The 56,511-nt window shown below is 70.6% G+C and carries 56 protein-coding genes and 2 tRNA genes (1 of these 58 only partly in view); 21 read left to right on the top strand and 37 right to left on the bottom strand.

What is annotated here, in order from left to right; translation table 11 throughout:
• Positions 1–500 precede the first annotated feature (500 nt).
• From G6039_RS09600 to G6039_RS09610, 3 genes are all read right to left on the bottom strand, one after another.
• Positions 501–698 carry a hypothetical protein gene (locus tag G6039_RS09600; protein WP_029547229.1) on the bottom strand — a complete coding sequence of 66 codons (198 nt, stop codon included), beginning with the start codon at positions 696–698 and terminating at the stop codon, positions 501–503.
• A gap of 286 nt (positions 699–984) precedes the next feature.
• Positions 985–1,057: transfer RNA gene (locus G6039_RS09605), tRNA-Thr, on the bottom strand.
• Between the two features lie 65 nt (positions 1,058–1,122).
• Entirely contained in the window at positions 1,123–2,310 is a 1,188-nt protein-coding gene (locus G6039_RS09610) for a DNA polymerase III subunit delta' (protein ID WP_029547228.1), read from the bottom strand.
• A 94-nt stretch (positions 2,311–2,404) separates the two neighbouring features.
• Here G6039_RS09610 and G6039_RS09615 point away from each other — a divergent pair, with 94 nt between their 5' ends.
• On the top strand, positions 2,405–2,791 hold the full coding sequence (locus G6039_RS09615) for a VOC family protein (protein ID WP_029547227.1): 387 nt from the start codon (positions 2,405–2,407) through the stop codon (positions 2,789–2,791).
• Positions 2,792–2,795: 4 nt separating this feature from the next.
• Here the strand turns inward: G6039_RS09615 and G6039_RS31220 are convergent, their stop codons facing one another.
• The 4 genes from G6039_RS31220 to G6039_RS09635 form a co-directional block, all read right to left on the bottom strand.
• The gene (locus G6039_RS31220; protein ID WP_006940060.1) at positions 2,796–3,470 is read right to left on the bottom strand and encodes a helix-turn-helix domain-containing protein; all 675 of its coding nucleotides are present in this window, start codon (positions 3,468–3,470) and stop codon (positions 2,796–2,798) included.
• A gap of 32 nt (positions 3,471–3,502) precedes the next feature.
• Entirely contained in the window at positions 3,503–6,436 is a 2,934-nt protein-coding gene (gene topA / locus G6039_RS09625; protein ID WP_029547225.1) for a type I DNA topoisomerase, read from the bottom strand.
• Positions 6,437–6,571: 135 nt separating this feature from the next.
• Positions 6,572–7,159 carry a hypothetical protein gene (locus G6039_RS09630; protein ID WP_029547224.1) on the bottom strand — a complete coding sequence of 196 codons (588 nt, stop codon included), beginning with the start codon at positions 7,157–7,159 and terminating at the stop codon, positions 6,572–6,574.
• Positions 7,160–7,288: 129 nt separating this feature from the next.
• Positions 7,289–7,492 (bottom strand): cold-shock protein, encoded by a 204-nt coding sequence (locus G6039_RS09635; RefSeq protein WP_003935252.1) that lies wholly within the window; start codon positions 7,490–7,492, stop codon positions 7,289–7,291.
• A 391-nt stretch (positions 7,493–7,883) separates the two neighbouring features.
• On the opposite strand from G6039_RS09635, the gene G6039_RS09640 reads away from it, so the two are divergent.
• Positions 7,884–10,229 carry a DEAD/DEAH box helicase gene (locus tag G6039_RS09640; protein WP_029547223.1) on the top strand — a complete coding sequence of 782 codons (2,346 nt, stop codon included), beginning with the start codon at positions 7,884–7,886 and terminating at the stop codon, positions 10,227–10,229.
• 9 nt (positions 10,230–10,238) lie between these two features.
• Here G6039_RS09640 and G6039_RS09645 read toward each other — a convergent pair whose 3' ends face one another.
• The 7 genes from G6039_RS09645 to ssd are packed head-to-tail and all read right to left on the bottom strand — an operon-like array spanning position 10,239 to position 14,799.
• Positions 10,239–10,583 carry an Rv3654c family TadE-like protein gene (locus G6039_RS09645; protein ID WP_037201380.1) on the bottom strand — a complete coding sequence of 115 codons (345 nt, stop codon included), beginning with the start codon at positions 10,581–10,583 and terminating at the stop codon, positions 10,239–10,241.
• Positions 10,580–10,894: a TadE family type IV pilus minor pilin gene (locus G6039_RS09650; RefSeq protein ID WP_006941351.1), complete on the bottom strand. Its 315-nt coding sequence runs from the start codon at positions 10,892–10,894 to the stop codon at positions 10,580–10,582. The genes G6039_RS09645 and G6039_RS09650 overlap by 4 nt, the downstream gene beginning before the upstream one ends.
• 17 nt (positions 10,895–10,911) lie before the next feature.
• Positions 10,912–11,115 carry a DUF4244 domain-containing protein gene (locus G6039_RS09655; protein WP_006941350.1) on the bottom strand — a complete coding sequence of 68 codons (204 nt, stop codon included), beginning with the start codon at positions 11,113–11,115 and terminating at the stop codon, positions 10,912–10,914.
• Between the two features lie 42 nt (positions 11,116–11,157).
• A complete protein-coding gene (locus G6039_RS09660) occupies positions 11,158–11,796 on the bottom strand; it encodes a type II secretion system F family protein (protein ID WP_029547221.1) in 639 nt (212 codons plus the stop codon).
• On the bottom strand, positions 11,760–12,560 hold the full coding sequence (locus tag G6039_RS09665) for a type II secretion system F family protein (RefSeq protein WP_006941346.1): 801 nt from the start codon (positions 12,558–12,560) through the stop codon (positions 11,760–11,762). Before G6039_RS09665 ends, G6039_RS09660 begins: the two co-directional genes overlap by 37 nt.
• On the bottom strand, positions 12,557–13,729 hold the full coding sequence (locus G6039_RS09670) for a TadA family conjugal transfer-associated ATPase (protein ID WP_029547220.1): 1,173 nt from the start codon (positions 13,727–13,729) through the stop codon (positions 12,557–12,559). Before G6039_RS09670 ends, G6039_RS09665 begins: the two co-directional genes overlap by 4 nt.
• On the bottom strand, positions 13,726–14,799 hold the full coding sequence (gene ssd / locus G6039_RS09675; protein WP_043796625.1) for a septum site-determining protein Ssd: 1,074 nt from the start codon (positions 14,797–14,799) through the stop codon (positions 13,726–13,728). The genes G6039_RS09670 and ssd overlap by 4 nt, the downstream gene beginning before the upstream one ends.
• Before the next feature lie 378 nt (positions 14,800–15,177).
• Here ssd and G6039_RS09680 point away from each other — a divergent pair, with 378 nt between their 5' ends.
• Positions 15,178–16,020, top strand: coding sequence for an HAD-IB family hydrolase (locus G6039_RS09680; protein ID WP_006941337.1), 843 nt, complete (start codon positions 15,178–15,180; stop codon positions 16,018–16,020).
• A gap of 409 nt (positions 16,021–16,429) precedes the next feature.
• On the opposite strand, the gene G6039_RS09685 is transcribed toward G6039_RS09680, so the two are convergent.
• A complete protein-coding gene (locus tag G6039_RS09685) occupies positions 16,430–17,182 on the bottom strand; it encodes a Fic family protein (protein WP_029547219.1) in 753 nt (250 codons plus the stop codon).
• A gap of 204 nt (positions 17,183–17,386) precedes the next feature.
• Between G6039_RS09685 and acs the strand changes: the two genes are divergently transcribed.
• Positions 17,387–19,324, top strand: a complete 1,938-nt coding sequence (gene acs, locus G6039_RS09690; protein ID WP_029547218.1) for an acetate--CoA ligase — start codon at positions 17,387–17,389, stop codon at positions 19,322–19,324.
• A gap of 71 nt (positions 19,325–19,395) precedes the next feature.
• Here acs and G6039_RS09695 read toward each other — a convergent pair whose 3' ends face one another.
• Positions 19,396–20,769, bottom strand: a complete 1,374-nt coding sequence (locus G6039_RS09695) for an MFS transporter (RefSeq protein WP_006945544.1) — start codon at positions 20,767–20,769, stop codon at positions 19,396–19,398.
• 196 nt (positions 20,770–20,965) lie between these two features.
• On the opposite strand from G6039_RS09695, the gene nhaA reads away from it, so the two are divergent.
• Genes nhaA through G6039_RS09710 form a run of 3 tightly spaced genes read left to right on the top strand, consistent with a single transcriptional unit; the run spans position 20,966 to position 23,633 of the window.
• A complete protein-coding gene (nhaA, locus tag G6039_RS09700; protein ID WP_029547217.1) occupies positions 20,966–22,183 on the top strand; it encodes a Na+/H+ antiporter NhaA in 1,218 nt (405 codons plus the stop codon).
• Positions 22,180–22,680, top strand: a complete 501-nt coding sequence (locus G6039_RS09705) for a phage holin family protein (protein ID WP_006945547.1) — start codon at positions 22,180–22,182, stop codon at positions 22,678–22,680. Before nhaA ends, G6039_RS09705 begins: the two co-directional genes overlap by 4 nt.
• An 8-nt stretch (positions 22,681–22,688) precedes the next feature.
• The gene (locus G6039_RS09710; RefSeq protein ID WP_006945554.1) at positions 22,689–23,633 is read left to right on the top strand and encodes an alpha/beta fold hydrolase; all 945 of its coding nucleotides are present in this window, start codon (positions 22,689–22,691) and stop codon (positions 23,631–23,633) included.
• Positions 23,634–23,645: 12 nt separating this feature from the next.
• Here G6039_RS09710 and G6039_RS09715 read toward each other — a convergent pair whose 3' ends face one another.
• From G6039_RS09715 to nth, 4 genes are read right to left on the bottom strand one after another with little or no spacing between them, the layout of a single operon-like run.
• Positions 23,646–24,836, bottom strand: coding sequence for a MarP family serine protease (locus G6039_RS09715; RefSeq protein ID WP_006945555.1), 1,191 nt, complete (start codon positions 24,834–24,836; stop codon positions 23,646–23,648).
• Entirely contained in the window at positions 24,833–25,531 is a 699-nt protein-coding gene (locus tag G6039_RS09720; protein WP_006945556.1) for an NUDIX hydrolase, read from the bottom strand. The genes G6039_RS09715 and G6039_RS09720 overlap by 4 nt, the downstream gene beginning before the upstream one ends.
• Positions 25,528–26,151 carry a TlpA family protein disulfide reductase gene (locus G6039_RS09725; protein WP_006945557.1) on the bottom strand — a complete coding sequence of 208 codons (624 nt, stop codon included), beginning with the start codon at positions 26,149–26,151 and terminating at the stop codon, positions 25,528–25,530. Before G6039_RS09725 ends, G6039_RS09720 begins: the two co-directional genes overlap by 4 nt.
• A gap of 37 nt (positions 26,152–26,188) precedes the next feature.
• Positions 26,189–26,983 carry an endonuclease III gene (gene nth / locus G6039_RS09730; protein ID WP_037201375.1) on the bottom strand — a complete coding sequence of 265 codons (795 nt, stop codon included), beginning with the start codon at positions 26,981–26,983 and terminating at the stop codon, positions 26,189–26,191.
• A 72-nt stretch (positions 26,984–27,055) separates the two neighbouring features.
• Between nth and G6039_RS09735 the strand changes: the two genes are divergently transcribed.
• Together G6039_RS09735 and G6039_RS09740 are read left to right on the top strand one after the other, a co-directional pair.
• Positions 27,056–27,325, top strand: coding sequence for a hypothetical protein (locus tag G6039_RS09735; protein WP_029547213.1), 270 nt, complete (start codon positions 27,056–27,058; stop codon positions 27,323–27,325).
• A gap of 198 nt (positions 27,326–27,523) precedes the next feature.
• Positions 27,524–28,198 carry a Crp/Fnr family transcriptional regulator gene (locus tag G6039_RS09740; RefSeq protein WP_003935274.1) on the top strand — a complete coding sequence of 225 codons (675 nt, stop codon included), beginning with the start codon at positions 27,524–27,526 and terminating at the stop codon, positions 28,196–28,198.
• Between the two features lie 62 nt (positions 28,199–28,260).
• On the opposite strand, the gene G6039_RS09745 is transcribed toward G6039_RS09740, so the two are convergent.
• From G6039_RS09745 to G6039_RS09755, 3 genes are all read right to left on the bottom strand, one after another.
• The gene (locus G6039_RS09745) at positions 28,261–29,049 is read right to left on the bottom strand and encodes an MBL fold metallo-hydrolase (RefSeq protein ID WP_043796638.1); all 789 of its coding nucleotides are present in this window, start codon (positions 29,047–29,049) and stop codon (positions 28,261–28,263) included.
• Between the two features lie 67 nt (positions 29,050–29,116).
• Positions 29,117–29,596 (bottom strand): RidA family protein, encoded by a 480-nt coding sequence (locus tag G6039_RS09750; RefSeq protein ID WP_006945565.1) that lies wholly within the window; start codon positions 29,594–29,596, stop codon positions 29,117–29,119.
• A 5-nt stretch (positions 29,597–29,601) separates the two neighbouring features.
• Complete coding sequence (locus G6039_RS09755) at positions 29,602–29,766, bottom strand: Sp36 family protein (protein WP_006945567.1); 165 nt, start codon at positions 29,764–29,766, stop codon at positions 29,602–29,604.
• 42 nt (positions 29,767–29,808) lie between these two features.
• On the opposite strand from G6039_RS09755, the gene bagA reads away from it, so the two are divergent.
• On the top strand, positions 29,809–30,822 hold the full coding sequence (gene bagA / locus G6039_RS09760; RefSeq protein ID WP_006945568.1) for an ATPase BagA: 1,014 nt from the start codon (positions 29,809–29,811) through the stop codon (positions 30,820–30,822).
• A complete protein-coding gene (gene bagB / locus G6039_RS09765) occupies positions 30,819–31,958 on the top strand; it encodes an ATPase BagB (protein ID WP_043796640.1) in 1,140 nt (379 codons plus the stop codon). The genes bagA and bagB overlap by 4 nt, the downstream gene beginning before the upstream one ends.
• 25 nt (positions 31,959–31,983) lie before the next feature.
• Here the strand turns inward: bagB and G6039_RS09770 are convergent, their stop codons facing one another.
• A complete protein-coding gene (locus tag G6039_RS09770; protein ID WP_026137870.1) occupies positions 31,984–32,307 on the bottom strand; it encodes a WhiB family transcriptional regulator in 324 nt (107 codons plus the stop codon).
• Between the two features lie 301 nt (positions 32,308–32,608).
• Between G6039_RS09770 and G6039_RS09775 the strand changes: the two genes are divergently transcribed.
• Positions 32,609–34,960: a penicillin-binding protein gene (locus G6039_RS09775; RefSeq protein WP_029547209.1), complete on the top strand. Its 2,352-nt coding sequence runs from the start codon at positions 32,609–32,611 to the stop codon at positions 34,958–34,960.
• Between the two features lie 43 nt (positions 34,961–35,003).
• Here G6039_RS09775 and G6039_RS09780 read toward each other — a convergent pair whose 3' ends face one another.
• On the bottom strand, positions 35,004–35,480 hold the full coding sequence (locus G6039_RS09780) for a GatB/YqeY domain-containing protein (protein ID WP_043796643.1): 477 nt from the start codon (positions 35,478–35,480) through the stop codon (positions 35,004–35,006).
• A 65-nt stretch (positions 35,481–35,545) separates the two neighbouring features.
• On the opposite strand from G6039_RS09780, the gene G6039_RS09785 reads away from it, so the two are divergent.
• The 3 genes from G6039_RS09785 to G6039_RS30520 all read left to right on the top strand — a co-directional run bounded on the left by G6039_RS09785 (position 35,546) and on the right by G6039_RS30520 (position 37,295).
• Positions 35,546–36,499 (top strand): metallophosphoesterase, encoded by a 954-nt coding sequence (locus G6039_RS09785; protein WP_029547208.1) that lies wholly within the window; start codon positions 35,546–35,548, stop codon positions 36,497–36,499.
• A 54-nt stretch (positions 36,500–36,553) separates the two neighbouring features.
• A tRNA-Pro gene (locus G6039_RS09790) sits at positions 36,554–36,627 on the top strand.
• A gap of 422 nt (positions 36,628–37,049) precedes the next feature.
• A complete protein-coding gene (locus G6039_RS30520; RefSeq protein WP_235193992.1) occupies positions 37,050–37,295 on the top strand; it encodes a DUF5994 family protein in 246 nt (81 codons plus the stop codon).
• Positions 37,296–37,315: 20 nt separating this feature from the next.
• On the opposite strand, the gene G6039_RS09800 is transcribed toward G6039_RS30520, so the two are convergent.
• Positions 37,316–38,038 (bottom strand): TetR/AcrR family transcriptional regulator C-terminal domain-containing protein, encoded by a 723-nt coding sequence (locus G6039_RS09800; protein ID WP_029547206.1) that lies wholly within the window; start codon positions 38,036–38,038, stop codon positions 37,316–37,318.
• A 115-nt stretch (positions 38,039–38,153) separates the two neighbouring features.
• On the opposite strand from G6039_RS09800, the gene G6039_RS31035 reads away from it, so the two are divergent.
• The 3 genes from G6039_RS31035 (at position 38,154) to G6039_RS09810 (ending at position 40,662) form a co-directional block, all read left to right on the top strand.
• Positions 38,154–38,282 (top strand): hypothetical protein, encoded by a 129-nt coding sequence (locus G6039_RS31035; protein ID WP_255326696.1) that lies wholly within the window; start codon positions 38,154–38,156, stop codon positions 38,280–38,282.
• A gap of 66 nt (positions 38,283–38,348) precedes the next feature.
• Complete coding sequence (locus G6039_RS09805; RefSeq protein ID WP_029547205.1) at positions 38,349–39,590, top strand: fatty acid desaturase family protein; 1,242 nt, start codon at positions 38,349–38,351, stop codon at positions 39,588–39,590.
• Positions 39,591–39,642: 52 nt separating this feature from the next.
• Positions 39,643–40,662 carry an ABC transporter substrate-binding protein gene (locus G6039_RS09810; RefSeq protein ID WP_029547204.1) on the top strand — a complete coding sequence of 340 codons (1,020 nt, stop codon included), beginning with the start codon at positions 39,643–39,645 and terminating at the stop codon, positions 40,660–40,662.
• A gap of 12 nt (positions 40,663–40,674) precedes the next feature.
• On the opposite strand, the gene G6039_RS09815 is transcribed toward G6039_RS09810, so the two are convergent.
• The 3 genes from G6039_RS09815 to G6039_RS09825 all read right to left on the bottom strand — a co-directional run bounded on the left by G6039_RS09815 (position 40,675) and on the right by G6039_RS09825 (position 44,879).
• Complete coding sequence (locus tag G6039_RS09815) at positions 40,675–41,439, bottom strand: maleylpyruvate isomerase family mycothiol-dependent enzyme (protein WP_029547203.1); 765 nt, start codon at positions 41,437–41,439, stop codon at positions 40,675–40,677.
• A gap of 64 nt (positions 41,440–41,503) precedes the next feature.
• Entirely contained in the window at positions 41,504–42,955 is a 1,452-nt protein-coding gene (locus G6039_RS09820; RefSeq protein ID WP_006945624.1) for a family 43 glycosylhydrolase, read from the bottom strand.
• A gap of 139 nt (positions 42,956–43,094) precedes the next feature.
• Complete coding sequence (locus tag G6039_RS09825; protein ID WP_029547202.1) at positions 43,095–44,879, bottom strand: cholesterol oxidase substrate-binding domain-containing protein; 1,785 nt, start codon at positions 44,877–44,879, stop codon at positions 43,095–43,097.
• A 363-nt stretch (positions 44,880–45,242) separates the two neighbouring features.
• Here G6039_RS09825 and G6039_RS09830 point away from each other — a divergent pair, with 363 nt between their 5' ends.
• Positions 45,243–46,373, top strand: a complete 1,131-nt coding sequence (locus tag G6039_RS09830; RefSeq protein WP_051445968.1) for an LLM class flavin-dependent oxidoreductase — start codon at positions 45,243–45,245, stop codon at positions 46,371–46,373.
• A 14-nt stretch (positions 46,374–46,387) separates the two neighbouring features.
• Here the strand turns inward: G6039_RS09830 and G6039_RS09835 are convergent, their stop codons facing one another.
• The 5 genes from G6039_RS09835 to G6039_RS09855 form a co-directional block, all read right to left on the bottom strand.
• Positions 46,388–47,182 carry a metal-dependent hydrolase gene (locus G6039_RS09835; RefSeq protein ID WP_006945629.1) on the bottom strand — a complete coding sequence of 265 codons (795 nt, stop codon included), beginning with the start codon at positions 47,180–47,182 and terminating at the stop codon, positions 46,388–46,390.
• Positions 47,183–47,325: 143 nt separating this feature from the next.
• Positions 47,326–47,799, bottom strand: a complete 474-nt coding sequence (locus tag G6039_RS09840; protein WP_006945630.1) for a Dps family protein — start codon at positions 47,797–47,799, stop codon at positions 47,326–47,328.
• A gap of 298 nt (positions 47,800–48,097) precedes the next feature.
• Positions 48,098–49,558 (bottom strand): catalase, encoded by a 1,461-nt coding sequence (locus G6039_RS09845; protein ID WP_029547200.1) that lies wholly within the window; start codon positions 49,556–49,558, stop codon positions 48,098–48,100.
• Positions 49,559–49,649: 91 nt separating this feature from the next.
• Positions 49,650–50,467 (bottom strand): IS5 family transposase gene (locus tag G6039_RS09850; RefSeq protein WP_206530751.1). Its coding sequence is split into 2 segments (ribosomal slippage): positions 49,650–50,108 and positions 50,111–50,467, totalling 816 coding nucleotides; the frame shifts between segments, so codons are not numbered across the junction.
• A 38-nt stretch (positions 50,468–50,505) separates the two neighbouring features.
• On the bottom strand, positions 50,506–50,937 hold the full coding sequence (locus tag G6039_RS09855; protein WP_029547199.1) for a Fur family transcriptional regulator: 432 nt from the start codon (positions 50,935–50,937) through the stop codon (positions 50,506–50,508).
• Positions 50,938–51,074: 137 nt separating this feature from the next.
• On the opposite strand from G6039_RS09855, the gene G6039_RS09860 reads away from it, so the two are divergent.
• Positions 51,075–51,875 carry a DUF5602 domain-containing protein gene (locus G6039_RS09860; RefSeq protein ID WP_006945633.1) on the top strand — a complete coding sequence of 267 codons (801 nt, stop codon included), beginning with the start codon at positions 51,075–51,077 and terminating at the stop codon, positions 51,873–51,875.
• 2 nt (positions 51,876–51,877) lie between these two features.
• Positions 51,878–52,675 (top strand): DUF5602 domain-containing protein, encoded by a 798-nt coding sequence (locus tag G6039_RS09865; RefSeq protein WP_006945634.1) that lies wholly within the window; start codon positions 51,878–51,880, stop codon positions 52,673–52,675.
• Positions 52,676–52,691: 16 nt separating this feature from the next.
• Here G6039_RS09865 and G6039_RS09870 read toward each other — a convergent pair whose 3' ends face one another.
• The 3 genes in view from G6039_RS09870 to G6039_RS09880 are tightly spaced (each overlapping or abutting the next) and all read right to left on the bottom strand, a layout consistent with a single transcriptional unit that may run on beyond the window.
• Positions 52,692–53,318, bottom strand: a complete 627-nt coding sequence (locus G6039_RS09870; protein WP_029547198.1) for an acetoacetate decarboxylase family protein — start codon at positions 53,316–53,318, stop codon at positions 52,692–52,694.
• Positions 53,311–55,026 carry an FAD-dependent oxidoreductase gene (locus tag G6039_RS09875; protein ID WP_043801118.1) on the bottom strand — a complete coding sequence of 572 codons (1,716 nt, stop codon included), beginning with the start codon at positions 55,024–55,026 and terminating at the stop codon, positions 53,311–53,313. Before G6039_RS09875 ends, G6039_RS09870 begins: the two co-directional genes overlap by 8 nt.
• Positions 55,023–56,511, bottom strand: the 3' portion of a protein-coding gene (locus tag G6039_RS09880; protein WP_043801115.1) for a flavin-containing monooxygenase. Its footprint extends 17 nt past the window's final position; the window shows 1,489 of its 1,506 coding nt (coding positions 18–1,506); its start codon lies off the right edge, out of view — the gene reads right to left on this strand; its stop codon occupies positions 55,023–55,025. The genes G6039_RS09875 and G6039_RS09880 overlap by 4 nt, the downstream gene beginning before the upstream one ends.

Here is a 56,511-nt window from a genome sequence, read left to right on the forward strand (position 1 = left end):
TTGAAGACTCACAATCAAACCCCGAAGGGCCGATCAGTCATAGACATCGAGCCAAATCACCAGCAAAAAACTCAAACCAGCAAAAAACACTGACCACCACAGACGGAAGAATGCGGCAGCCAGCAACAACCACCCCCCGAAAAGAGGGGCGGTCGCACCAAAAATATTTTGGCACTGACATTCATCGGCACACTGTTGAGTTCTCAAAGAACACGCACACACCATCACCCACGAACCGAGGTCCGCGGCGTTCCGGGGCAACCGTTCCAGCCTACCCACACCACCCGGCGAAAACAAACCCGACGCGCTCGGTGGGATCGGCAACGGCCCAGAACCCTACCAGAAGATTCCGAACCGAACAATCAGGCGCCTGCGTCCAACCTCGTTGTCCCGAGCCCCTGCGGGCCGGGTCGGTGTCCGTGTCGCTCTGACCTGGAATAAGTTACGTGAACATTGCGCTCTCACCAAATCGCCTGGTCAGACCGCTTTTCTGCGCCGAGTCAGGGCACCCAGTACTTCACGGCCAGCTCCTCCACGACGGCATCGCCCTCGGCGGCCTGCTCCAGCAGCGCCAGGTCGAGGTCGATGTCGATGAGCCGGGGGTTGTCCCCTTCGGCGTCACCGAGAGGGCGCCCGCCGTCTTCGCCGCGCTGGCGCAGAATCTTCGCTCGCACCCGCTCTTTCAACGACTCACTCATAAGTCGAGTGTACTGAGGGGGCGCCGCCCGAGCGGGGTGCCGAGCGGCGAAGACCGACCTAGTGGTCGTCGTCGCGCCGGCGGAACACGCGCATCGCGGTGGGGATGAGAACGACCAGGGCGCCGACGATCAGAACGATCGAGAAAATTTCCAGAAGCACACGTGCCATCATCCGGCACGGAGGGCGCCGGCGGGCGACTTCGTCGTGGGCGAGCGGACCGGAAGGGTCCCCCGGTCGACGAAGGCCCTCCACCCGTCTTCCGGGTGAAGGGCCTTCGTCGCTCCGAGCTGCCTGCGAGAATCGAACTCGCGACCTTTTCATTACGAGTGAAATGCTCTACCGACTGAGCTAAGGCAGCGTGCCTGACGGCGCGCACGAGTTTAGCGCCTACCCCCCTGTCCAATGCAAACCACCCCTCGCCACTTACCGGAATGCCGAGCTCAGCCGGGCCGCCATGGCGGCCACCGCGAAGCGCGGTTTGACGTTCTGTGCGAGGACCTCACGGCATTCGAGGATCGCCTCGATGCAGGTCAGCAACGCCTCCGGCCGGGCCCGCGAAGCCAGGTCGGAGGCACGCTCGGCCATGTCGGGATGGTTGGCGGTGCCGGAAGCGCCCAGGGAACGTGCCAGCGCATCCCGGTAGAGACCGGCCAGATCGATGAGGGCGCGGTCCATGATGTCGCGCTCGGTCCGCGTGCGCCTGGACTTCTGGGTGCGTTCGAGGTCCTTGAGGACGCCGGCCGCACCGCGGAGCGCCCCGGCGGCGCCCTTACCGGTGCCACCGGCGCCGAGAGCCGTCCGGAGTTCCTCGGTCTCGCGCTCGTCGCGCGCGACGCTGATCTCCTTCGCCTCGGCCTCGGCACGCTGGACCAGCTCGTCCGCGGCGGTGTAGGTGGTCGCGGGGCGGAGCACGGCTTCGGCCAGATCCAGCGCACGCCGACGGCTGGCGCGGGCGGACTCGTCGGTGGCCAGACGCCGGGCACGGCCGACGTGGCCGCCGCTGATCGACGCCGCCCAGCTCGCGGTCTCGGCGTCGAGCCCGTCGCGTTCGCGCAGGACCCGGGCGATCGCGTCCGGGCTGGGCGTGACGAGTGCGACGTGCCGGCATCGCGAGCGCAGGGTCACGGAGATGTCCTGCGGATCGATCGACGGCGCGCACAGCAGGAACACCGTGCGTTCGGGCGGTTCCTCGACGACCTTGAGCAGCGCGTTCGCGGCGCCCTCGGTGAGCCGGTCCGCGTCCTCGATCACCACGACCTGCCACTGCCCGGTGCTCGGGCGACGCGAGGCGGTCCGGACGATGTCGCGCATCGCCTTGACGCTGATCGTGAGCCCCTCGGGGATCACCCGACGGACGTCGCCGTGGGTGCCGGCCATGGTGGTGCTGCACGCGTGGCAGTGACCGCAGCCCGGTGCCGCGGGGTCGGTGCACTGCAGGGCGGCGGCGAAGCAGAGGGCGGCGATCGACCGCCCGGAGCCGGGGGGCCCGGTGAACAGCCACGAGTGCGTCATCCGAGAACCGGCTCCGCCCCCGCGCGCGGCGGTGGCCGCGGCGGTCAGTTCGGTCTCCACGTCGCGCTGGCCGACGAGACGTTCGAAGACACCGGGCATGGCCTCAGCGTAGCGACCGGCTCCGACGCGGCCGGTGCGTCGGCCGTCCGAAACCTTCAAGACGGCGACGTCGCGGCGGCCTAGCGTCACCGTCATGACTGCACAACTCGCGCTGGTCGGGCTCGTCGTCGCCGACATGACCCGTTCCTTCGACTGCTATCGCCGCCTCGGGCTGGACCTGCCCGCCGGCTCCGACGAACCGCACTACGAGACGACGCTGCCGGGCGGGCTCCGCCTGGCGTGGGACACCCTCGAGTCGGTCCGGGCCTTCCATCCGGGCTTCCGGCCGGGCACCGGTGGTCCTGCACTCGCGTTCGACTGTGGTTCACCAGCGGATGTGGACGCGACGTACCGCGACCTGCTGGAGGCGGGATGCACGAGCGTGCTCGAACCGTGGGACGCGTTCTGGAAGCAGCGGTATGCGAGCGTGCACGATCCCGACGGGCACAGCATCGAACTGTTCGCGGCCTTGCCCGCGTGACCGCTCAGCGAACGAGCGCGCCGAGCGTAACGCCGGAGAGGGCGCGTACCTCCCGTGCGAGGTGGGCCTGGTCGCTGAAACCGCACTCGGCCGCGACGTCGGAGAACGACCGGCCGGCGCGCGCGAGACCGACCGCGCGACGGAATCGCAGCACGCGCGCCAGCGTCTTCGGACCGTAGCCGTAGACCCGCAGCGCGTGCCGGTGCAACCGCCGCGCACTCCAACCCATCGACGTCGCCACCTCGGCGACGGACGCTCCGGCGCCGAGCTGCGACGCGATGCCCGTCTCGACGCTGCGGTCGACGCCGTCCAGGCGGCGCCGCGTCTCGTGCAGGAGCGCACCGAGCGGGTCTGACTCCGCGGCCGACACCAGGCGACGAACGTGCGCCTCGGGCCGGATGCGGTCCAGCGGTACGCGCGCGTCGCGCAGCTCGGCCGCGTCCACCCCGAGCACCGCCGGCCCCACCCCGGGACCGAACCGCACCGCGGTCAGGTCCCGGCGGGTGCCCAGGTCGGAGAACTGGGCGCGGGTATCCGGTCCGGCCACCAGGAAGCCGTCCTCGTGCCAGATCAGATCCGTGCAGCCGTCGGGCAGCACGGACGTTCCGGCCGTACCCGCGGTCCTCGTCGCCGTCCACACGAGCACGCCGGGTATGCCGGACGCCGCCTCGCGGTACACACGGCGAGGATAGGCCGCCGCTCCGGGGAGGGTCACTCCTTCTTCGCGGCGGCCTTCTTCGCGGTCGTCTTCTTTGCCGCGGTCTTCTTGGCGGCCGTCTTCTTGGCCGGAACCTTCTTGGCCGCGGTCTTCTTCGCGGTCTTCTTCGCCGGGCCCCGGGCGCGACGATCCGCGAGCAGCTCGGAGGCGCGTTCGTCGGTGATGGTGTCGACCTCGTCGCCCTTGCGGAGGCTGGCGTTGGTCTCGCCGTCCGTGACGTACGGGCCGAAGCGCCCGTCCTTGATCACCATCGGGCTGCCACTGACCGGGTCGGTGCCCAGCTCCCGCAGCGGCGGCGTGGCGGCGGCCTGCCGACCGCGGCGCTTGGGCTCGGAGTAGATCTTCAGCGCCTCCTCGAGGGTGACGGTGAACATCTGCTCCTCGTCGGCCAGCGACCGCGAGTCGGTGCCCTTCTTCAGGTACGGCCCGTAGCGGCCGTTCTGGGCGGTGATCTCCTCGCCCGTCGCGGGGTCGACCCCGACCACCCGCGGCAGCGACAGCAGCCGCAGGGCGTCCTCGAGCGTCACCGTCGACAGTTCCATCGACTTGAGCAGCGAGGCCGTGCGCGGCTTGGGGCCGGCCGCCTTCTTGGCGGCCTTCTTCGCCGGCGCCTTCTTCGCGGCCTTCTTCGTCACGGTGGCCGTGCCACCACCAGTCGCGGTGCCGCCCGCCGAGGGTGCCTCCTCGACCGGGATGGGCGTGATGTCCGGTTCCGGCTCCGGCTCCGGTTCGCGCAGCAGCTCGGTCACGTACGGACCGAAGCGGCCCTCCCGCGCGACGATCTCGTTGCCGCTGGCCGGGTCGACGCCGAGGACCCGGCCCTCCTGCGGGGTCGAGAACAGCTTCTCCGCGTACTCGAGCGTCAGCTCGTCCGGCGGCAGGTCGTCGGGCAGGTTCGCCCGCTGGGAGACCGGTTCCCCGTCGGGGGAGTCGGGATTGGGGACCATCCGCTCGAGATAGGGGCCGAACCGGCCGACGCGCACGTGGATCTCCCGGCCCTCGGCGTCGTCGAACAGCCGGATCGAGTTGATCTCGCGGGCGTCGATGTCCTCGAGGTTCTCTCCGACCATCTTCTTCAGGCCGCCCTCGCGCGCCACCGAGTTCTCGGCGCCGTGGGCACCACCGAAGTAGAAGCTCGTCAGCCAGTCGGTGCGCTGCTCGTGGCCGCCCGCGATCTCGTCGAGGTCGTCCTCCATGGCGGCGGTGAAGCCGTAGTCGACGAGGCGTCCGAAGTGCGCCTCGAGCAGCCCGATGACCGCGAACGCCACCCACGACGGGACCAGGGCGCTGCCACGCTTGTAGACGTAGCCGCGGTCGAGGATGGTCTTGATGATCGACGCGTACGTCGACGGCCGGCCGATGCCGAGATCCTCGAGCGCCTTGATCAGGCTGGCCTCGGTGTAGCGGGCCGGCGGGTTGGTCGAGTGGCCGTCCGGATCGAGCTCGGTCGCGGTGACGCGCTGTCCCTCGGACAGGTTGGGCAGCCGGGACTCGGCGTCGTCGGACTGGCCGCCGGCCTCCTCGTCGACGCTCTCGACGTACGCCTTGAGGAAGCCCGGGAAGGTGATGGTGCGGCCCGACGAGGAGAACGTGCACTCCTCGCCGCTCGCGGCGGTGCCGGTGATGCGCAGCGTCAGGGTGGTGCCCCGCGCGTCGGCCATCTGGGAGGCGACGGTGCGCTGCCAGATGAGCTCGTAGAGCCGGTACTCGTCGGTGTCGAGGCGTGAGTGCAGCTCGCCGGGCGTGGCGAACACGTCGCCGGCCGGACGGATCGCCTCGTGCGCCTCCTGCGCGTTCTTCACCTTGCGGGTGAACTGCCGCGGGGTGGGGTGCACGTACTGCGCGCCGTACAACTCGGTGGCCTGCGCCCGGGCGGCGGAGATCGCGCTCTCGGACAGGGTCGTCGAGTCGGTACGCATGTACGTGATGTAGCCGTTCTCGTACAGGCGCTGCGCGATGCGCATCGTGCGCTCTGACGAGAACCGCAGCTTGCGGCCCGCCTCCTGCTGCAGGGTCGACGTCATGAACGGCGCGTACGGCTTGCGGGTGTACGGCTTGCTCTCGACCGACGTCACCGTCAGGTCGACACCGTGCAGGGCCTCGGCGAGCCGTCGCGCGTACGCCTCGTCGAGCACGACGACGCCGGTGGACTTGAGCTGCCCGTCGGGTCCGAAGTCGCGGCCGGCCGCGACGCGGGCGCCGTCGACACCGACGAGCCGGGCCCCGAACGAGCGGGGGCTCGCGTCGGCGCCGGCGTCGAGCGTGGCGGCGATGTCCCAGTACGTCGCGGACCGGAAGGCCATGCGCTCGCGTTCGCGCTGCACGATGACCCGAGTGGCGACGGACTGCACGCGGCCCGCCGACAACCGCGGCATGACCTTCTTCCACAGCACCGGGCTGACCTCGTAGCCGTAGAGGCGGTCGAGGATGCGGCGGGTCTCCTGGGCGTCGACGAGGTTGTTGTCGAGGTCGCGGGTGTGTTCCGCGGCGGCCCGGATGGCCGGCTCGGTGATCTCGTGGAACACCATCCGGCGGACCGGGACCTTCGGCTTGAGGGTCTCGAGCAGGTGCCAGGCGATGGCCTCGCCCTCACGGTCGGGGTCGGTCGCGAGGTACAGCTCGTCCGCGTCCTTCAGCAGCCCCTTCAGTTCGGTGACCTTGGACTTCTTCTCGGGACTGACGACGTACAGCGGCTCGAAGCCGTGGTCGACGTTCACGCCGAGCCGGGCCCACGACTCGCCCTTGTACTTGGCCGGCACGTCGGCGGCACCGCGCGGCAGGTCACGGATGTGCCCGACGGAGGCCTCGACGACGTAGTCCCGGCCCAGGTAGGGCGCGATCTTCTTCGCCTTGGTCGGGGACTCGACGATCACGAGCCGACGCGTGCCCGACGAGCCGTTCGACGTGCTGTTGTCCCGTGCTGCCACAGCGCTGCCCGCACCTTCCCTGTTCGCTGACATGTCGTGCTTCTCCCCGACATGTATACCGACCCGTTCCCCGGACGCGGCCATACACAGGGTCGCACACCTGCGACGGAAGGCCTGTCACCTGTGATGCGGCGCCTACCGCACGCGCGGCCAGATCTGCCGCGCGCGGGCGTCGTCCGGCGGCGCCCCGATGTTCTCGACGAGACGCATCAACCTGCGTCGCCCGGACACCCGCAGGCCCGGTGCGGCGCCGCGCGTGCCGATCAGCGTCGGCGCGATCCCGGCGCGCATCAGCGACTGGGCCAGCACCGGGTGGGTGTCCGGGGCATGCGGATCCAGCCCCAGCACGTAGCGCTCGCCCTCGGCCTCGGCGCGGCCGGCCGCGAGCACCCACGCCCGCAGAGCTCGCGAGCCCGGCACCCATCCCGCCGGCACCGCCTTCACCGCACCCCGTGTCCATGCGGCCGCCACCGGGACGAGTTCCGGTAGGGCGGCGGTGCGCACCAGGGGGTGTCCCTCGTCCGTCCGGGTGACCTCCGGGGACAGCGCGGCCTGCGCCATCAGCTCCGCGATCGCCTCCGCCCGCCACGGCTCGTCCACGACCACGGAGATCCGTGCGCCGTCACCGGAGACCACCGCGTGGCCGTGCGCGGCCAGCAGGCCGCCGAGGTCGGTCGGGTCCGGGGGCATCTCCTCGGCCCCGAAGAACGACAGTTGGCTCACTCACCCGCCCTTCCTCCGCTACCTGCCGCAGAAACAGATCGTCCCCCCTCACCGATGGTGACGGGGGACGATCGAGGATTCGGTCCCTGCGGACCGAGTCACGTCAGGCTCCGGCAGGAGCGTCGACGATCAGAGCGCGCGAACGCCGGTGGCCTGCGGGCCCTTGGTGCCCTGGCCGACCTCGAACTCCACGCGCTGGTTCTCCTCCAGGGTGCGGAAGCCGCTGCCCTGGATCTCCGAGTAGTGGACGAAAACGTCGGCGGAGCCGTCCTCGGGAGCGATGAAGCCGAAGCCCTTCTCCGCGTTGAACCACTTCACAGTGCCCTGTGCCATGCTTTTCCTTCTCTTTCTAACACCGGATGCGGCGGTTCGCGGGCGAGCGAGCCGCCGGGCCGGTTCCGACCGCTGTACTTCTTGATCCCCCCACAGGAAGAGCAAAGCACCGCGCTCGCAACCATCGATCCTGCGAGCCGTGCACTTTCTCAAGTCACCGAACACAGAAGCTGCGACCGATGTCAGTGAACCACGTTCCGGGCGCAGACAACAGTAGGCGGGCGCACAATTCGCCCGAAAATTTGATCTTGTATATGCCGACGGCAGGATTACTCGCCGGTACGGTTACGTCGATGTTACCCCGCGCGCGACCGGACACCGACCGAACGCCGGGAGCGATGGCCTACTACGCTGGTTACCCATCCCGACCGCATCCTCCGGAGTACCCAGTGTGACCAGCTCGCCGCACCGCCGTCCCGTCGGCGACGGGCCGTCGAGCTTCGGCCACGAACTGCTCGAACGGGTCCTTGCCGGCACGCCGGCCTCGGAACATCCCCTCACCCACAGCGCGGACCTGCCCGCCCGCGACGTTCGCCACACCGACTGGCCGGACTGGGCGTCCGACGCCGTCGTCCGGGCTCTGCGCGCCACCGGCGTGCCCCGGCCGTGGAGCCACCAGACAGAGGCCGCCGACCTCGCCGCCGGCGGGGAGCACGTCGTCGTCTCCACCGGCACCGCCTCGGGCAAGTCCCTCGCCTACCAGCTACCCGTGCTCACCGCCCTCGCCGAGGACCCGCACGCCACCGCGCTGTACCTCTCCCCCACGAAGGCGCTCTGCGCGGACCAGTTGCGCGCCGTCACCGAGGTGACCGCCGCCGAGCCCGAACTCGGTCACGTGCACGCGTGCGCCTACGACGGCGACACCTCCACCGAACTGCGGCAGTGGGCGCGCAGCCACTCACGGTGGATCTTCACCAACCCCGACATGCTGCACATGTCGATGCTGCCCGGGCACGCCCGCTGGTCCCGGTTCTTCCGCCGGCTGCGCTACGTGGTGGTCGACGAGTGTCACTCCTATCGCGGCGTCTTCGGCTCCAACGTGGCCCTGGTGCTGCGCCGGCTGCGGCGGATCGCCGCGCGCTACGGCGCCCGGCCGGTCTTCGTCCTCGCCTCCGCCACGACCGCCGACCCCGGCGCCGCGGCGTCCCGGCTCGTCGGCGCGCCCTGCCGGGAGGTGACCGAGGACGGCTCCCCGCACGGACCTCGCACCGTCGCGCTGTGGGAGCCGCCGCTGCTCGAGCAGGTGACCGGCGAGAACGGTGCCCCCGTGCGCCGCGCCGCCGGAACCGAGGCCGCCCGCATCCTCGCCGACCTCGTCGTCGAGGGTGCCCGCACCCTCGCCTTCGTGCGGTCCCGGCGCGGTGCCGAACTCACCGCGCTCGGTGCGCAGCGGCTGCTCGCCGAGGCCGCCCCCGAGCTCGTCGATCGGGTCGCCGCCTACCGCGCCGGCTACCTCGCCGAGGAGCGCCGCGAGCTCGAGGCGGCCCTGGCGGACGGCCGGCTGCTCGGTGCCGCCAGCACCAACGCCCTGGAACTCGGCATGGACATCGCCGGCCTGGACGCCGTCGTCGTCGCCGGATTCCCGGGCACCGTCGCGTCGTTCTGGCAGCAGGCCGGCCGGGCCGGGCGCCGCGGTGCGGGATCGCTGGTCGTGCTCGTCGCCCGCGACGATCCGCTCGACACCTACCTCGTGCACCATCCGGCGGCGCTGCTCGACAAGCCCGTCGAGGCGACGGTCACCGATCCCACCAATCCGTACGTGCTCGGCCCGCAACTGCTGTGCGCCGCACTCGAGCTGCCGCTCACCGACGCCGAGGTCGAGGAGTTCGGTGCGGCCGACGTGCTCGCCGCCCTGGCCGCGCAGGGAGCGATCCGGCGGCGCCCGCACGGCTGGTTCGTCACCCCGGACACCCGTCCCCACTCCGACATCGACATCCGCGGCGGCATCGGCACCCAGATCGCCATCGTCGAGTCGGACACCGGACGGATGCTCGGCACCGTCGACGGCGGTCGTGCACCGGCGACCGTGCATCCGGGAGCGGTGTACCTGCACCGCGGCGAGTCGTTCGTCGTCGACGAGTTGCACCTCGACGACGGAATCGCGCTCGTGCACGCCGAGGACCCCGAATGGTCCACCTCCGCGCGGGAGATCACCGACATCGTCGTGACCGCCGTGGCGGAACAGCGCTCGCTCGGGCCGGTGACCGTAGGCCTCGTCGAGGTCGAGGTGACCCACCAGGTGGTCTCGTACCTGCGACGGCTGCCGTCCGGCGAGGTGCTCGACAGCACCGACCTCGACATGCCGTCCCAGTGCCTGCCGACGCGCGCGGTGATGTACACCGTCACCCCCGAACTGCTCGACCGGTGCGGGATCGGACCGGAACGGGTACCCGGCGCGCTGCACGCCGCCGAGCACGCCGCCATCGGCCTGCTGCCGCTCGTGGCGACGTGCGACCGCTGGGACATCGGCGGCGTGTCCACCGCGGTGCACCCGGACACCGGGCTGCCCACCGTCTTCGTCTACGACGGGCATCCCGGGGGCGCCGGTTTCGCCGACCGCGGGTACGCGCGCATCGCCGAGTGGCTCGGTGCAACCCGCGCGGCCGTGACGGCCTGCGAATGCGCCGCCGGTTGCCCGTCGTGCGTGTACTCCCCCAAGTGCGGCAACGGCAACGACCCGCTCGACAAGGCCGGCGCGGTCGCGTTGCTGGGCGCGGTGCTCGACACCCTCGCCTGACCTCGCGTCTCACCCGGCCGGCCCCGCCCGCGCGATCGCCCGGGCCTGCCGCCCAGCCGGCAGCGACACCTCGGCCCCGACCTCGACGACGGCGTCCCAGCCGTCGACGGTGCACGAGCGCACCTGCGCCCGCATCCGCGCCGCGATCCGGTCCGCCTCCGAGCATGCGGTGTCCGATCCGCGATCGAGCGCACCGGCCACCGCCAGGGCCGCCAGGTCGGCCGCCGCCTGTGCCCGGTGCCGCGTCGCGACCCCCGCACCCGTCTGCACGAGCAGCCCGGTGACCACGATCAGCGCGACCGCGACGAAACACCCCATCACGCTCGCACTACCCCGGTCGTCCCCGAATGTCACTGCGCCACTTCCGGTTCGAGCACGGATACCGCCTCCGCCGTGAGCGTCACCATCGGCAGCAGCGGACCGTCCGCCGTCACCGTCGCCACGACGAGGTCACCGTCGGGGCGCACGGAGATCCGTGCGCCCTCCGGAGCGACCCGCGCCGCCACCTCCACCGCTCGCACCCCGTCGCCGCGAGCCGCGAGCCGGGCGGCCTCCCGCGCCGCGTCCTGACACCGGAGCTGATTCGAAACACACAGCACCGCACCGAGACACAGCACGAGAACACTCACCAGCGTGGTGAGGGCGATCGCCGCCTCGACGGTCACCCCGCCGTCGTCCCCGCTCACACCGCCGTGTTCAGCGCGCGCTCGACGATGCCGGTGAGCGCGGTGACGATGTTGTCGCCGGTGACCACCGTGTACAGCACGGCACCGAACGCCGCCGCGGCGATCGTGCCGATCGCGTACTCCGCGGTGGACATGCCGTCCTCCGCCGCGACGGCACCGCTCAGCCGCTGCGCCGCCGCCCGAATCACGTTGCCTACCATGGTTCCTCCCCTCCTTCGGCGCGGACCGTCCGCGCCGACGTCTCACAACAGCCCGTCGCCGAGCACGCGTCCCGCGAGCCCGATCACGACGGGCACGATGCCCAGGCATACGAACGCCGGCAGGAAACACAGCCCGAGCGGGCCGCTGACCAGGACCCCGGCACGCTCGACGGCCGCAGCCGCCCGGTCCTCCGCCTGTTCGCGCTGCCGCTCCGCCACCTCGGCGACGATGCCCGACAGCGGGGCACCGGACCGCGCCGATCGCCGCGCCGCGCGGGCGAAGGCCTCCAGCGCCTCCGTCTCGGCGCCGGAGCCGTCCGAGGTCGCGGCCCCGAGACCGCTCCACGCGTCCGTCGGGGCGGCCCCGAGCTCGAGCCGGTCCGCGCCCCGACGCAGGGCCCGTGCGAGGGCCGGCGGCGCCGAGTCGGCGACCGCCCGGGCCGCCGTCGCCGTCGGCAGGCCGGCACGCAGGCAGGCGGCCATCAGGTCGAACGCGGCGGGCACGGCATGGGGGTCGTCCGGCGCACCGCCGGAGTCGGCCGCTCCGCCGGACGTCGCAGCCCCGGCGGCGAGGGCCTGCAACCGTCGCGCCTGCAGGTCCGGCAGGATCACGAGCGCCACGGCAAGGCACACCAGCGACGCCGTCACGATGCCACCCGCGTCGCGATCCGATCGGTCCACAGCAGCCCGGCGCACGCCAGCACGGTGCCCACCACCAGCAACACACCACCGAGACCGTCGCCGAGCAGCACCGTCACCGGCGCGGCCCCCATCATCTGCCCCAGCGCCACACCGAGCGCCGGAAGGGCCGCGAGCACCGTCGCCGTCGCGCGGGCCCCCGCCAGTCCCGCCTCGGTGCGCGAGCGCAGCCGCATGCGGCCGGACAGATCCGAGCGCGCGGCCGTGAGGAGTTGCGCCAGCGCCAGCCCGTGCCGGTCCGACACCTCCCAGGCCGCGGCGAGCCGCTCGAGCGACGCGGCGAGCCCCGACTGTCCCGGCGCGCGGGCCGCGGCGCGCAGGCCGTCGGCCGCGCTGCCGCCGAGCCGGACCCGCGCCGCCGCGACGCGGAAGGCGTCGGCAGTCGGCCCGGTCGTCTCCCGCGCCGCCGTCGCGCACGCCTCGGCCGGATGGGTGCCCACCTCGAGCTCGGCGACAACGGTTTCGAGCCCGGCGAGCAGGGTCCGCTGCTCGGCGTCGAGTGCGCGGTCCCGGCGCCGTCGCCGCAGCCGTCGCACGGCGGTGCCGGCGACGACCGCCGCCGCGACGGCGGGCGCGACGCCGAGCAGCAGCGCCGGGAGGACGCACAGCCCGACCGTCACCTCCTGCGGCGGCCGCCACGACCGTCCGGCGGCGACCGTCGTGCGCAGTGCCCGCAGCCGCGGCGTGGCGACCGCACCCGGCGCCACCAGCACGGCCGCGGCCAGGCACAGGGCCGCCGCGGTCACCGCGGTTCCCGTCGGCGGAAGAGCTCTTCGAGTCGGTCCATGCCGGCCTCCGTGCCGCGCTCGTGGGTCCACGCGGGCGCGACGACGACACCCGACACGGTGTCCCGCTGCACGACACCGATCTCCGTCAGCCGGCGGGTCCCGTCGGGGGTGCGGTGCACGTGCAGAACCACCTGCACCGCCGCGACGAGCTGGCTGTGCAGGGCGGCCCGGTCCAGGCCGCCGAGTGCGGCGAGCGCTTCGAGCCGCGCCGGCACCTCGTCCGGCGAGTTGGCGTGCACCGTGCCCGCGCCGCCGTCGTGACCGGTGTTCAGTGCCGTCAGAAGATCGACGACCTCGGCGCCGCGCACCTCGCCCACGACGATGCGGTCGGGCCGCATCCGCAGCGCCTGCCGCACGAGGTCGCGCACCGCGACCTCACCGACGCCTTCGACGTTGGCGGCCCGGGCGACGAGCCGCACGACGTGGGGATGGGCGGGAGCGAGCTCGGCGGCGTCCTCGACGCACACGATCCGCTCGCCCGGGTCCACCGTGCCGAGCAGTGCCGCGAGCAGGGTGGTCTTGCCTGCCCCGGTGCCCCCGACGACGAGGAAGGCGAGCCGGGCGGCGACGATCCGTCGCAGCAGCCGATAGGCGTGCGGATCGACGGCGCCGCGATCACGCAGCGCGTCGAGCCCCTGGGTGGCGGGCCGCAGCACGCGCAGCGACAGGCAGGTGCCGCCCTGCGCGACGGGTGCGAGGACGGCGTGCAGGCGCACCCCGAAATCGCCGTGCCCTGGCAGCCGGCCGTCGACCCACGGCTGCGCGTCGTCGAGGCGCCGTCCGGCGAACAGCGCGAGGCGCTGGGCGAGTCGCCGCACCGACGCCTCGTCGGGGAAGCCGACGGGAGCGAGCCGCAGCCCGGCGCCGCGGTCGACCCAGACCCGGTCCGGGGCGGTGACGAGGACGTCGGTGACGCCGGGCTCGGCGAGCAGCGCTTCGAGCGGGCCGGCGCCGGAGAGCTCGGTCTGCAGGTGCCGCAGGGCCGTGAGCAGGTCGAAGTCGCCGAGAACCCCGCCGGACTCCGCACGCAGCGCGGCGGCGACGCGGTCCGGCGTGGGTTCGCCGGCCTCGGTCGCGAGCCGTTCGCGGACCCGGTCGAGCAGCTCGGCCGTGAGGACGGCGCTCATGCCGCCCACCGCGAGCCCGGTTCGGGTCCGGTCAGCACGTCGAGAACGGACTCGGCGGCGTGGACGAGTGGAGAGCGCCGTCCGAGCCGCAGTCCGCCGCGTTCGAGCGCCGCGGCGAGCCCGGGCTGCGCGCGCATCGTGGTGATCAGCGGCAGCCCCACCACGTCGGCAACGTCCCGGCCGCGCAACCCGCCGGGGGCCGGGCCGCGCACGACGATGCCCTGATTGGTGTTCTGTTCGGCGACCCAGCCGGCGACCCGCCCCGCGGCGAGGGCGGCGCGGACGCGGGCGGGCACCACCAGCACGGTCAGGTCGGCGGCGGCCACCATCGCCTCGGCGGCGGGCCCGCGGCTGCGGGGCACGTCGCACACCACCAGGTCGCCGGAGCGGCGGACGGTGTCGAGCACGGCGGTGACCGCGGCGGGCGCCGGCTCTGCGGCGGACTCGCGATCTGCGGACAGCACGCCGAGTCCCGGCAGCCATTCGGGCACCGCATCGCGCAGGGTCCGGGCGGAGAGCCGGCCACGATCGACGGTGAGACCGGGCCAGCGGACACCCGGCCGGTCCTCGATTCCGGTGAGGACGTCCAGTCCCCCGCCCAGGGGGTCGCCGTCGACGAGGAGGGCTCCCGCACTGCGCCGGAAGGCGGCGACCGTCCATGCCAGGGCGGCTGCGAACGTGGACGCGCCGGCGCCGCCGCAGCCGCCGAGGACAGCGACGACGTGGCCGCCGCCCGCGTCGGGCTCGGCGGCCGTGCCGAGCACGGTGAGCAGTTCGACCTCGTCGTCGGGCAGACCCACTACGTGTTCGGCGCCGACCGCGGTGGCCGCCTGCCAATCGAGGAGGTCGGCGCCGCCGGCGGTGACCAGGACGATTCCGCCCCGCCGGGGGAGCTGCTGCGCGCATGCCAGGGCCGCGGTGCGGTCGATCACGACGAGTCCGGCGTCGAGCCAGGTTCTGCGCGACGGTGTCGTCACCGTCTCACCGACGGTGCGGTCGGAGGCGGCCGCCACGCGACGCAGGCTCGCCATCAGCGCGGGATCGTCGACGAGGGCCAGGACATCGGTCATGGCGCCCAGCTTGCGCGGTGGCTGGGCGCCCCGGAAGCAGCTGCCGGGGGAACCGGCGAATCTGTGGATGAACGCGCTGCCTGTGGATGAACGCGCCGGGCTCCGAAAGGTCCCGGAACAGAGGACGACCCTCGCCAGGGGGGGAGGAGGCGAGGGTCGTCATGTTCAGCCCCGGGGGGGTCGGGCTGAACACCCCCTGGACTATGTCCAGGTGTCGTCGATACTACGCCCCGACCCGATATTTGCAAGTTCAACCGTCGCGCATTTCACGCAGTGTGCAGGTTCGACCGTCGCGCGTTTTGCGCAGGTGGAGGGGCCGGACGACCGGCCGGAGCGCAGGGCGTACCGGGAAGGAGCAGTCACACCTATTGTGGTGCCGTGACCGACGCGACCGTGGCCCCGACCCAGTCCGGCCGAATCGCCGCCTTCTTCGACCTCGACAAGACCGTCATCGCGAAGTCCAGCGCACTCGCCTTCAGCAAGCCGTTCTTCGCCCAGGGACTCCTCAACCGGCGGGCGGTGCTGAAGAGCAGCTATGCCCAGTTCCTGTTCATGCTGTCCGGGGCCGACCACGATCAGGTGGAGCGCATGCGGGCCCACATCGCGGCGATGTGCACGGGCTGGGATGTCGAGCAGATCAAGTCGATCGTCGCCGAGACGCTGCACGATATCGTGGATCCTCTGGTCTTCGCCGAGGCCGCCGATCTCATCGCGGACCACAAGCTCCGCGGGCACGACGTGATCATCGTGTCCGCGTCCGGGGAGGAGGTGGTCACTCCCATCGCGGCGGCACTGGGGGCGACGCACAGCACCGCCAGCCGGATGCGGATCGAGGAGGGCCGCTACGCCGGAGAGCTGGAGTTCTACTGCTACGGCGAGGCCAAGGCGGAGGCGATACAGGCACTGGCGCTGCAGTACGGTTACGATCTCGCACGTTGCTACGCGTACTCCGACTCGTCGACGGACATTCCGATGCTGCGGGCCGTGGGCCATCCGCGCGCGGTGAACCCGGATCGGGTGCTGCGTCGAGAATCCCTCGAAAATGGTTGGCCGATACTTACTTTCACGCGTCCTGTGCCGCTCCTGCATCGTCTCACCGCGACGCCGCCGGCCGCCGTCGCCGCGACGGCCGCGATCACGGCGGGCGCGGTGGCGGCGGGCGCGGCGACGTACCTCGCGCTGCGCCGGCGGCACCGGCCGGGGTTCGCGGCGCGCGGGTGACGGTCCCGAAAATGGGACTTGCCCCCCTCGGAGACCGGGAGTAGAAAGGAGTTACGGAAGGACGGAAGGCCAAGAGCGAATCGGAAGAGAAGGTTCGATCTCCCGACCGGAATTCCCAGCACGGACACCGAGCACCCACGCGGAGCCGATGCCACTATAAGGGCAAAAGTGTTGTGGGCTTGCGAGATTCGGGTCTTCGAAGGCGAACACCCCGCACCCGTTGCGAGGACGAACCAGCGATATCCGAACCCTCGCCGAGGCCAGTGACACACAACCCATGCAGCACGCTTGGTAACTCGGCAGTCCGTGCCGGCGGGCGACGCCACCGAAGTCATTCGGCGACGTCGCCCGCTTACATGTGGTCACCTGCATGAAAATCGGTGACACGCTTGACGATTCACGCTCCGGATCATCCTCCGGCGAAGGCGTCCGCGATCGATGTCGCCTCGCGCGCGCCCGCTTCCAGCCCGCCGCAGCAGAAGACGATCCAACCCCCGACGCCCTCCGCGGTGCCCGACTCGAAGCCCGCGAGCCCATCGCGGTAGGCCTGGGCGCGACGCATCCAGCTCACCTCGGGAACACCGAGATTGTGCACGTCCAGCCCGCTCGCGACCGACACGAGGCGGGACGCCGCCCGGGCGATCACGCCGTCGGCGACACCGAACGGGCGCAGCACCGCCAGCTCGCCGTGCACCACTGCGGCCAGCACCGGCGCCGGCGCCCGGGTGCCTCCGGTCACCAACTGGGCGAGCGCGTCGAGCCGCTCCCCCACGCCCGGTTCCGTGCGAGGCCGGCCCAGCGCCTCCGACTCGTCGACGAGGTCGGCCGCCGCGAGCAGGTGCAGGCGCGCAAGGGCCTGCAGGGGCGCGCGCTGCCAGGTGGACACCATGACGGCCAGGCCGTCGCCGTCGAGCGCCTGCGCCACCCGCAGCGCACCGGCCAGGATCGGATCACCCGCCTCCCCCGGCGGCGGCAGCTCCATCGATCCGCCGTCGAGCGCGGCGGAGGCCCGGGCCGCCCGAACCGACGCCTCGGCGGCGGTGTTCGGCCAGCCGCGCCGGTTGGTCCTGTGCCGGTGCACCTCGGCGAGGGCATCGCGCGCCCGGTCCGCGGCATCGCGCACTCCGGGCAGGTCGAGCAGGGGCTGCAAGGGGTCGGTCACGGCATCCGACGGTACCGGCTGTTGCCGACCACCCGCGCCCGCGGTTCCACTGGCCGCGGAGGCCGACCGCCCGTCGCGCGGGACCGACCGATCGTCGAAAGTGACCAGGTTGCAGCCGGATGCAACGGTGCGATGTCGGTCACAGGTGACTACCCTCACAGGTGCCCGAACTGTTTGGACCGACCGGAAAGAGGCCCCGCAACCATGACGAGCGCAGCGCAGGACCACGAACAGCAGGTGTACCCACCGAGCCCCGAGTTCGTCGCCACCGCCAACGCCGGTCCCGAGTTGCAGGCCGCCGCAGACGCCGACCGGCTCGGATTCTGGGCGACGCAGGCGCAGCGGCTGGACTGGGCCACCGAGTGGTCCGAGGTGCTGGACTGGTCCGACGCGCCGGTGGCGAAGTGGTTCGTCGGCGGGCAGCTCAACGTCGCCTACAACTGCGTCGACCGGCATGTCCTCGCCGGCAACGGCGACCGCGTCGCCATCCACTTCGAGGGCGAGCCCGGCGATTCGCGCGCGCTGACCTACAACGATCTGCTCGCCGAGGTGTGCAAGGCGGCGAACACCTTCACCGACCTGGGCCTGGTCGCCGGCGACCGGGTCGCGATCTACATGCCGATGATCCCCGAGGCGATCGTGGCGATGCTGGCTTGCGCCCGCCTCGGCCTGACCCACTCGGTGGTCTTCGCCGGGTTCTCCTCGCACGCGCTGCGCTCGCGCATCGACGACGCGCAGGCCAAACTCGTCGTCACCGTCGACGGGCAGTGGCGCCGCGGTCAGGCCGCCCCGCTCAAGCCGGCCGCCGACGAAGCTGTCGCCGATGCGGCGTCGGTGCAGCACGTGCTGGTGGTCAAGCGCACCGGCATCGACGTCGACTGGACCGAGGGACGCGATCTGTGGTGGCACGAGACGGTCGACAAGGCCTCCGCCGAGCACGAGGCGCAGCCGTTCGACGCCGAGCACCCGCTGTTCATCCTCTACACCTCGGGCACCACCGGTAAGCCCAAGGGCATCATCCACACCTCCGGGGGCTACCTGACGCAGGCCTCCTACACCCACCACTACGTGTTCGACCACAAGCCCGGCCGCGACGTGTACTGGTGCACCGCCGACATCGGCTGGGTCACCGGGCACAGCTACATCGTGTACGGGCCGCTGAGCAACGGCGCGACCCAGGTCGTCTACGAGGGCACCCCGAACTCGCCGAACGAGCACCGGCACTTCGAGATCATCGAAAAGTACGGGGTGAGCATCTACTACACCGCCCCGACCCTGATCCGCACCTTCATGAAGTGGGGCCGGGACATCCCCGACGCGCACGACCTGTCCTCGATCCGGCTGCTGGGCTCGGTCGGCGAGCCGATCAATCCCGAGGCGTGGCGCTGGTTCCGGGAGGTCATCGGCGCCGGCCAGGCCCCGATCGTCGACACCTGGTGGCAGACCGAGACCGGCGCGATCATGATCTCGCCGCTGCCGGGGATCACCGCCACCAAGCCGGGCTCGGCGATGGCGCCGTTGCCCGGCATCTCCGCCAAGATCGTCGACGACAACGCCGTGCCGCTGGGGGCCGGCGGCAACGGCTACCTGGTGCTCGATCAGCCGTGGCCGTCGATGCTGCGCGGCATCTGGGGCGACATGGACCGCTACAAGGACACCTACTGGTCCCGGTACGCCGAGGAGGGCTGGTACTTCGCCGGCGACGGCGCGCGCTACGACGAGGACGGGGCCCTGTGGGTCCTCGGCCGCGTCGACGACGTCATGAACGTCTCCGGACACCGGATCTCGACCTCGGAGGTCGAATCCGCGCTCGTCGGGCACCCGGCCGTCGCCGAGGCCGCCGTCGTCGGTGCCGCCGACGAGACCACCGGCCAGGGCATCGTCGCGTTCGTCATCCTGCGCGAGGGCGTGACCAACACCGGCGATCAGCTCATCACCGAGCTGCGCAACCAGGTCTCCACCGAGATCTCCCCGATCGCCAAGCCCCGGCAGATCTCGATCGTGCCGGAACTGCCCAAGACCCGCTCCGGCAAGATCATGCGCCGCCTGCTGCGCGACGTCGCCGAGGGCCGCGAGCTCGGCGACACCTCCACCCTGGTCGACCCGAAGGTCTTCGAGGCGATCCGCGCCCAGGGCAAGTAGGCAGCGGAGCTGCCGGTGCGTCCTTCGGGTTGTCGTAGCCGCCCGAAGGACGCACCGGCCGCGAAGCGGCCCTACACCTCCTCGAGGTGGCGGTCCTTGGTCTCGTGCATCACGAGCAGCGCGACGAAGGTCAGCGCGGCGGCCACCAGCAGGTACACACCCACCCAGCCGACGCCGTAGGTGGTGGCGAGCCACGTCGCGATGAACGGGGCGACGGCCGCGCCGAGAATGCTCGAGACGTTGTAGGCGATGCCCGAACCGGTGTAGCGCACGTTGGTCGGGAACAGTTCGGGCAGCACCGCGCTCATGGGGCCGAAGGTGAAGCCCATGAGGATCATGCCGATGATCAGGAACAGGAGCATGCGCGGTTCGCTCATGCCCTCCGGGGCGAGCAGGATCCCGAAGGTCAGGCCGAACACCATGATGGTTCCGGTGATGACCAGCAGCGTGATGCGGCGGCCGTGGCGATCGGCGAGACGACCGGACACCGGGATCGCGGCCGCGAAGAACAGCACGGCGACGAGTTGGAGCACCAGGAAGTCCGAGTACTGGAAGCCGGCGCCGGTGCCGCCCTGGGCGGGGGTCTTGCCGGTGCCGTGGCTGAGCACCCAGGTCGTCATGATGTAGAAGAGGGTGTACGTCGCGAGCATCACGAACGTGCCGATGATCAGCTGACGCCAGCTCGTCCTGAACACCTCGGCCAGTGGCGTCTTGACCTTCTTGCCCTCGGCGACGGCCTGGGCGAACACCGGGGTCTCCTCCAGCTTGAGCCGCACGTAGAGGCCGATGATCACCATCACGGCGCTGAGCAGGAACGGGATCCGCCAGCCCCACGTCAGGAACGCGCTGCCCAGGTCGGGGTCGGCGTTGTCGTGGTTCAGGAACAGCGTGATGATCAGGAACAGGCCGTTGGCCAGGAAGAATCCGATCGGCGCGCCCAACTGGGGCCACATGGCGGCCCAGGCCCGCTTGCCCTTCTCGGCGGTCTCGGTGGCCAGCAGCGCCGCGCCGCTCCATTCGCCGCCGAGGCCGAGGCCCTGGCAGAAGCGCATCAGTGCGAGCAGTGCGGGGGCCAGCAGTCCCACCTGGTGGTACGTCGGCAGGATTCCGATGAGGAACGTCGCGATGCCCATCGTCAGCAGCGAGCCGACGAGGGTGGCCTTGCGGCCGATGCGGTCCCCGAAGTGGCCGAACAGGATCGAGCCGACCGGCCGGGCGACGAACGCGAGACCGAACGTCGCGAGCGAGGCGAGCAGGGCGGTGGTGCCGTTGCCCTTCGGGAAGAACAGGTGCGGGAACACCGACACGGCGGCGGTCGCATAGATGTAGAAGTCGTAGAACTCGATCGAGGTGCCGACGGTGCTCGCGACGATGATGCGGCTGCGCGGTACTCCCGCGACCAGCGATCCGTCCCGGCCGGCGGTGTTGTCGAGGGAAGTGCTCACGAAACCAGCTCCAGAGAATCACATGATGGGAATCGATCCCAGTTGCTAGGAAAGTGAACACTTCCTTTCCCGAGCGAATCAAATCGGACATCGGTCGTCCGGGTCGGCGACGGCTACGATTCGTGCCGGGATACGCCGGGACGCCCGTTCGGCGGCGCTCCCCGCGTACCCCGAATTCGCGAATCGAAAGGCCTTCGTGAACCAGCCACTGCGCTCGGAACTCACCCGGTACCTGCGTACCGAGACCGTCGGTGGCGCGATCCTCCTGGTCGCCGCCGCCGTGGCCGTGCTGTGGGTCAATTCCCCGCTCGGACCCGCCTACGAGGCGCTGCGCGACTTCCCCCTCGGGCCGGAATCACTGCACCTGAACCTCACCGTCGGCACCTGGGCGCAGGACGGCCTGCTCGCCGTGTTCTTCTTCGTCGCCGGACTCGAGCTCAAACGCGAGCTGGTCGTCGGTGAACTGGCGGACCGTAAGAGAGCCCTGCTGCCGGTCATCGCCGCGTGCGGCGGCGTGCTGCTCCCGGCGCTCATCGCCGCCGCGGTCGGGTGGGGCAGCCCGGGCATGGACCGCGGCTGGGCGATCCCCGTCGCCACCGACATCGCTTTCGCACTCGGAGTCCTCGCCCTCACCGGTTCCCGCATCCCCACCGGCGCGCGCGTATTCCTGCTCAGCCTCGCCGTCGTCGACGACCTCATCGGCATCGCATTGATCGCCGTCCTGTTCACCACGTCCATCGCGGCACTGTGGCTGCTCGGGACCGTCGCGTGCGCCGCCGCCTACTGGTACGCCCAGCACAAGCGGATCACGACCTCGTGGCTGTATGTCCCACTGGCGCTGCTCACCTGGTACGGCATGCACGAGGCCGGCATCCACGCCACCATCGCGGGCGTCGTACTGGGCCTGCTCACCCGCGTCCGCACCGACCCGGGCGAGCGGCAGGCACCGGCCGAACGGCTCGCCCACGACATCCAGCCCTGGTCCGCCGGCCTGTGTGTGCCCCTGTTCGCGCTGTTCGCCTCCGGCGTCCCCATCAACGGTGAGGTCCTCGGTGACGTGTTCACCAGCCCGGTGGGCCTGTCCGTCCTGCTGGGCCTGCTGATCGGCAAGACCGTCGGCATCTTCGGCGCGTCCTGGCTCGCGATCCGCGTGGGCGTGGCCACCAGGCCGACCGGGCTGGCGTGGCAGGACCTGCTGGCACTCGCCGTGCTCGGCGGCATCGGATTCACCGTGAGCCTGCTCATCGCCGACCTCTCGCTCGCCGGTATCGACGGCGGGGCGCCCGCGGAGATCGCGAAGGCGTCCGTCCTCGTCACGTCACTGATCGCCTCGGTGCTGGGATCGACGCTACTGTTACGGCGTGGGCGAGCCCACCGTAGTCAATACGAACCAACTGGAGGGGTCGACAATTGAGCGTGACGAACGGGAACCGGAAGCAGGGTGACGGGGTACCGACGAGCATCTCGTCCATTCCGCTGACCGAGGTGCGCGCCCGCACTCCTCAGGAAGCGAGCATCGGAGACCTGGTCCGCGATGCCACGGCACAGGTCTCGACGCTGTTCCGCGCCGAGGTCGAACTCGCCAAGGCCGAGGTCACCGGGGAGGTGAAGAAGGGCCTGCAGGGCAGCCTGTTCTTCATCCTGGCCTTCGCGGTCCTGGTGTTCAGCTCGTTCTTCTTCTTCTTCTTCCTCGCCGAACTGATCGACATCTGGACGCCCCGCTGGCTGGCGTTCCTGATCGTCTTCCTCATCATGGTCGTGGTCACGGCGATCTTCGCCCTGATCGGCTACCTGCGGGTGCGCAAGCTGCGCGCCCCGGAGAAGACCATCGACTCGCTCAGGCAGGCCCGTACCGTCCTGCCGCAGCAGCACGACGCGGAGCCGGCACCGGGCCCCCGGCACGCGCGCTGACCCTCCACATGCAGGGCACCGTGTCCCTCCCCGATCCGTCCACGGTCCGGTACCCCGGGCCGTGGACGCACCGCGACATCCACGCCAACGGCATCCGCCTGCACGCCGTCGAGGCCGGCCCGTCCGGCCCCGACGCGCCGCTGGCGCTGTTCCTGCACGGGTTCGCCGACCTGTGGTGGTCGTGGCGCCACCAGCTCACCGCCTTCGCGGACGCCGGATACCGCGCCGTCGCCGTGGACCTGCGCGGCTACGGTGACTCCGACAAGCCGCCGCGCGGCTACGACGGCTGGACCCTGTCGGGCGACGTCGCCGGCCTCATCCGCGCCCTCGGCTGCTCCGAGGCGACGCTGATCGGACACGCCGACGGAGGCCTGGTGTGCTGGGCGACGGCCGTGCTGCACCCGCGGCTCGTCCGGGCGATCGCCCTCGTGGACTCGCCGCACCCGATCTCGCTGCGGGACGCGGCGCTGCACGACCGCGCGCAGCGGTCGGCGCTGCTGCCCACGTTCCTCGCCTACCAGGTGCCGTGGCGGCCCGAACGCAAGCTCGTGCGCGACGACGGGTGGGAGATCGAACGACTGCTGCAGGCCCGTTCCGGCGCGCGGTGGCAGCAGTCGGACGAATTCCGGGAGGTCGCGGAGCGGATGCGGTCGGCCATCCGGATTCCCGGCACCGCGCACTGCACGCTCGAGTACCAGCGCTGGGCGTTCCGCAGCCAATGGCGGCCGGACGGACGCCGGTTCATGGCCGCAATGGACAAGACGCTGACCCTGCCGGTCCTGCAACTGCACGGCACGCTGGACCCGTACGTGCTGCCGGCGACCGTGCGCCGGTGCGTCCGCCACGCTCCGGGCCGGAAACTGCTCATGATCGACGACGCCGGGCACTACGCCCACCAGGAATGCGCCGACGACGTGACCGCCGCGCTGCTCGACTTCGCCGCCGGACTGTAGGGACGCCCCGGCTCAGGCGATGCACGTACCCGTCGCCACCGCCGCGAAGGAATCGTCGGCCAGCTCCAGCTGACTGCTCACCTCCGCCGCGGTCAGCACGAACCCGGTATCGCTGTTGTCCACGGCCGCGCCGAACACGACGCCGAGCACCCGGCCCTGATCGTCGACGAGCGGCCCGCCGGAGTTGCCCTGACGAATCGAACCGCGGACGGTGTACACCTCCCGTTCGACGGTGCCGGAGCGGTAGATGTCCGGCCCCTGCAGGTCGAGTGTCTCCCGGATCCGTGCGGCGCTCGCCGTGTACGGGCCCCCGCCGGGATATCCGAGGACGAGGGCGTCCTGACCCGAATCGGCGGGCGCGGGCGCGAACGCGAGCGGCGCCACGTCGAGTCCCGGCACCGAGAGGATCGCGACGTCGACGGCGGGATCGAAGAGCACGACCTCGGCGTCGAGCGCCCCACCGAGCGTCTCCACCGACACCGCCGACGTGCCGGCGACGACGTGCGCGTTGGTCATGACGCGTTCGGGCGCGACGACGAACCCGGATCCCTCGAGCGCACGCTGGCAGCTCGGCGCGACGCCGTTGATGCGCAGCACACTCGGGTGCAGGTCGAGCGCGACGGGACTGGCGAGCACGCTCGGGTCCGGCGGCTCCACCTCGGTGATGGGCGTGCGGCCGAACGGCCCGATCACCTCCGGCAGGCCCGAGGTGTCGAGCAGCGCCGAGAACTCCTTGGGGACGCCGCGCAGCCAGTCCGGGGCCAGCACGTCGACCGTGGCCAGCACCCGGGAGCCGCGTACGGCGGCCGAGATCTCCGGTTGCGACGACGCGGTGAGCGGAATCGCGAGCAGCCACGCCGCCACCAGCACCGCCACGGCCTGCAGACCGGCCCCGACCACGCTGTCGACGCCCCGCGCGACGGGGCTGTGCATGTTGCTCCGCGCCGCCCGGCCGAGCACCATGCCCGCGACCTCGCCGATGATGACGAGCACGACGATGAGCGCAATCCCGGCGAGGATCCGCATCCGCCCCTCCTCGACGTGCACGAGCACGTGTGGGGCGATGAGGATGCCGGCGACCGCGCCGAGCACCACGCCGAGGAACGCCAGCGCAGACGCCACCGCGCCCTGCCGCAGGCCCGACGACGCGGCCACGAGCACGACCAGCAGGATGAGCACGTCGATCCATCCGGACGGTGTCACGGTTCGACCACCCCTGTCTCGAGCTCGGCGAGCGTGACCTCGAAGTCACGGATGTCGGTGTGGTCCCACTCGATCTCCCAGCCCGACACCGCGAACAGGCCCGCCAGGATCCCCGCCGTGAACCCCCACACGAGCATGTCGTCCACGAGGAAAGCCGGTCCCTGGTAGCCGCGCTCGTGCCGGATCTGGAAGCGGTTGTCCGGATCGAGCAGGTCGTGCAGAGAGACCCGCACCACCCGGACGGCCTCGCGGGGATCGACCACCCCGATGGGGGTGGGTTTCTCCCAGAAGGCGACCACCGGGGTGACGTCGAACCCGGACGGTGGGATGAAGATCTCGGGCAGCACCGTCAGCGGACGGACGCCGGCGGGGTCGAGGCCCGTCTCCTCCTGCGCCTCGCGCAGCGCGGTCGCGATCGGGCCGTCGTCCTCCGGGTCGGCGGCGCCACCCGGGAAGGCGACCTGCCCGCTGTGCTGACGCATCGTCGGCGCCCGCTGGGTGAGCAGGACATCCGCGTCGGCGGGCAGACCGCCCCGCGCGAGGGGATCGGGTTCGGACGAGCCACCGAACAGCACGAGCACGGCCGCCGGACGGACGGTGAACCCGTTCGGTGCGCGGCGGTCGAGCACCGGGTTGACCTGGTGCGGATCGCTCGGCGCCACGGTGGACACGCGGCGCAGCCAGTACGGCGTCATACCTTCACCCCCAGGTGGTTCTCCACGGCTGCGGCGACGTCGTCGGCGCTGCGGAACGGCTGAGGCAGCACCTTCGCGACGGAACCGTCGGGCCGGATCAGCACCGTCACCGGCAGCACGGGTGGCGACTGCACCGCTGCCTGCACGCGCGCGGACCCGTCCTGCACCCCCGGCAGCCGTACGGCGTACTCGGCGAGCCGGGACAGGGCGTTGGCCTCGTTGGGGTCGGTGTGGACGGTGACGACCGCAACCGCGTCACCGGCACGCTGCGCGTACTCCTGCAGGTAGGGCAGTTCCTCGGCGCACGGCCCGCACCACCAGGCCCACAGGTTCACCAGCGCGGGCCGGCCCGCGAGCGCGGCGGCCAGATCGACGCTGCTGCCGTCGCCGAGGCACTCGAACCGCAACCCCGCGAGGGGCCCGGCCCCATTCCCGGCCGGGGCCGGGCAGGGCTCGAGCGCCGCCGCGGCACGCAGCGGCGCGAGGGATTCGGGGGTGTCCTGGGCGCGGCGGTCCACCGGCGCCGCGGTCGGGCGACCACCGTCGGCGGCCGGCGCCGGGTCGTCGGCGTCGCGGGGCCAGATCGCGACGATCAGGGCCACCACGACGACGAGGGCCACCAGGCTCCAGCGGCCTGCGCGGGTCAGTTGCACCGGGTCACCGTCCGGCCAGTTCGAGCAGGTGCTCGGTCTCCGGTCCCTTCACCAGCGCGGCGGCGGTCACGGGGTCGGTGGGTCCGATGCCGTAGGACGGGCAGTCCTTGGCCAGCACGCAGATGCCGCAGGCGGGTTTGCGGGCGTGGCAGACGCGCCGGCCGTGGAAGATCACCCGGTGCGAGAGCAGGGTCCATTCCTTGCGGTCGACGAGCGCGCCGACGGCGTGTTCGATCTTGACGGGGTCGGTTTCCTCGGTCCACTTCCAGCGGTGCACGAGACGCTGGAAGTGGGTGTCGACGGTGATGCCGGGGATGTCGAACGCGTTGCCGAGGACCACGTTGGCGGTCTTGCGGCCGAATCCGGGAAGTGTGACGAGATCCTCGAGGCGGCGCGGTACCTCGCCGTCGAACCGCTCGAGCAGGGCCTGTCCGAGGCCGATCAGGGAGTTGGCCTTGTTGCGGTAGAAACCGGTGGGCCGGATGTACTCCTCGAGCTCGGCCCGGTCGGCCTCCGCGTAGGCGCGGGCGTCCGGGTAGCGGGCGAACAGGGCCGGGGTGACCTGGTTGACCCGCACGTCGGTGCACTGCGCGGACAGGATCGTGGCGACCGCCAGCTCGAGCGGCGTGGTGAAGTCGAGTTCGCAGTACACGTGGGGGAACGCCTCGGCGAGCCGCCGGTTCATGCGGCGGGCCCGCCGCACCAGGGCGAGCCTGCTCTCGGGTTTCCGCTCGCCTCCGGACACGCGTCGTCGGCGCACGTCGGGACTCTCGGACGGGGTCGCATGCACCTGCTCCACTGTACGTACCCGGCCGGTCGCGGATTCGGCGCTGTGTCGCTTCTGAGACCTTTCTTGTGTTTACTTCCCGGTATGCAAGCTCTTGCTGTCGTACTCTTCCCCGTGCTGCTCATGCTGTTCGCATTGGCGATGGAGCGGGTCGAGTCCCGGCTGAGCCGTCTGTCCGTTCGCCAGCAGGAGGTCGAGGAGTTCCTCGACAAGGCGAGCCACGACGACGTCGCCACCCTGGCCAGGGAGGGATTCCCCCACGCTCTCGCCCGGTTCCACCGCCGTCGGCGGCGGGTCCTCGTCATGGAGCTCGACGATGCGGAGTCCGACATGGGAGCGCGCCGCGCGAGCTGATTTCGGGACGCATCGGTAGGATGCGTGGGCGTTGCTGCAGGAACGGCACGGCAGCTGTCGTGGTGTCAATCACTCATGCCGAGTGCGCGCACAGTAGACTTCGTTTCCGTACGCGTTGCAGGTGGCCTGTCCGGGCGCCCGTGGACGTCGTGCAGACCCGGCAGCATGACGACGAGAATTTTCCCCAAAGGAGCGCACGTGGACGACGTCCTGGCCAGAGCAGGCATCTTCCAAGGAGTCGAACCCTCGGCGGTTGCGGCGCTGGTCAAAGAGCTTCAGCCGGTCGATTTCCCCCGCGGACATGTCATCTTCAACGAGGGTGAGCCGGGCGACCGCCTGTACATCATCGTCTCCGGCAAGGTGAAGCTCGGCCGCCGCTCGCCGGACGGCCGCGAGAACCTGCTGACCATCATGGGCCCGTCCGACATGTTCGGTGAGCTGTCGATCTTCGACCCGGGCCCGCGTACCTCCACCGCCACGACCGTGACCGAGGTCCGGGCCGTGAGCATGGACCGCGACGCCCTCAAGGCCTGGATCGACCAGCGCCCGGAGATCGCGGAGCAGCTGTTGCGCGTGCTCGCGCGCCGTCTGCGCCGCACCAACAACAACCTGGCCGACCTGATCTTCACCGACGTGCCCGGTCGCGTCGCGAAGGCTCTGCTGCAGCTCGCGCAGCGGTTCGGCACCCAGGAGGCGGGCGCGCTGCGCGTCACGCACGACCTGACCCAGGAGGAGATCGCACAGCTCGTCGGCGCCTCCCGCGAAACCGTGAACAAGGCGCTCGCCGACTTCGCCCACCGCGGCTGGCTGCGGCTCGAGGGCAAGAGCGTGCTCATCTCCGACTCGGAGCGCCTCGCCCGCCGCGCGCGGTAACACCCGTTCCACGAATCGAGGCCGGTGCATCGTCGATGCACCGGCCTCGATCGTTCGGGAGGTCAGGCGAAGCTGCGCAGGTACTCGAGCTGGACGTTGACCGACTTCTCCGCGACCGGCCACAGCGACGGGTCCACGTCGGCATACACGTGCTCGACGACGGACCGCGGCGTGGCGTCGTCCCCCAGCACCCGCAGCGCGGCCCGCACCTGGTCGAGCCGCTCCTCCCGATGGTCGAGGTAGCCGCGGGCGATGGTCTCCAGGTCGGGCAGGTCCGGTCCGTGCCCGGGCAGAACGGTGTAGCCGGCGCCGAGGTCGATCAGCCGGCGCAGCGACCCGAGGTAGTCCCCGAGGTCGCCGTCGGAGTCGTCGAGGACGGTGGTGCCCCGACCGAGGATGGTGTCGGCGGTGAGCACGCTGCGGTCGTCCTCGACGACGAAGGACAGCGAGTCCGCCGTGTGACCCGGCGTGGCGAGTACCCGGATACGCAGTCCGGCCGCCTCGATCACCTCGCCGTCGGCCAGGCCCGCTCCCCCGCCGTGCCGGTGCCGGGCGTCCACGGCCCGCACCGCGCTGCCGGTGAGTTCGGCGAACCGTCCGGCGCCGTCGGTGTGGTCGCCGTGCCGGTGGCTGACCAGGGTCAGCGCCACGGGCACCCGGGCGACGCGCGCGAGGTGCGCCTCGTCGAGCGGGCCCGGATCGACCACGACGCACTCGTCGCTGCCGGGCGCCCGCAGGATCCAGGTGTTGGTGCCGTCGAGCGTCATCATCGACGGGTTCTCCGCCAGCACCACCGCGGCATTGGTGGTGACCTGTCGCAACTGCGCGTACGCGGGGTGAACCAGCGTCATGATCCGGCCTCCTCCGTCGGAAGGTGTGGGGTGCGTCCCACTCTAGATCCGGCTCACCCCGCGCCCGTCAGCGCACCTCGGCGATGATCTCGACCTCGACGGGAGCGCCGAGCGGCAGTTCGGCCACGCCGACGGCGGAGCGGGCGTGCACGCCCGCCTCCCCGAACACCTCACCGAGGAGTTCGGACGCGCCGTTGATCACACCCGGCTGGCCGGTGAAGCCCTCCGCCGAGGCGACGAAGCCCACGACCTTCACGATGCGGACGAGGTTGTCGATGCCGACGAGGCCGTCCAGCGCGGCCAGCGCGTTGAGCGCGGCGATACGCGCCGCGGACTTGGCGGCCTCGGCCGAGACGTCGGCGCCCACCTTGCCGACGAGACCGAGCGTGCCGTCGACGAACGGCAGCTGCCCCGAGGTGTAGACGTGGTCACCGGTGCGGACGGCGGGAACGTAGGCGGCGACGGGTGCCGCCACCGGCGGCAGGCTCAGACCCAGTTCGGCGAGCCGCGCCGTCCAGGTCCGCCCCGCGGAATCCTCTGCTGCCACGCGGCTCAGCCCTTCGGGCGCTTGAGGTAGGCGACGTGCTGCTCGCCGGTGGGTCCCGGGAGCACCGACACGAGTTCCCAGCCGTCGGCTCCCCACGTGTCCAGGATCTGCTTCGTGGCATGGGTCAGCAGGGGCACCGTCGCGTACTCCCACGTTGTCAATTCGCTCATGTCTCGACCCTATATGCGCACCGGACTTATAGGCTCGACGTCGTGGCATCAACGACTGCTGAACACGACGTCTGGCCGGCGACGGCCGCGCAGGCGCGGCTGCACTTCGTCTCGGGCAAGGGCGGTACCGGTAAGTCGACCGTCGCGGGGGCGCTGGCCCTGGCCCTGGCGGCGGGCGGCCGCAAGGTGCTGCTCGTAGAGGTCGAGGGACGGCAGGGCATCGCGCAGCTGTTCGACGTGCCGCCGCTTCCGCCGGTCGAGACCAAGATCGCCACGACGGATAGCGGCGGCGCCGTATATGCCCTCGCCATCGACATCGAGACGGCCTTCCTCGAGTACCTGGACATGTTCTACAACCTCGGGTTCGCGGGACGGGCGATGCGCCGGATCGGTGCGATCGAGTTCGCGACCACGCTGGCGCCGGGCCTGCGGGACGTGATCCTCACCGGCAAGATCAAGGAGACCGTGGTGCGTACCGACCGCACCGGCGAACCCGTGTACGACGTGGTCGTGGTGGACTCCCCGCCGACGGGACGCATCGGCAGCTTCCTCGACGTGACCAAGGCGATGGCCGACCTTGCCAAGTCGGGTCCGATCCGGTCGCAGAGCGAGGGTGTGGTGCGGCTGCTGCACTCCGACGAGACGATGGTCCACCTGGTCACGCTGCTCGAGGCGCTGCCGGTCCAGGAGACCGCCGACGCGGTGGCCGAGCTGCTCGCGGCGGACCTGCGGCTGGGCACGGTGATCGTCAACCGCACCGCCCCCGACTTCCTGCCCGAGGAGATGGTCGACGAGGCCGCCGCCGGCCGGATCGACGCGGAGGCGGTACGCGAGGGGCTCGACCGCGCCGGGGTCGCCCTCGGCGACGAGGACTTCGCGGGTCTGCTGACCGAGACGATCGAGTACGCATCCACCCTGCAGGCGCAGCAGGTCAGCGCCGCCCAACTCGACGAGGTGAACGTGGCACGAATGCATCTGCCCGCGCTGGCGGACGGCGTGGATCTCGGCGGGCTGTACGAACTCGCCGAGCAGCTCGGCGAACAGGGCGTGCGGTGACCGCGCCGCGGGCGCACCACGCGCCCCCGCTCGACGTCCGATCCATCCTCACCGACCCCTCGTCGCGCATCATCGTGTGCACCGGCGCGGGCGGGGTCGGCAAAACGACGACCGCGGCGGCGCTGGCCCTGCGTGCGGCCGAGCAGGGCCGCAACGTCGTGGTGCTGACGATCGATCCGGCTCGGCGGCTGGCACAGGCGCTGGGCGTGCAGGCCCTCGACAACAGCCCGCAACTCGTGCAGCTGGGGCCGGACGCGAAGGGCGAGCTGCACGCGATGATGCTGAACATGCGCCGCACCTTCGACGACATGGTGCTCGAGCACTCGGCACCGGAGAAGGCGCAGCAGATCCTCGACAACCCCTTCTACCAGACGGTGGCCTCGTCGTTCTCCGGCACGCAGGAGTACATGGCGATGGAGAAGCTCGGGCAGCTCGCGGCGAGCGACACGTGGGATCTGATCGTGGTCGACACCCCGCCGTCGCGGAACGCGCTGGACTTCCTCGATGCACCGCAGCGGCTCGGGGCGTTCCTGGACGGCCGGATGATCCGGTTGTTCACCGCGCCGGGCCGCGGGCTCGGGCGGCTGGTCACGGGCGCGATGGGCCTGGCCCTGAAGGCGGTCTCCACGATCGTCGGCAGCCAGATGCTCTCGGATGCCTCGGCTTTCGTGCAGTCACTCGATTCGATGTTCGGCGGGTTCCGGGAGCGGGCCAACCGCACGTACCAGTTGCTGCAGCAGCCGGGCACCCACTTCATGGTGGTGGCCGCGGCCGAACCGGATGCGCTGCGCGAGGCGTCGTTCTTCGTCGAGCGGCTCTCCGAGGACCGCATGCCGCTCGCTGGTCTGATCCTCAACCGCACGCATCCCACGCTGTGCCCGCTGCCGGCCGACCACGCCCTGACCGCGGCGGATCTGCTCGAGGAGCAGGGACGGAAGGAGACCGCGCCGGCCGAGGCCGTGCTCCGGGTCCATGCCCACCGGGCGGTGACGGCGAAGCGGGAGCTGCGGCTGCTGGCCCGGTTCACGAGTGCGCACCCGCGGGTTCCGGTCGTCGGCGTGCCGTCGCTGCCGTTCGAGGTCTCGGACCTCGACGGGCTGCGCGCCGTCGCCGATCAGATGACCCGCGAGGCGTAACCTCGCGGGTCTCGGGGGTGCGCGGTCAGACGGCGTTCTGGTGCTGACGCTGCGCTTCGAAGAAGTCGGCCCAGGAGTCGACTTCGGGGTGCTGCTTGAGCAGCGCCCGGCGCTGACGTTCGGTCATCCCGCCCCACACGCCGAATTCGACGCGGTTGTCGAGGGCGTCGGCGCCGCACTGCAGCATCACCGGGCAGTGCCGGCAGATGACTGCGGCCTTGCGCTGGGCGGCGCCGCGGACGAACAACTGATCGGGGTCCACTTCACGGCATCGGGCTTTCGATACCCATGCGATGCGTGCTTCTGCTTGGTCTACGTCGAGCCGGGCCATCGGGGTGGTCATGTGCATTCAGTTGCCCCTTACTCTCCGAACGCCGTGTCACGGGGTCCTGGAAGGCGCGCAGAATCGGCGGCGTAGCACGACGGATCTGCACCACATTCCTATTCAGGTGTTATCTGCATCACACTGAGGACTCAATCTAGGTAAAGACTTCCCCGGATGCAAGGCGGAGAAACACTTTTCTGGTACGCCCGTGCATCACTGCACGTCGGAGGGCTTTTGCCAGCGCAACGCACACACGGGAACGCGTGCGCCGGGGTCTGCGCCCCGGGGTGGCACGTACTGTGTAGACGTGTCGATCGGAAAAACGGTGGCGAAGCTCGCAGGATGCACGGCACTGGGCGGAGTCCTGCTGGCCGGTGTGATGTTCCCGGCGGCCGGAGGCTTCGGCTACGTGTCGAACCGCGCCGCGGACACGGTGGACAACAGTTCCGCCGAACTCGTCGAGGGTGTGGTGCCGGCGGTCACCACGATGACCGATGCGGCGGGTACCCCCATCGCCTGGCTCTACGACCAGCGCCGGTTCGAGGTGCCGAGCGACCAGATCTCCAACGAGATGAAACTCGCCATCGTCTCCATCGAGGACAAGCGCTTCGCCGAACACCAGGGCGTGGACTGGCAGGGCACGATCCGCGCCTTCCTCACCAACACCACCAGCGGTCAGGTCGAGCAGGGCGCGTCCACGATCGACCAGCAGTACGTGAAGAACTACCTGCTCCACGTGGTCGCCAAGACCGACGCCGAGCGGCGCGCGGCGATCGAGACGACGCCCGCGCGCAAGATCCGGGAGATCCGGATGGCGCTGACGCTCGACGACGAGCTGACCAAGGACGAGATCCTCACCCGCTACCTGAACCTCGTGCCGTTCGGGAACGGGTCCTTCGGCGTGCAGGACGCCGCCCAGACGTACTTCGGCATCGACGCGAAGGATCTGAACGTCACCCAGTCCGCGATGCTCGCCGGCATGGTGCAGTCCAGCTCCGCGCTGAACCCGTACACCAATCCGGACGGCGTGCTGGCGCGACGCAACGTCGTGCTCGACACGATGATCCAGAACATCCCCGAGCGCGCCGCCGAGATCCGGGCCGCGAAGGAGCAGCCGCTCGGCGTCCTGCCCGAGCCGAAGACCCTGCCGCGCGGCTGCATCGCGGCGGGCGACCGCGGGTTCTTCTGTGAGTACGCCCTGCAGTACCTGGCCGAGGCCGGGTTGTCGCGCGAGCAGATCGACAAGGGCGGGTACCTGATCCGCACCACGCTCGACCCCGAGATCCAGGGCTCGGTCAAATCGTCGCTGGACAGGTTCACCAGCCCGACCGTCGATGACGTCGCGACGGTGATGAACGTGATCCGGCCCGGGGAGGATTCGCACCGCGTCCTGGCGATGGGGTCGAGCCGCGTGTACGGCCTCGACGGCGGGGCCTCGCAGACGGTGCAGCCGCAGCCGTACTCGCTGACCGGTCACGGCGCCGGCTCGGTGTTCAAGATCTTCACCGTCGCGGCGGCGATGGAGAAGGGCCTCGGCACCAGCGCCGTGCTGGACGTGCCGTCCCGCTACAACGCCCGCGGCCTCGGCGACGGCGGTGCCCCCGGATGCCCGCCGGCCACCTACTGCGTCGAGAACGCCGCACCGTACCCGGCGAAGCTGTCGGTGCCGGACGCGCTCGCACAGTCCCCCAACACCGCCTTCGTCAAGCTGATCGAGGCCACCGGTGTGGACGCGGTCGTCGACATGTCGGTGCGGCTGGGCCTGCGCTCGTACGCGCAGCCCAACACGTCCGGCTTCGGCGAGCAGAGCATGGTCGACATGCAGAAGGCCCAGCACCTCGGCTCGTTCACGCTCGGCCCCACCTGGGTGAACCCGCTGGAGCTGTCGAACGTCGCCGCCACGCTGGCCTCGCACGGCAAGTGGTGCCCGCCGACGCCGATCGACGCCGTGTTCGACCGCGACGGCAAGCCCGTGCCGATCACCCAGCAGGCGTGCGAGCAGGTCGTCGAACCGGGGCTGGCCGACACCCTCGCCACCGCCCTGAGCAAGGACACCGCGGGCGGTGGTACGGCGTCCGGTGCGGCCGGATCGGTGGGCTGGAACCTGCCGGTGGCGGCGAAGACCGGAACGACCGAGTCGCACATGTCGTCGGCGTTCGTCGGGTTCACGAACAACCTGGCCGGGGCGGTCTACACCTACGGCGACTCCCCCACACCGGGGCAGATCTGCAGCGGACCCGTGCGCCCGTGCTCCGACGGCAATCTGTTCGGCGGCACCGAGCCGGCCCGCACCTGGTTCACGGCACTGCTGCCCGTCGCGAACAAGTTCGGGCCCACCGAGTTGCCGCCCGCGGACCAGAAGTACGTGCGCGGCGCCGGCAATGCCCAGGTGCCCAACGTCGTGGGTCTGAACCGTCAGCAGGCGAGCCAACGGCTGATCGACGCCGGCTTCCAGGTGACGGAGACAACGGTCAAGGCGGAGGGCCGCAGCGGCACCGTCGCCTCGGTCTCCCCGTCGGGGTCGGCCGTCCCGGGGTCCACGGTGACGATCTTCGTCAGCGACGGCTCGGTGCGCGCCGCGCCACCGAGCCCGAGCGCGACCCCCGGCCGACCGACCGAGAGCCAGGTGCCGGACACGACGGTGCCGGCCGCGCCGGCACCCATCCCGGGACGATGACCGTCACCCGTCCGGTCGCGCGACGACCGGACGGGGTCTTCGGCTACAGGCGCGACTTGACGGCGGCGGACAGGCGCTTGCCGTCGGCCTTCCCGGCGGCGATCGCGGTCGCGGCCTTCATGACCTGACCCATCTGCCGCGGCCCGGGCCGCTCCCCGATCTCCTCGGCGACCTGCGCGATGGCGGTATCCGCGACGTCGGCCAGTTCGGCGTCGGTGAGCGGCGTCGGCAGGTACTCGTCGATGATGCGGGCCTCGGCGTGCTCCTTGGCCGCCAGTTCGCCGCGACCGTTCTCGGTATACACCTCGGCAGCCTCGCCGCGCTTCTTCGCCTCGCGCGCGAGCACCTTCACGACGTCCTCGTCGGTGAGCTCGCGCGCCTGCTTGCCGGCGACCTCCTCGGTCTGGATCGCGGCAAGCAGCATGCGCAGCGTGGTGATCCGCAGCGGATCCTTGTCCTTCATCGCGGCCGTGAGGTCGGCGCGGAGCGTGGACTTGAGCGAGGACGTGGTGTCGGACATGCCTCGACGCTACGCGGCGCCCCGCGAACCCGTGCGCGGACGAGCCCCGGCGGTACGCTGGAGACGTGCCAGACGTTCCCACTCTTCGACGTGCCGCGATCGGCGCGGCCGGTGCCGCCGCCCTGGGCCTCGGCTACGCGACGCTCATCGAGCGCAACGCCTTCGCCCTGCGGGAGGTGACCCTCCCGGTCCTTGCGCCGGACGCCTCGACGCTGCGCGTGCTGCACCTGACCGACATCCACATGACGCCCGGGCAGCGGCTCAAGCAGAACTGGCTCCGCGAACTCGATCGCCTCGAACCCGACCTCGTGGTCAACACCGGCGACAACCTTGCGCATCCGAAGGCTGTGCCCGCCGTCGTGCAGGCGCTCGGCGGTCTGCTCGCCCGGCCGGGGCTGTTCGTCTTCGGCAGCAACGACTACTTCGGGCCCCGGGTGAAGAACCCGCTGAAGTACTTCGACCGCGACCACGAGCGCGTACACGGCGTGCCGCTGCCCTGGAGCGATCTGCGCGCCGCGTTCAGCGAGCGCGGCTGGCTCGACGTCACGCACGTGCACCGCGAACTCGAGATCGCCGGGGTGCGCATCAGCGCGGCCGGTGTCGACGACCCGCACATCGACCGGGACCGGTACGACACCGTCGCGGGTCCGGCGAACCCGGTGGCGGATCTGCGGCTGGGGCTGACCCACTCACCCGAGCCGCGCGTGCTGGACCGGTTCGCGGACGACGGCTACGACCTCGTGCTGGCGGGCCACACCCACGGGGGCCAACTGTGCCTGCCGCTGGTCGGCGCGCTGGTGACCAATTGCGGGCTGGACCGGTCGCGGGTCAAGGGCGTGTCGCGCTGGGGCTCGCACATGCGGTTGCACGTGTCGGCGGGCATCGGCACGTCGCCGACGGCCCCCGCCCGGTTCTGGTGCCGGCCCGAGGCGACGCTGCTGACGCTGATCCCGGCCCCCCGCGAGCAGGCTCGCAGCACCGCGGACGCGGGCACCCGGAGCACGTTTTCACCGCACTGACCAGGCGATTTAACCGTCACCCCGATCGTGCTGTAAGCTAACCGAGGTTCGAAACGGGGTGTGGCGCAGCTTGGTAGCGCGCTTCGTTCGGGACGAAGAGGTCGTGGGTTCGAATCCCGCCACCCCGACTCGTGAAGGACCTGATCGGGGCCCCTTCTCCATCCGGAGAAGGGGCCCCGATCCCGTTCTCCGGGTCTCGGCACGACGCGCCCGACGCGATCGTGACGTACGGTGAGCAGACCGGCACGTTTCCCGCCTCGAGCGCCCGGCTCGACGCCTCCCGGTGACAAGTCGGCCTCCTCGAGGCCGCGCAAGGAGCGTCTCATGACGCACAACCACGCCATCACCCACAGCAACGGGAATCGCTCCGGCCCTCCCGAGCGCCCCCTACCGTCGCGACGCCCCCCTGCTCGATTTCCCACACCGACCCAGACTCCCCGCTTCCTGCTCCGGCCGAACTCGGCACCACCGTCCTCGATCGACGGCTCGTGGTTCCCCGTGGACCGCGAACCTCACCGATGAGCTGGACGACCTGATCTCCGCGCTCACCCTGCGACTCGGCCCCGTGGCCCGGGTCTGCTTCGACTGGAACGCCCTGCAGATATCGCGAAAGCGAATCGACGAGTTCGACCTCGACTCCGGCGGTATCGCACTGCGCGAGCCGGCACCCGGACAACCACCGCACACGATGTACTTCCTCGGATGCAACGGCACCCAACTCGTGCTGGTACTCCTGCACCCCGACACCGAACCGGATCACGCCTACGGCATCATGCGCACGTTGGCGGATTCGTAGGTCCGGCCGGCGCCGGCGGCTCATCCGGAAGGCCGACCGTCCCCGGAGTCCAGTATTGCCCTGAGGCCGGAAAAGAGGAGGTCGAGGCCGCGTTCGAATTCGGCGGCGCCGTCGTAGGAGGCCAGTATCGGCGCGAGACTGCGCAGGAGAGGGAATTCGACGATCGGCAGGCGATGCAGTCCCAGGCGGAGCAGGTCGTCGGACTCCTCGGGCCGCTCGACGAGTTCCTGCAGCTCGTCGAGGACGTGACCGTGGAGGAATCCGAACAAGGCCCGGTAGACGTGCAACGCATCGGCCGCGGAGAAGCCGGCCCGGGTGAGCAAGGTCAGGATGCCTTCGAGCGGACGCAGCGTGCCGAGCGGCCGCAGCGCGAGGGGTGTGGCCAGGGGGCGGGTGACCAGCAACGGAACCACGCGCGGGTGATCGAGGGCAAGTTGACGGAAATCCCTTGCAACCGTGCGCAGTTGATCTTCCCAGTCACCGTCGCAGGGGTCGACGGCCAGTTGCCCGAGGACGATTTCGGCGACTCCGTCGAGGAGGGCGGCCTTGTTCGGCGCGTGACGGTAGAGGGTCATCGGATCCCGGCCGAGAGCCTTGCCGAGGCGGCGCATCGAAAGCCCCTCGACGCCGTCGCGATCGATGATCGCGAGCGCAGACGCAAGGATCAATTCCCGGGCTCGAGTGTTCCCGCCGGACCTGCCGTCGTCGGATCCGATCGAGCGGCCCGCGGGAACCTTCGGCATCACGGACTCCTCTCCGTTCGCCTCCACTGTAGCCCTATGTCGTATGTCTACAGTGTTGACACCTCGGGCGCTGCGGGTGTTGACTGGGTCTACACCCCAGGCCCCGGAGGCCGCCATGATCAACGTTCTGCGACCGAACCCCCTGCTCGCTGCTGCGATCGTCGGGCCCGGAGGGCCGAGCGACAGCGAGCGGGCACACGGCTCCACGGGGTACGCCGTGGCAGTCCGCCGCGACTACTACTGATTCAGTCCTGCCGTGCGGGGCCGAATCCGGCATCGCGCGTTGCGGACTCGATACGGGAAGAACACGATGGCGATCTCCGACATCAAGGAATACGCGCACCTCACCGCGGAAGACGTCGAGGCTCTGAGCAACGAGCTGAACGGGATCCGCCGGGATGTCACCGAGTCGCTCGGCGCGGCGGACGCCGCCTACATCCGGCGCGCGATCGCCTTCCAGCGTGCACTGGATGTCGCCGCGCGGCTGATGATATGCGCCAGCAAGGCGCCGGCCGTGTGGGTGCTGGGGGTGACGGCCCTCGCCGGGGCCAAGATCGTGGAGAACATGGAGATCGGCCACAACGTCTCGCACGGGCAGTGGGACTGGATGAACGACCCGGAGATCCACTCCACCACATGGGAATGGGACATGGCCGGGCTCTCCTCACAGTGGCGGTACTCCCACAACTACCGCCACCACGTCTTCAACAACGTCGTAGACATGGACGACGACCTCGGCTTCGGCGTCATCCGGATCACCCGCGACCAGCCTTGGCATCCGGGCAATCTGGCGCAACCGCTGCGAAACCTGCTGTTGGCAACCACATTCGAGTGGGGAATCGCACTGCACGGTCTGCACTCCGTGAACGAGCACGCCGGCAGCGCGGCCGAGAAGACCGACCACAACCGGGCACTGCTGGGAAAGGTTGTCCGCCAATCGCTCAAGGACTACCTGGTCTTCCCCGCCCTCAGCGGTCGTCGCTGGCGGCGCACCCTGACGGCCGGTCTGGCCGCGAATCTGCTCCGGAACCTGTGGTCGTACGTGGTGATCTTCTGCGGGCACTTTCCGGACGGCGCCGAGAAGTTCACCCTCGTCGAGCTCGAGCGCGAGACAAGGGCGGAATGGTATCTCCGGCAGATGCTCGGAAGCGCCAATTTCCACGCCGGTCCGGTGATGGCCTTCATGAGCGGTAACCTCTGCTACCAGATCGAGCATCACCTGTTCCCGGACCTGCCCAGCAACCGCTACGCAGAGATCTCCACGAAGGTCCGGGCGCTGTGCGAGAAGTACGATCTGCCGTACACCACCGGCTCGCTCGTCCGGCAGTACCTTCTGACGCTGCGCACGATCCACAAGCTCGCTCTGCCTGATCGATTCCTGCGCGCGACCTCCGATGACGCCCCGGAAACCGCCTCCGAACTGAAGTTCCGCTCCCCGACTACCGCGCCGGCCGTTCCGCCGGCAGCCCCGCGACCCGGCCGTCGGGCATTTCTGCGGACCCTGCACATCGACCGGCGCAACCGCCGGCGAGGGACCCCGACAACGGGTTGATCCTCCCGGGGGTGGGGCCACGGAGGATATGAGGCAAGGATAGCCTGCCCTCATGCACAAGCTCAGACACCTCGGCCGCCTCACCGCCGCGGCCCTGCTCGTCACCTTCACCGTCGCGGCGTGCGGCGGCGCGGCCGAGTCGACCCGCGACACCGGCTCCGGCAACACCGACGTGGCCACCGGCGGCCGGCTGTTCGCCACCGCCGACGAGGAGACGGCGAAGCTCGGTAGCGAGGCGGAACCCGGCCGGTTCCCCCGCGTGGTCACCCACGCTCTCGGCGAGACGGAGATCGCGGCCAAGCCGCAGCGCGTCGTCGTGCTCGACGGCGGCGAACTCGACGACGTCCTCTCCCTCGGCCTCACACCCGTGGGCCTCGCGAGTCCCGAGGGCGCGGCGGAGCAGCCGTCGTACCTCGCGGACCGGCTCGCCGGTGTGGCCGACGTGGGCACGATCAACAACCTCGATCTCGAGGCCATCGGCGCGCTGCGGCCGGATCTGATTGTCGGCAGCAAGCTCCGCGCGGACAAGATGTACCCGCAGCTGTCCGCCATCGCCCCAACCGTGTTCTCGATCCGGCCCGGTTTCCCGTGGAAGGAGAATTTCCTGCTCGTCGCGGACGCGCTGGGCGAGGAGGAGAAGGCCGAGTCCGTCCTCAACGCCTACCAGACCCGCGCCGACGAGGTGCGGGACTCGATCCAGGGCGATCCGAGCATCTCGCTCGTGCGGTTCATGTCCGGCAAGATCCGCCTGTACGGGAACCTCTCGTTCATCGGCGTCATCCTGCAGGACGTCGGGCTGCGACGTCCGCCGGTCCAGGACATCGAGGAACTTGCGGCCGAGGTCAGCCCGGAAACGATCACGGAGGCGGACGGCGACCGGATCTTCTACTCGAGCTACGGCAGGGAAACCGACGAGGCGGCGGTCGTCGGCGGCCCGCTGTGGTCGAGCCTCACAGCCGTGCAGCAGGGGCGCGCCGTCGCGGTGAGCGACGAGACGTGGTTCCTCGCACTCGGCCCGACCGGCGCGATGCTCGTTCTCGACGACCTCGAGCGATTGCTCGCACGGCAGTAACCGAGATCGGCGTCAGATCGTCACCTCGTCGCGCCAACAGGTCAGCAGCGCGGCGTCACCGAACACGTCGAATCGATCGAGGGACGCCCGGTTCCACAGGAGGAGCAGCAGATCCGACGCCGGCCCGCGGACCGCGACGTCCCCCTCGGCGTGGGTGTGGACGACGGAAGGTTCGTCGGCATCGAAGGTGATCAACCATTCGCCCTCGCCGGCGGCGAGGGCGGGGTCGGTCGCATGCAGGTGCATCGTCTTCCCCGACCCGGCCGGCGACCCGGCACTCCCCGCCCCACCGAGGGCCCCCGCGCCGCCGAGGGCACGGAACGGGAGCAGCACCCCGAAGAGTTCGTCGATGCCCTCGACGGCCAGCGCGGTGTCGACGGGCGTGGTGCCCTCGCCCGCGGCGAGTTCGGCGTCGATCCGGTGCAGCGCAGTCTCGACCGCCATGCGACGGACCCAGAACGAAGCCGGTTGCGGTCCGGCGAAGGTCTGCTCGTCGACGTGCGGATCGGCCGATTGCACGGCCTCCGTCAGCTCCTCGAGTCCGTCCCGCACCCATGCGACGACGGCGGCCCCGGCCGGAGCCGGGGGGATCTCGGTGCGACCGCCGGTGCGCAACCAGCCCGCCGCGTTCCGGTGCACTCGGCCGACGTGCCCGAGAAGCCGTTCGACGGACCAGCGCGGGCAGGTCGGGACCGGCCGGTCGAGCCGGCCTTCGCCGGCGGCGAGCAGCCGCTCGGTGTCTGCGCGCAACAGCGCCGGATAGGAGGCTCGATCCATCCCTCGATTATGGGTGGCTCCCCCGTCTCGCCGAAGCCCCGGCGCGCCGGGTGGGACCACGCGGTCAGCGGGCCGTCTCGCGCACTCGCAGTGTCACCACGTCGAGGGACTCGCCGACGTCCGAGAGCCCGTCGGATTTGCGGGCGGTGACGGCACCGAACTCGACCGTCTCCACACCGTGGGTGCCGGCGAAGGCGTACAGGCCGTAGGTGCCGTTCGCCGCACTGTCGCTCACCGTGAAGGCGATTCGCTCCTCGCGGGTCTCCCCCGGCGCCAGATCGACGTCGATCGGGCCCAGGACCGGTTCGCCTTCCTCGCCGTTCGGACGGACCGCGCTGCCCCACACCTGACCCGTGTAGGGCGCGTCGCCGGGTGCTTCGACGAGCATGGTGGCTTCGATCACCCCGCCCGAGGCGGGCAGCGTCGTGGCCGTGTCGGCCGTGAGCGAGACGCGCACGGGAAGATCCGTCCGGGGAACGTCGGGGCGGGTCGACGACGGGGACCCGTCGCCGATCTCCGGCCAGCCGTTGGCCCACACGATCCGGTCGATCATGCCCTCCCGTCGCTGGGCACCGCTGGGAAGCTGGAGATCGTCGCGGGGAATCGCGTGGTAGACGATCCAGTCGTCGCCGGCGTCGTCGGTCACCACCGTGTTGTGCCCGGGTCCCGCCCACGGATCACTGCCGGCCAGGATGAGCGCGCCGCCACCGCCGTCGAGGTCGTCACCCTTGCGGTCGACGTACGGGCCGGTCAACGACTCGGACCGGCCGACGAGCACCCGGTAGGCGGTGTCTGCGCCGTTGCAGCAGTGGCCGGAGGAGAGGAACAGGTAGTAGTAGCCGTCGCGGTATTCGACGTGCGGCCCCTCGAAGCGTTCGTCCGCGACCCGGACCGGTTCGCCTGCGGGCGCGGTTCCGTCCGCGGCGAGCGGGATGGCGTAGACGCCCTTGAAGTTCCCGACGAACATCGTCTTCGTCGTGCCGTCGTCCCACACGAACGGATCGATCGTGCCCTGGACGCCGACGTCCTCGGCACAGAACACGGGGCGGCCCAGGTCGGTCCACGGGCCGGCCGGTCCGGGTGCGGTGGCGAGGCCGATGCACGGATTCGCCCCGTCCGGCAGCGCGTAGTAGAGGCTGTACCCGGTGTCCGACTCGATCACGTGGGGAGCCCAGACGTAGTTGTTCGCCGGATGCCATCCGGGAATCTCGGAGAACACGTCGTCGACGTACATCCAGTCCGTGAGGTCGAAGGACTTGAAGACGGACATCCCCCGCAGTCCCCGGCCGTCGCCCCAGTCGTCGCCCGTGGTGTACATGTAGTACGCCCCGTCGGGCGCCCGCACGATGCTGGGGTCGGCCGCGACGGGCTCGACGATCGGGTTCGCCGCGGCGGGTGGCGCCGGCGCGATCAGGAAGGCGAGCAGCGACATCGCGGCCGCGACGGATCCACGGCGGACGTGGCGTCGAGCCGCGTGGTGACCGCCCGCCTTCTTCCCCGTCTCGAACTTCCGCACGTCGCTCCCACCGTCGACTCACATGGAACGGGGCAAATGTATACGGATGTGACTGGTGTGGGAGTTGTGAAAGGCGCAAGCGGCCGGATCGAAACCGAACCGTGCCCTCGGACCGTACCGGAACCCCCTCCCGTGGCCCCTACACCGGCGGCAGCAGCCGGTCCAGGAAACCGTTGCTGAACACCCGGTGCGGATCGTGCCGATCGAACGCCGCGCGCGCCGCGTCCCAGCCCTCGTCGGCGGACAGTCCGGTGCGGTACATCGCCGGGATCGTCTCGCCGAGGAACCGCGAATCCCGGTGCCCCCCCTGCTCGTCGAACGCCCAGCCCTTCGACCACTCGGACCGGAAGGCGGCGTAGTCACCGGAGTAGTGGTCGGCCATCCACTGCTCCATCTCCCGGAAGAACGCGGACTGCCCCGCGGTGCCGGGAATGGAGACGACGTTCATCCAGATGGCAGTGTCCCAGTCGGGCCGGTCGGGACGGGGACGCACGGCCGACAGATTCGGCGCTCCGGCCGAATCGACGAGCACCTCCGACTGGTCGTCGACGGTGCACAGTCGCACCTCGAACGGCATGTTGACCGGATACTGCCCGAGCGAGGCGTAGTGGGCCATTCGCTCGTGCAGCCAGGTGGTGAACTCGTGGACGACGCGGGCGATGTTCGCGCGCCGCGTGACGACCACCCCACCGCCGGCGATGACGCGCAGCGTAGTGGCCCGCAGGTAGAACAGCAGGTCCTTCGACCAGCCCCACAGGTCGGCGGTGCCGGTGGCGGCGAGACCGGCGGCGACGGCCCCGAACTGGCCGGCACCGAAGGCCGGGGTGGCAGCCTGCATCCCGCTCGCCACCCGGCCGAGAGGGGTGGTGACCTCCTCGGGGATGCTGTCGGAGAAGAAGTAGTTGTACGGGCCGTGCACCTCGCGCGCGGTCGGTGGCTTCTCGGGGCACACCGACCAGATCTTCAGCCACGGCGTCTCGGTGAAGGGGAACCAGATCGCCTCGACGCGGCCGGACTCCTCGACGAACCGCTCGAAGGTACGGCCCGGGGAACCGGGCGGGGCGAACAGTTCCTGCCACGGCACGTCGGTGAAACTCTGGCAGCGCAGCCGGTAGTTGGCCCCGGCCTGCAGGGTCACCGAGGTGACGAAGCTGCGGCCCAGGTGGGCGAGCAGGGGCGTGATCTCGGGTTCGGACCGACGGAACTCACGCAGTTCGTAGGCGCCGGCGGCGGCGTTCCACACGACGGCGGTGAGGGCGACGACGAGGTTCGACAGCGAGCCGAACGACTGGCCGGGGAGCGCACGCTCCCCCGCGGCCGGATAGGTGGCGCCGTGCGCGCCGATCGACAGCGCGCCCGCGATGGTGATGTCGCCGATCGCGGGGGCATTGGCCCAGCCGAGGCCGTGCTGTTCGAGCGCGGCGAGGATCGACTCGATGCTCGCACCCGCGCCGGCGGTGACGGTGGCGGGTGTTCCCGCGGGATCGACGGTGACGGCGTTCAGGTGCACCATCGTGTCGATCAGCACGATCTTCTCGACGCTCTCGCCGGGCACGACGGTCAGCGGGCTCCAGCTGTGCATGGTGCCGCGCGGCCGGACGCGGTAACCGTGGGCGCGGGCCCAGTCGGCGATGCGCACGACGTCGTGCGCATCGCGTGCGGTGGCGGTCCACACCGCGTCGAAGCGGATCGTCCGGGCCCAGTTCTCGAAGCGCTGCTGGGCCAGCGGGATGTCTGCGGGGAACTCCGGCGGTGCCGGAATGGTGGCGCGCGGATCGCCGGCCGGGACCGCACCGGCGGGGGTCCAGGCGAGGCCGGTCAGTGCGACGGCACCGGCGGCACCGGCGGCGCCGAGGAGGGCTCGTCGGCTGAGGGTCGTGGTCGAGGCGGGGTCGCCGTCCGTCCGGGCGTCGCGGGGGTCCACCGGGCTGGGCTCCGATCTGGGAAGAGGCAGAAACAGAGCAAAAATAGAACAAGTTCTCTTTCGATGCCAGTGGTTCCGTAATGCGCCGCCGAACCGGCTGAACGCCGCCGTCCACGACCGGAGCGAGGACGTAGGACCCTAGCCCCGCACCCGGTCACGGGCAGACAGTGGCAAGTGCCGTTGCACGGCGGCGACAGCGTGCCGTTGCACGGCGGCGACAGCGTGCCGTTGCACGGCGGCGACAGCGTGCCGTTGCACGGCGGCGACAGAGCGCCGTTGCACGGCGGCGACAGAGCGCCGTTGCACGGCGGCGACAGAGCACCGCCGGCCGCCGGTGAACGGACAGGCCCGGAAGGGAACGCCATGACGTCCACCACGATCGATACCGGCATGTACACCTCGTCCAACCCACCGTGGCGCGAGGTGCGGGTCATCACGGCGCTGGCGAGGTATGGCGGGCTGACGTCGCTGTTCGTCTGGGACCATTTCCAGGAGTTCTTCCCGACCGCCCTGTGGGACAGGACCTTCACCCGCTTCAGCGACCAGGTGTCGAGTCCGCACGAGGTGTTCGACTACCAGACCCTGCTCGGGGCACTGGCGGCCCCTGCGGGGAGGATGCGGCTCGGGGTGGCAGTGAGCGAGCCGATCCGGCGCCACCCGGTGCTGCTCGCTCAGGCCGCCCTGACCCTGGCGCATCTGACCAAGCGCGCGCCGATCCTCGGCCTGGGCTGCGGGGAGCGGATGAACATCGACCCGTACGGGTTGTCGCAGGCCCACCCGGTCGACCGACTCGCCGAAACCGTGCAGATCGTCCGCCGCTGCTTCGACTCGCACGGCCCGTTCGACTTCCACGGCACGCACTTCCACCTGGACGGGGCGGTGATGGACCTGCAGGCCCCACCCGGGCGCACCCCGGAGATCTGGATCGCCGCCCACGGACCTCGGATGCTGCAGTTGACCGGGCGCTACGGCGACGGGTGGCTGCCGATGACCATCGCACTGCGCACCCCGGACGAGTACGCGGCGAAACTGGCGCGCATCCGTACCGCCGCCACCGAGGCCGGTCGCGACCCCGACCGGATCGTGCCGGCGTTGGTGGCCTACATCCTCGTCGCCCCCACACAGAAGCGGGCGCAGGCGATGCTGCACAGCCGGATGATGCGGTACTGGACGCTGCTGTTCTCCGCCGAGCACTGGGCTGCGGCCGGCGCGGTACATCCCTTCGGGCCGGAGTTCCGCGGCTCGGTCGACGTGATCCCGGAACGCTACGACCGGGCCCGGTGGGAGGAGGCGCTCGCGGCGGTGCCCCCGGAGGTCACCGAATACGGATTCCTCGTCGGCACACCGGGCCGGATCACCGCGCGGTTGCGGGAGTTCGGGGAGGCCGGGCTGCGGCATGTGGTGCTCGTCCCCACGTCGGCCTACCTGTCGCTGCAGGACTGGGCGTACACAGTGCCCGCCATGTATCGCATCGCCGCGTCGCTGCGCAGGTGAGCACCCTCGAGGACCTACACGCCGACGGCCTCCCGCAGGAGTTCCGGCGCGCCGTCGATCGACCACACCGCCATCGCGAACGCGGCGATCGTCAGCCCTGGACCGAGGATCGCCAGCTCGAAGGCGCCGCCGGCGCGGATGGCAAGGAACCCGGGCATCTTGATCTCCCACCAGCGCTCGCCGCGCCACGGCAGGAACGGCGCGAGGAACGGTATGCCCTCCTTGGTGACGGCGTCGCCCAGGCAGTGCGTCGCGCATCCCAGCGCCACTGCCACCCCGAGGCCCACCGAACCGACCTCTCCGGGGAACCAGTTCCACATGAGCACCGACAGCACCGCCGAGGTCGCGGTCACCACGAGCCAGCCGTTGCGCTTGGCCCATCCGTCCGCGAGCCCGCGCAGCGCCAGGCCGAGCGTGACGAACAGGACGGCGACGACCGCGACCCGGTCGAACCGGGCGACAAGCGTCGACACCCCCGCCCCCAGCAGGCCCGCGAACAGGGCCGTGTGCGTCAGCGTGCGATGCCCGCCGCGACGGCTGCGGTCGCGGCGGCCCTTGGTGAGCGTGTAGTAACCGAGCGAGAGGTTGTCGATGCCGCGCGCCGCGACCTGACTCACCGGCCCGAAGGACCGCGCCACCGTCGACTGGGGCGTGTCGAGATCCGGCAGGAGGGCCGAACCGGCGCAGACCGCGGCGAACGCGAACGTCTCGGCCGTGGATGTGGGCCCGCCCCACTCGCGGGGCAGCACGTCGGCGACGAGGAGGCCGACCAGCGCCCCGGACACCGCGTGGGTGGGACCCATGACCATCGCTGCAGGCACCTTTCGATCGAAGAACGAACCGATGCCAACGTAGCAATCACATCCGACACTTCAGTAACACAGGTGTTCGATCGCCCGGCGCACACGAAGGGCCACCCGCGGGAACGGGTGGCCCTCTCGCACTCGACGGCTCAGGCGAGCTGCGCCTGCCACATCCAGTGCGCCTGCTCGAGGCCGGCGGTCTGGGCGATGAGCAGGTCCTGCGTGACCGGGTCGGCCTCGTCCGTCGCCGCGATGCGCTCGCGCAGGCGTCCGATGACGGCCGCGAGGTTGTCGGTGATCGCCGCGACGACCTGCTCGTCCTTGGTCCAGCCCGCGCCGAAACCCGTGGTGCCGGAGTCCTGGGCGACGGTGGTGGCCCGTCCGTCCGGGCTGACGCCGATCGCCGTGAGGCGCTCCGCCACCTCGTCGGTGTAGGTGCGGGCGGCCGTGACGATCTCGTCCAGCGCGAGATGCAGGCTGCGGAACTGCGGGCCGACGACGTTCCAGTGCGCCTGCTTGGCGATCAGGCTCAGGTCGATCATGTCGACGAGGGTGCCCTGCAGAGCGTCCCCGGCGACCTTCTGCTGGTCCGGGCTCAACGTGCTGGTGATCGGTCCGGTCATGATCCGAGCTCCTATCCGTGTCGATGTGCCTCCCGGCGGCGACGGACGTCGCGCGCCGGCCGTGCTTCGGACATATCTCCCCCGCTTCAACGCTCGACGCGGTGACCGAGTTCCGCGCGGCCGCAGGCAACGAAGTGGATACGGGGCCCCTTCGGCCCGGAGTGTCCGTGGCAGCCGCGGCCGCGCGGGCGGATGATGGAGGAAGAATCCGTATCGAGGGAGGACAGAGTGATGCAGACGGTCATCGTGTGGATACTGGCCACCCTCCTCTACTGGTGGGGCATTCTCTGACGGGAGGTCAGGCCCGGCCCGCCCGCACGCCCTCCTCGACCTTCTTGCCGAGGTCGGCGTCGACGTTCGACCAGTATTCGAAGATCCGCTCGTACAACGCCGCCGCGGTCCCCCCGAGGATGTGGCCGACGATGTTGCCCACCAGCCGCTCACGGGCCGCGTCGTCGAGCACCTCGCGGACCAGCGTGCCGGCCTGACCGAAGTCGTCGTCCTCGGCATGCCGGACGTAGCCGGCCCGCACCGCCTCGGTGCCGAACTCCCACAAACCTTCGTCGCCGGCGGCCTGCGGGTCGGCGTGCGGGCCGCCGAAGCTGTTCGGCGCATACACCGGGGTGCCCGGGTCGTTGAACGAGTACCGCATGGCGCCGTCCTTGGAATACGAGTTCACCTCGTTCCTCGGCGCGTTGACCGGCAGCTGCGCGTGGTTCGCGCCGATGCGGTAGCGGTGCGCGTCGGCGTAGGAGAACACGCGGCCGAGCAGCATCTTGTCCGGCGACAGGCCGATGCCCGGCACGATGTTCGACGGCGCGAACGCGGCCTGCTCGATCTCGGCGAAGAAGTTGCGCGGATTGCGATTCAGCGTCCAGGTGCCGACCTCGATCAGCGGATAGTCGCGCTGCGACCACACCTTGGTCAGGTCGAACGGGTTGAAGCGATACCCCTCCGCCTCGGCCACCGGCATGATCTGCACCTTCAGCGTCCAGCTGGGGAACTCGCCCCGCTCGATCGCGTCGTGGAGGTCGGCGCGGTGGTAGTCGGGGTCGGTGCCGGCGAGGCGGTCGGCCTCGTCCTGGGTGAGGAATTCGATGCCCTGGTTCGTCTTGAAGTGGTACTTGACCCAGAACCGCTCTCCCGCCGCGTTGACCCACTGGTAGGTATGGGAGCCGAAACCGTCCATGTGGCGCCAGGTTCGGGGGATGCCCCGGTCACCCATCAGCCACGTCACCTGGTGGGCGCTCTCGGGTCGCAGCGTCCAGAAGTCCCACTGCATGGTGTGGTCGCGCAGACCCGAACCGGGTAGCCGCTTCTGGGAGTGGATGAAGTCGGGGAACTTGATCGGGTCCTTGACGAAGAACACCGGGGTGTTGTTGCCGACGAGGTCGTAGTTGCCGTCCTCGGTGTAGAACTTCACCGCGAAACCGCGCGGGTCGCGCCACGTGTCGGGGCTGCCCTGCTCCCCGGCGACCGTCGAGAAACGCACGAGGGATTCGGTTTTCGCGCCCGGCTGGAACAGCTTGGCCTTGGTGTAGGCACTGACGTCGCCCGTGACGACGAGTTCGCCGAACGCGCCGCCGCCCTTGGCGTGCACGACACGCTCCGGGACCCGTTCGCGGTTGAAGTGGGCGAGCTTCTCGATCAGGTAGTGGTCGTGCAGCAGTACCGGGCCCTGCGTTCCTGCGGTGAGCGATTCGTCGTCGCTCGCGACCGGAATGCCGACGTTGTTGGTGGTGGGGCGGGGATTCGTCACGGTGATCCTCCTCTGGAAGGGTGCACGCTCCGCGCCACGTCGCCGCGGTGCGGGTCGTAGTGGAGAAATGGTGCGGGACTAAGAGTATGTCTCATTTGGCCAGTTTCTTGAAGCAGGTCAGCGCAGCAGCGAGTTGGAGAAAGGCAGCGAAGTGCTCACCGTGACGTTCGTAGCGCATCGTCAGCCGGCGGTAGCCGCTCAGCCACGCCAGGGTGCGTTCGATCTTCCACCGGTACCGCCCGAGACGCTCGCTGCTGTCGACGCCACGGCGAGCGATCCGCGGGACGATGCCCCGCTGACGCAGCCACCGACGGTGCACGGGGTAGTCGTAGCCCTTGTCCGCCCGCAACCGGCCGGGTCGCCGGCGCCGCGGACCACGACGCGACCGGACCGCCGGGATCGCGGCCACCATGGGCTGCAGCATGACACTGTCGTGGGTGTTCGCCGAGGTCACCGCGGTGACGAGTGGGATCCCGTCGGCGTCGGTGAGGATGTGGATCTTCGAGCCGTTCTTGCCCCGGTCGACCGGGCTGGGACCGGTCAGAGAGCCCCCCTTTTCGCCCGGACGTGCGCGGCGTCCAGGATCGCCGCGGACCAGTCCAGGTCCCCGCCGGCGCCGAGTCGGTCGAGGATTTGGCGGTGCAGCTCGTCGAACACCCCGGCCTTTGCCCAGGCCGCGAAGCGGCGGTGCGCGGTCGGGACGCTGACCCCGAACGACGGTGGCAGGTGCCGCCAGGCGCAGCCACTGGTGAGCACGTAGACGACGGCGGTGAACACCGCCCGATCATCGAGCGCCGCCCGGCCGCCGCCCTGCGGCCTCGGCGAGAACCGAGGCAGCAGCGGTTCGACGATCTCCCACAACGCATCCGGCACCAACCGAGTAGACAACGCATCGACCACGCCATGCATCATGCCGTACACAGGATCCGACCCATACAAGACACGCTCTAAGACTCTCGACAGTCGGAGCACAGTCCCCAGAACGTCACTTCGGCCTCGTCCACGACGTAGCCGTGGTCGTCCGAGGGTTCGAGGCACGGCGCCGCTCCGACGACGCACTCGATGTCGGTGACCGCGCCACAGCTGCGGCACACCAGGTGGTGGTGGTTGTCGCCGATCCGGGTCTCGTACCGGGCCGGCGAACCCGCGGGTTCGATGCGGCGCAGGAGCCCGGCCCCGACGCACGCCTTGAGCACGTCGTACACCGCCTGCGTGGAGACGGAGCCGAGTTCGCTCCGCACCGCGGCCGCGATCTCGTCCGCATCGGAATGGGGGTGCGCGGCAACCGCACCGAGCACGGCAACACGCGGAGCGGTCACCCGCAGACCCACGGAGCGCAGTTGCGCTGGGGGGTCGAGGTGCTCATCCGCTCGTTGCATGACCCCAGTATGCCCCTTTTCTGGAATTAGTCAAGAAAAGACGGGCGGAATCGGTCCGCACACGATCGCCTGATTCCGCACAACGGACCCGCCGGCCGGGTCTACCCTGCTTCTCAGCCCACCGGAAGAGGTTCGCCATGCGCACCAACCCGATCTCTCGCGCCTCCGGGATCGCGATCGCGGCCGGCACCGCGCTCACCCTGCTGCTCGGCTGCTCCAGCGGATCCGACACGGAATCCGAGCCCTACTCCTACGGCCCCACCGTCGAGGTCGGCGACGGCACGGCCCGCACCTACGTCGAGCAGGGCGACGACGGTGCCCCCGCGGCGATCGGGGTCCGCTTCTCGGCGACGGCGCTCGACGGCCTCTCCGACGCCCTCGAGGTGCACACGCTCGAGTTCCCGGCCGAGGCGGACGAGACCGCGTTCGACCACCTGACCATGGACTGGAACCCGCACGGGCACGAACCGGTGGGACTGTTCGACCAGCCTCATTTCGACATCCATTTCTACATGATCGGCGCCGAGCAGATTTCCGAGATCGACCCGGCCGCACCCGGGTACGCCGACGCGGCGGCCAACATGCCCGAAGCCCGGTACATGCCGGCCGACTACGTGCCCGCCGGTCCGCCGGAGATGGCGCTCGTCCCGCAGATGGGGATGCACTGGGTCGACGGCACCCTGCCGATCGCGCCGGGACAGTACGACTTCACCCAGATCCTCATCGAGGGATCCTGGGACGGGGAATGGACCTTCATCGAGCCGATGCTCACCCGCGACTGGCTGCTCACCCGGCCCACGATCGACGAGCCGGTGAAACAGCCCGAGGCCTATCAGCAGAGCGCGTACTACCCCACCACCTACTCGGTGAGCTTCGACGACCAGGCGCAGGAGTACGTCGTCGAACTCGGTGGACTCACCATGCGAGAGGAGTCGTGACAGTGGTGCACCTTCGCACGTTCGCGGTGCTCGGAGTCGTCGGCGTGACGGCGACGGCGACGGCACTCGTCGTCGGTTCCGTGGCCGGAGCCCAGGGCTCCACGTCCGTCGACGGCCCGCCCCGCCCCGTCGGTAACGGATCGGCGCACACGTACGTCACCGTCGGACCCGACGACACCCCCACCGCGATCGGCGTCCGCCTCGATGCCGCCGCTCTCGAAGGCCTCACGAGCGGTCTGCTGCCCACCACCGAGGCCTACGTGCTCGACGTTCCCGACGGGGCGCCCGCGACGGTCGTCGACCATGTCACGCTGGACTGGAACTCTCACGGCCACAATCCGGAACACGGGTTCGACCAGCCGCACTTCGATGTGCACTTCTACCTCGTCGACACCGCGACGGTGGAGTCGATCAACCCGCTCGTCCCCGGGTATCTCGAGCGGGCGGCGAAGCTGCCGGACCCGAAGTACCTCCCGGAAGGCTACGCGCCGTCGGACCCCCAGCCGATTCTCGGCACCGTCCCCAACATGGGACTGCACTGGCTCGACACCGCCGAGCCGCACGGGCACTTCACCGAGACGGTCCTGCAGGGCTCGTGGGACGGCCGGCACGTCTTCATCGAGCCGATGATGACCCGGGACTGGCTGGCGTCCCGGCCCGACCTGCACGAGGAACTGCGGCAGCCGAGCGCGTATCAGCAGTCCGGCTACTACCCCACCACCTACTCGGTGACGTGGGACGACGCAGCCGGGCAGTACGTCGTCGAACTCGGTGGGCTCACGATGCGCGAGGCGTCGTGAGCCCACCGCAGGTTCCCTAGCGCACCGTCCGGGCCGGGCCGATGCTCATCCGGCCCGACGTGATGACGATGCCGTGGTGGGCCCCCGGCAGCAGCCACCGTCCCAGTGTCGGGCCCTGCGCCTCGACGCGGACGCGGGCGTAGCGGAACCGTCCCCTCAGCCGTGCCGTGGCGCGGGCCTGGCTGCCGTCCGGTTCGGGCTGTGCGAACGCCAGTCCCCCGACGATCGGCAGTTCCGGACCGCGCGGGGTCGCGTCGGTGTCCACCTTCCATGTGTCGCCCGTGGCGGAGAACCGGCCGATGACGTCGCCGGTGAACGAGGCGAGCACCTTGGGCAGATGCCAGTGCTCGCGCCCGCCGTGCACGGACGCCTCGGAGTCCACGGCGATGAACGGCACGGCCATCGCCGGGATCAGTCCCGGGCGCAGGACGGGACTTGCGAGCACCTCGCGGTAGGGGCCGACGGGCGATTCGAGGTAGTCCACCACCATCGCGAGGGTGAACGGCAGGGTCCGGCCGCCGGGGCCGAACTGGGCCGCCCCGGGCGCGCTGCGGTGCCACCACAGGGCCGCGCGCGCCTGCGCCGACCACGGCGGCGGCGCGGACGTCGGCCAGTCGGTACGTTCGTCGGTGCTCTCAGGCACGCTCCACAACACGGGCGGCCTCCTCTCGTCGGACGGGATGGATCGGCAGGCGCAGCGCCGCGGGAGCCGACTCCGGCACGCTGGGCCGCACCGGCCGCACCGGAGTGACCGGCACGTAACCGGATCCGAGCGTCGGGCGTGGATCGGCGTCACCCTTGTTGGGCCACAACGCCATCGCCCGCTCGGACTGCGCCGTGATGGTGAGCGACGGGTTCACGCCCAGGTTGGCGCTGACCACGGATCCGTCCACGACATGCAGGCCCTCGTGGCCGTAGGCGCGCAGGTAGGGATCGACGACACCGGACTCGGGCGAGTCCCCGATCACGCAGCCGCCGAGGAAGTGCGCGGTCATGGGAATGTTGACCAGGTCCGCAACCGATCCGCCCGCGTCGCCGTCGATCTTGCCGGCGACCCGCCGGATGGCCTCGTGACCCACCGGAATCCACTCCGGCGGTGGCGCGCCGGGCCCGCGACGGCTCGTGAGCCGGCGTCCGAACGGCCCGCGCGTGCTCGCCAGTTCGAGGGAGTTGTCGTCGGTCTGCATGACCAGCGCGATCACGGTCCGCTCGGACCAGTGCCGCACCGACAGGGTGCGCAGGAACGCGGCGGGGTTGCGGGCCGCCACCGCGAGGAACTTCACCAGCCGCGGTGTCCGGCCCCCACCGTCGACCAGGAGGGCCTGCAACAGCCCGATGGCGTTGCTGCCCTTGCCGTACCGCACCGGTTCGATGTGGGTGTGGTCGTCCGGGTGGAAGGAGGCGGTGATCGCGATGCCGCGGGAGTAGTCCACGGTGCGGTCCTGCGCCGTCGCGGCGAGCACCGCTTCGGAGTTGGTGCGCACCACCGTGCCCAGTCGCGGCGACAACCTCGGCAGGGCACCGGTCTCGCGCATCGCGAGCAGCAGCCGCGACGTGCCGTAGGTGCCGGCGGCAAACACCACCTGGTCGGCGGTGAACACTGTGTGGCGCTTGCGGATCCGGTTCGTGCTGCGGGCACGGACCTCGTATCCCCCCTCGGCGCGCGGACGGATCTCGGTGACGGTGGTGAGCGGATGGATCGTCGCCCCGGCCTGCTCGGCAAGGTACAGATAGTTCTTGACGAGGGTGTTCTTCGCGCCCACCCGGCAACCCGTCATGCAGCCGCCGCACTCGGTGCAGCCGGTGCGCTCGGGCCCGGCGCCCCCGAAGAACGGGTCCGGCACCGTCTTCCCCGGTTCGCCGAAGAACACGCCGACCGGCGTGGTGGTGAACGTCTCGCCGACCCCCATCTCCTCGGCCACCGAGCGCATCACCTCGTCGGCGGGGGTCGTCAGCGGATTCGGGCGCACGCCGAGCATCCGCGCCGCCTGCTCGTAGTACGGTCCGAGCTCGGCCTGCCAGTCGGTGATGTGCCCCCACTGCGGGTCCTGGAAGAACCGGGCCGGCGGCCGGTAGAGGGTGTTGGCATAGTTGAGCGATCCCCCGCCGACGCCGGCACCCGCCATGACCAGGACGTCGGGCAGCAGGTGGATGCGCTGCACGCCGTAACAGCCCAGGGCCGGGGCCCACAGGTACTTGCGCAGTCGCCAGCTGGTCTTCGGCAGTTCGTCGTCGGCGAAGCGGCGGCCGGCCTCGAGAACGCCGACGCGGTAGCCCTTCTCGGTCGCGCGCAGCGCGGCGACGCTGCCGCCGAAGCCGGACCCGACGACCAGAACGTCGTAATGGGTCATGCCGCAATCCTTTCGGCAGCGGGACGGGTCACATAGTTCTCGGGATCGAAGCGCTTGGTCCGGGCGCGGTACCGCCAGGTGAACGTCGGCCACATCACCGAGTTGCGCCCCTTGCGGTCGAGGTACCAGCTGTGGCAGCCGCCCGCGTTCCACACCGTGCCGGCGAGGGCGGGGTCGAGTTCGGCGTTGTAGTCGCGCTGCGCGCCGGCGGTCACCTCGACGGTGGCCAGTTCCCGGGACCGCATGGTGCGCAGGGCGTCCGCGATGTAGGCGGCCTGCGATTCGAGCATGTACACGATCGAGCTGTGGCCGAGGTTGGTGTTCGGCCCGTACATCAGGAAAAGGTTGGGGAAGCCGTGGACCGAGACGCCCAGGTAGGCGCTGGGGCTGCCGTTCCAGACCTCGGCCAGGGTGCGGCCGTCGTGTCCCCGGATGTGCCGGGCCACAGGCGGTTCGGTGACGGTGAAGCCGGTGCCGAAGATGACGGCGTCGACCTCGTGCTCGTTGCCCGCCTCGTCGACGACACCCTTCTCGGTGACCGCGGTCAGCCCGGAGGAAACCACGGTGACGTCGGGCCGGGTGATCGCCGGGAACCAGTCGTTGGACAGCAGGATCCGCTTGCACATGATCCGGAACCCCGGGGTGAGCTTCGTCCGCAGCTCCGGATCCGGGACCTGCTTGTCGAGGACCGACAGCGCTCGGCGCTCGAACAACGGCACGAGCCACCGGCGCGCGAACGGCCGTGTCATCCCGACGACGTACGTTTCCTTCTGCCCGTAGACGGCCCCGCGAACGACCTTCTGCGCGAGCGGGAAACGCCGGTAGAGGGCGCGCACCGGACGCGCAATGGTGTGATCGTGCTTGGGCATGACCCACGAGGCGGTGCGCTGGAACAGCGTCAGGTGCCCGACGGTGTCGACGATGGCGGGGACGAACTGTATCGCGGAGGCGCCGGTGCCGATCACGGCGACGCGCTTGCCGCGCAGGTCGTAGCCGTGGTCCCACTCTGCCGAGTGGAACATCTTGCCGCGGAACATCTCCAGGCCCGGCACCTTCGGGAGGGTCGGGGTGGACAGCGCACCGGTCGCCGAGACCAGCACGTCGGCGGTGAGGTCGCCCCGCGACGTCGACACGATCCAGCGGGTGTTCTCGTCGTCCCACTGCGCGTCGCGCAGTTCGCACCCGAACATCGTCCGGTCGGTGACGCCCTGTTCCGTCGCGACCCGACGCAGGTAGGCGTAGATCTCCTCCTGGGTGCCGTGGGCCTTCGACCAGTCCGGTTCGGGCGCGAAGGAGAACGAGTACAGCGCGCTCGGCACGTCGCAGGCCGCGCCCGGGTAGGTGTTCACCCGCCAGGTGCCGCCGACGTCGTCGCCCCGCTCGATCACGAGGACGTCGGCGCGCGGGTGCTCACGCAGCAGCGTGGCCGCCATGCCGATGCCCCCGAAGCCGGCCCCCACGACGAGCGTGTGGACGTGCGGCGGG

Source organism: Rhodococcus aetherivorans (assembly GCF_011058165.1).
Classification (GTDB): Bacteria; Actinomycetota; Actinomycetes; order Mycobacteriales; family Mycobacteriaceae; genus Rhodococcus; species Rhodococcus aetherivorans.

What these genes read in the sequence shown, in the direction of transcription:
- G6039_RS09600 (WP_029547229.1), bottom strand. Translation starts at nt 698, where the DNA reads ATGAGTGAGTCGTTGAAAGAGCGGGTGCGAGCGAAGATTCTGCGCCAG.
- G6039_RS09610 (WP_029547228.1), bottom strand. Translation starts at nt 2,310, where the DNA reads ATGCCCGGTGTCTTCGAACGTCTCGTCGGCCAGCGCGACGTGGAGACC.
- G6039_RS09615 (WP_029547227.1), top strand. Translation starts at nt 2,405, where the DNA reads ATGACTGCACAACTCGCGCTGGTCGGGCTCGTCGTCGCCGACATGACC.
- G6039_RS09635 (WP_003935252.1), bottom strand. Translation starts at nt 7,492, where the DNA reads ATGGCACAGGGCACTGTGAAGTGGTTCAACGCGGAGAAGGGCTTCGGC.
- G6039_RS09655 (WP_006941350.1), bottom strand. Translation starts at nt 11,115, where the DNA reads ATGGTAGGCAACGTGATTCGGGCGGCGGCGCAGCGGCTGAGCGGTGCC.
- G6039_RS09670 (WP_029547220.1), bottom strand. Translation starts at nt 13,729, where the DNA reads ATGAGCGCCGTCCTCACGGCCGAGCTGCTCGACCGGGTCCGCGAACGG.
- ssd (WP_043796625.1), bottom strand. Translation starts at nt 14,799, where the DNA reads ATGACCGATGTCCTGGCCCTCGTCGACGATCCCGCGCTGATGGCGAGC.
- acs (WP_029547218.1), top strand. Translation starts at nt 17,387, where the DNA reads ATGACGAGCGCAGCGCAGGACCACGAACAGCAGGTGTACCCACCGAGC.
- G6039_RS09710 (WP_006945554.1), top strand. Translation starts at nt 22,689, where the DNA reads ATGCAGGGCACCGTGTCCCTCCCCGATCCGTCCACGGTCCGGTACCCC.
- G6039_RS09720 (WP_006945556.1), bottom strand. Translation starts at nt 25,531, where the DNA reads ATGACGCCGTACTGGCTGCGCCGCGTGTCCACCGTGGCGCCGAGCGAT.
- G6039_RS09735 (WP_029547213.1), top strand. Translation starts at nt 27,056, where the DNA reads ATGCAAGCTCTTGCTGTCGTACTCTTCCCCGTGCTGCTCATGCTGTTC.
- G6039_RS09745 (WP_043796638.1), bottom strand. Translation starts at nt 29,049, where the DNA reads ATGACGCTGGTTCACCCCGCGTACGCGCAGTTGCGACAGGTCACCACC.
- G6039_RS09755 (WP_006945567.1), bottom strand. Translation starts at nt 29,766, where the DNA reads ATGAGCGAATTGACAACGTGGGAGTACGCGACGGTGCCCCTGCTGACC.
- G6039_RS09770 (WP_026137870.1), bottom strand. Translation starts at nt 32,307, where the DNA reads ATGCACATGACCACCCCGATGGCCCGGCTCGACGTAGACCAAGCAGAA.
- G6039_RS09780 (WP_043796643.1), bottom strand. Translation starts at nt 35,480, where the DNA reads ATGTCCGACACCACGTCCTCGCTCAAGTCCACGCTCCGCGCCGACCTC.
- G6039_RS09800 (WP_029547206.1), bottom strand. Translation starts at nt 38,038, where the DNA reads ATGCCGAAGGTTCCCGCGGGCCGCTCGATCGGATCCGACGACGGCAGG.
- G6039_RS31035 (WP_255326696.1), top strand. Translation starts at nt 38,154, where the DNA reads ATGATCAACGTTCTGCGACCGAACCCCCTGCTCGCTGCTGCGATCGTC.
- G6039_RS09805 (WP_029547205.1), top strand. Translation starts at nt 38,349, where the DNA reads ATGGCGATCTCCGACATCAAGGAATACGCGCACCTCACCGCGGAAGAC.
- G6039_RS09810 (WP_029547204.1), top strand. Translation starts at nt 39,643, where the DNA reads ATGCACAAGCTCAGACACCTCGGCCGCCTCACCGCCGCGGCCCTGCTC.
- G6039_RS09815 (WP_029547203.1), bottom strand. Translation starts at nt 41,439, where the DNA reads ATGGATCGAGCCTCCTATCCGGCGCTGTTGCGCGCAGACACCGAGCGG.
- G6039_RS09830 (WP_051445968.1), top strand. Translation starts at nt 45,243, where the DNA reads ATGACGTCCACCACGATCGATACCGGCATGTACACCTCGTCCAACCCA.
- G6039_RS09835 (WP_006945629.1), bottom strand. Translation starts at nt 47,182, where the DNA reads ATGGTCATGGGTCCCACCCACGCGGTGTCCGGGGCGCTGGTCGGCCTC.
- G6039_RS09840 (WP_006945630.1), bottom strand. Translation starts at nt 47,799, where the DNA reads ATGACCGGACCGATCACCAGCACGTTGAGCCCGGACCAGCAGAAGGTC.
- G6039_RS09855 (WP_029547199.1), bottom strand. Translation starts at nt 50,937, where the DNA reads ATGCAACGAGCGGATGAGCACCTCGACCCCCCAGCGCAACTGCGCTCC.
- G6039_RS09860 (WP_006945633.1), top strand. Translation starts at nt 51,075, where the DNA reads ATGCGCACCAACCCGATCTCTCGCGCCTCCGGGATCGCGATCGCGGCC.
- G6039_RS09875 (WP_043801118.1), bottom strand. Translation starts at nt 55,026, where the DNA reads ATGACCCATTACGACGTTCTGGTCGTCGGGTCCGGCTTCGGCGGCAGC.